Source organism: Acidovorax soli (assembly GCF_900107605.1).
Lineage (GTDB): Bacteria > Pseudomonadota > Gammaproteobacteria > Burkholderiales > Burkholderiaceae_C > Acidovorax > Acidovorax soli.
The window spans coordinates 1-56798 of the sequence record NZ_FNQJ01000008.1 but is presented as its reverse complement, the minus strand read 5'-3'; the positions used below and the strand labels follow the sequence as shown (position 1 = coordinate 56798).

Sequence of the window (56798 nt, the reverse complement as noted above, 5' to 3'; positions counted from 1 at the left end):
CAGACGCAGCAGGATCGCCTGGTGCGCAGTTCAGTGCGATGCAGCGGGCGGCTGCACGAAGTCTTCGAGCGACAGCCCCTTCTCCTGGAGCAGCGCCTCCAGCACGGGTTGCAGGCGGCCCAGGCTTTCATGCACGGCCTCGCGCACGGTGTCCACCATCACCTGCGTGCTGCGCTCGATCTCGATGTTCAGGTGGTCGCCCACTTTCTTGCTTTCAAACACGGTGGCGCGACGCGTCTCGGGAATCATCCAGATCTCGAACCAGCCCTCGGCGCGGTTCACCTCGGCCACCGTGAGGCTGGCGCCGTGGATGGCGATGTAGCCCTTGGCAAAGATGTAGCGGCGAAACGGTTCGGGCACGGCGATGCGCCACACCAGGTTGTTGTCGAACTCGCGGCGCTCGATCAGCGTGCCGGTGAAATCGACATGGCCCGACAGCGGGTGCCCGCCGATCTCGGCGCCGTCCTTGGCCGCGCGCTCCACGTTCACGCGGTCGCCCTGCGCGTAGCTGCCCAGCGTGGTGATGTTCAGGCTCTGCAGCATCACGTCGAAGTTGGCCTGCGTGGGCGAGAGGATCTCGGTGACCGTGAGGCAAACGCCGTCGGTGGCCACGCTGGCGCCCAGGCCTAAGTCCTGGCAGAAGCCCGCGGGAAAATCGAGCGTGAAGGTGCGCAGGCCTGCGCGGTCATGGATGGCGGCGATGCCTGCCGTGGCTTGGACGATGCCTGTGAACATGGTGGCGCGGCTTGTGGAGCGTTGGAAGGAGAGCCAGTAATTTTGCCACCCGCAGCATCCACGGGTGGCGCAAGGGTTGCCCCCCCACACGCGCCCGTCTTTCCGGGGCATCGCACCCGTCTGCAGCGCTCAAAACTGGCGCGACCCAGGCCAGGACAGCCGAGCAAGGGCCGCCCCGCAGCGAGGGCTGCGTCCCCCTGCCCGCGCGGAGCGCGAGAGCGGGGGGAAGACGCGAAGCGTCTCAGGGGGGTGTCACCCTACTTGGCGCGCAGCAACTCACCCACTTCCAGCAGCACCAGCTCGTTGTCGTCTGCCTTGTTGGGCTCGCGGCTGCTGCTGAAAGGCAGGTTGTTGTCGTTGCCCACCACGATGTGCGTGCCGTCCACCACGTCCACATTCTCGATGGTGAAGAACGGGAAGGTCAGCACGCCGTTGTTCAGAGGTTTCTTCGCCAGGCGCTGCGGGTCCTGGATGTTCATGAGGTCGATGTAGCCGATCTTGCGGATCTCGCCACCCACATTGCTGTCGCTCAGTTCGACCTTGTAGATACGCTTGAACTTCGCGAGGTCGTGGAAGCAGTCGCTGCGTTTCTGACCTTCGGGGCAGGCCTTGTCGGCCGTGCCTTCACCGTTGTCACGCTCGATGATGAGGCCCGTGCTGCCATCGATCATGTTGAAGTCACCAATCGCGTGGTGGTTGGCTTCCATCACGTACTTCCAGTGGCGGCCTGTCCATTGCTCGCTCTTTACGTCGAATTCGAGCACGCGCAGGTATTGCTTGCCGCCCAGGTTTTCGTAGGCCTTGGCCTCTTCGTTCCACAACGCACCTTCGAGCAGCGCATAGAGCTTGCTGCCGTCCTTGCTGGCGGCCATGCCTTCATAGCCCTTGGAGCGCTTGACCTCGAACGCCGTGGGCTTGGCATCGGGGGCGCCGGGCACCAGCATTCCGGGCGCATCGGGCGAACGCACCAGCTTGCCGTCCACCTGGGTCTCGAACACGGCCAGCACCTTGCCGTTCAGGTCGGCCTTGATCAGGAAGGGGCCAAACTCCTCACCGATCCACAGCGCGCCGCCGGCGAACTGGAAGCTCTCGGGGTCCAGATCGGCGCCGGTCAGGTAGCGCTGCTTGCTGCCTTCGTGCGTGATGCGAAACGGCAGCTTCTTGTCGGGGTCCTGTAGAAACACGGTTTTCAGGCGGTTGAACTTGCCGCTTTGGAAGTCCACCTTGTAGTGGCTCAGGTGCAGCATGAAATCGGGCGAATTGGCCTTGGAGCCAGCGCCGTTGTCCGTCAAAACCCAGTACGAGCCGTCGGCCATGTGCTTGATGCCCGAATGGCCTTGCAGCGGCTGGCCCTTGAACGGCAGCGCAATGCCGGTGGGGCGACCGACCGACTTGCCTTCCACGCTGGCCAGCTTCTCAACGCGGCTGCCGGTGGTGAACTTGCCGCTGGTCTGCAGGTCGACCGGCGCATCCTTGGGCGCGGAAATCAGCGTCAGGGCGGGCAGCACGGCGTGGCCCGCCAGCGTGGCGGGGTAGGCCTGCTGGGCCAGGGCGGTGGAAGTGGCTGCGCACAGCAGTGCGGCGCAGGCGGCAATCGAAGTGATTCGGAGCATGGTGGCTATCGGCGTTGAAGGTGCTGCAACGATGCCGGGGCCGCATGACCGGCCCGTGAACGCGCCATGACACTGGCGTTACGCGCCGCGAAGGCCGCTGCGCATCAAGCAGCCATGGCCCGCGCCATAGCAGGCCTGCTGCACGGCCACAAGATCGGCCAGGTCGCGGTGCGCGAGGGCACGCAGGCGAACCGGTGGCGGAGGGGAGACAAGAGAAGACATCACGATGGGCTGCGGACAAAGCGCAAGCACCGGATTGTCAAGCCAGGCGCCCCGCGAGCAGGGCGAGCGCCTGGCGTGCGAGAGAGATCAGGCGGCCTGCACGGCGGCAGCAGGCAGGCCCCAGGCGTTGGCGGTCACGGCCAGCACGGCGGCGATGGTCGCGTTCAGGGGCAGAAGGGAGAGGATCGGCATGGCAACGGCATTCAGGCAACAGAACAATGCCGCAACGGTAACCACCGGCTGTGACGCGGGGATGACATGGTGCGGTGCAAACGCTGACAAGCAGCACACCCCGTGCAGGTGATGCGGGGGTATTGCTGGCACGTCACACGGCCGTCATGCAAGGGCAAAACACTGCGCCTTCGTTGTTTCAATTCGTCACACCACGGAAGGCCCACCATGCACCTGCACATCCCGTTTGTATCGCCCCGCCGTCCGCTGGCCCTGGCCCTGATGGGCGCGCTCTCCCTGGGCCTGGCGGCCTGCGGCGGCAGTGACGATGCGCCCAGCTTCAAGGCCATCGAGCTGAACATTGCCCACATCAACGACCACCACTCGCAGCTTGACGCATTTGCCGCCACCGAACTCACCCTCGACGGCGTGGCCACGCAGGTGGAGCTGGGTGGCTTTGCGCGCCAGACGGCGCTGTTCAAGTCGCTGGCCGGCACGCCCAACCTGCTCAAGCTGCACGCCGGCGATGCCATCACGGGCTCGCTGTACTACACCTTCTTCAAGGGCAAGGCCGATGCGCAGATGATGAACAGCATCTGCTTTGACGCCTTCATTCCGGGCAACCACGAGTTTGACGACGGCGATGGCGTCTTCAAGGGGTTTCTGGATGCCCTGGCAGACCCGGCCAACGGCGGCAGTTGCAAGACGCCCACGCTGTCGGCCAACATCGTGCCGCAGACCGGCACGCCCCTGGCTCCGGCGGGCGCCGCTGCCTACCTGCAGCCCTACACCATCAAGAAGATCGATGGCGTGGACGTGGGCATCGTGGGCCTGACCATTGCCGGCAAAACAACCACTTCGTCGCGCCCGCTGGCCACCACCCAGTTCCTGGATGAAGCCGCCTCTGCGCAAAAGGCGATCGACGAACTCAAGGCGAAGGGCGTGCGCCACATCGTACTGGTGTCGCACCTGGGCTACGACAACGACAAGCAGATCGCCGCCAAACTGACCGACGTGGACGTGGTCATCGGGGGCGATTCGCACACCCTGCTGGGCGACTTCAAGGCCGTAGGGGTTGCATCCGCCACCGGCACCTACCCGACGGTGGTGACCAACAAATCGGGCGAGACGGTGTGTATCGGCCAGGCCTGGGAATACGCCAAGGCCTACGGCCTCATGAACGTGAAATTCAACGACAAGGGCAGCGTCGCCAGCTGCGGCGGCAAGACCCAGCTGGTGATTGGCGACAGCTTCAAGCGCAAGGATGGCGCCGGCACCTGGCAGCCGCTGGCCGATGCCGATCGCGCCGCACTGGTCAGCAAGCTGGCGTCCAGCGCCAACGTGAAGGTCGTGGCACCCGACGCCACAGCGACGCAGACGCTGTCCGTCTACACATCCCAGGTCACGGCACAAAAGGCCATCACCATCGGCACGGCCAGCGAAGCCCTGTGCCTGATGCGCGTGCCCGGCGGCTCCAACAGCCGCAACACGGGCGTGGCGGGCTGCGAAACCGCCAACACCCTGGCCCGTGGCAGCGATGTCGCCCAGGTGGTGTCAGAGGCCTTCCTGCGCGCCAGCAAGCGCGCTGACTTTGCGCTGCAAAACGCCGGTGGTGTGCGCACCCCGATTGCCGCCGGCACGCTGAGCATGAACACGGCCTTCACGCTGCTGCCGTTCACCAACGTGCTGGTCGAGATGGACCTCAAGGGCTCCGAAGTGATTGCCGCCCTGGAAGACGGCGTGGCCGCCCATCTGGACGCCGCCGTGCCCTCGGACGGCGCGCACCCCTACGCCGCCGGCCTGCGCTGGGACCTGGACATGAGCAAGACCAAGGGCCAACGCTTCAGCAACGTGCAGGTGCGCAGCAAGACCACGGGTGCCTGGACCGCCATCGACCCGGCCCAGACCTATGTGCTGGTGACCAACGACTTCGTGGCCGCAGGCGGTGACGGCTACGCCACGCTCAAGCCGATCTACGCCGCAGGCCGCTATGTCAATACCTACCTGCTCTACACGCAGAGCTTTGTGGACTATGTGATCGCCCGGGGCACCATCGCCCGCCCCCAGGCAGGCGATTACTCGCACCAGAAGGTCATCACCAAGGCGGGCGTGGCGCTGCCTTGAGGCCGCCCGGTGTGGCATGCGCGCCTGTGGCCCGCCGCGCATGCCAGGCACCGAACCGGGGGAAAGCCACCCTACCGCGCCACCGCCAGCCCCGCGCCATGCCCGCGCGTGAAGGCCTCTTCGAACACCGAATACCCCGACCAGTCGCTGTGCGCAAACGCCAGCCGCGCCGTGGTGGGCGTGGGCAGCCAGGCAGTTCGCTCACCGTGGGATCGCTGATTGCGCGTGCTGGACGGGCGCTGCAGGCCTATCTGGCTTAAAAAACCCAGCACACCCGGCGTGGGGATGGCCATGGCATGGCCGTAGCGGGTGATGTCGATGCGCGTGGCGCGGCGCGGCAGGTCGGGGTGGGGGCCGCTCAAAGCGGCCAGCGCAGCCTGGGCCCAGTGCGTCCAGGGCTTGTTGGCCAGTTGCGCGCGGCCCTGCGGCACATCGCCCAGGGCCTGGTAGTAGCTGAGCACGGTGGGCCCGGCGAGCACGGCGCGGGGGTCCAGGCGCTGGTGGCCGGCGTCCACATAGCCCAGGCCGCCGGGGTTGGTGTCGCCGTAGAGCACGTTGTCCCACGCGGGCGCGGCGCCCGGGCGGTCGGCCAGCGGTGCGTCGATGTGGATATTGGCCACCAGCCAGGGCGCCCACTGCAGGCGCCGCGCGGCCTCGCGCAGGAAAGCCGGGGGCTGTTGCACCACGCGCGCTGCGACCATCACCGGCAGCGCCACGATGCAGCGCTGCGCCTGCCAGCGCTCCACGCTGTCGGTGGCGTGGTTGTAGGCGTCCACCTCCACGCCGTGGCGGCCCTCGGCGATGCGCAACACGCTGCAGGCGGTGCGCAGCTGCCCGCCGTCCTGCAGGGGCGCGGCCAGGCGCCGGGTGAGCCAGCCATTGCCCTCGGGCCAGGTGAGCACGCCCTCGCGCTCCTCGGGCGCGGCATCGCCCGGCGCATGGAAGCCGTGGCGGCTGGCGAAATAGTGGATGCCGGCCCAGGCCGACACACGCGCCGTGCCGGCGCCGTAGTCATCGCGGCAGCAGTAGTCGAGGTACCAGCGCAGGTGCGGGTCGTCCAGGTTTTCGCGCGCCAGCCATTCATCAAAAGTGAGCGCATCCAGCGCTTTGTGGACGGTCGCAATAGACCCTTTTGGATCAAAGCTCTTGAGCATGGGCATGGTGAAGCGCGCGGCCTGGCCCAGCGCCTGGACCCGCTCGGCAAAACGCCGGTACTGCGCCAGCGTGGCCGCGCCCACGCCCTGCACGGGCAGCAGGCCCTCTTGCCACTCGCCCTCGAAGAACAGGCGCTCCTGCGGGCTGTGGCACAGGTGCCGCTCGTCGTATTGCCAGCGCCCGGCGACGCGCTGGCGCAGGCCCAGCTCTTCCAGCAGGTTCTGCACCTCGCGCGCGTCGTCGCCGGGCACGGGCAGGTAGTGCGCGCCCAGCGGGCAGGCAATGCCGTTCACCTGGCCGCCGCGGCTGTTGCCGCCGGCCTCGTCTTCCAGCTCCAGCAGGGCAAAGTCGTCCACCCCCGCCAGCCGCAGCGAGCGCGCCGCCGCCAGCCCGGCCACGCCACCGCCCGCGATGACGACCTGCGTGCGGCGCACCAAGGCAGGCGCGGGCAACACGCCGGTGGCCAGCCGGTCGCGCAGCGCATGGCCGCGCGCCATGTCGATGCCGGTGAAGCCGCCTTCGAGCGTGCGCGGCACCTTGTCACACCCCGCCGATAGCACGGCAGCAGCCGCCGAGGTGGCGGCCGTGGCTAGGAAATGGCGGCGTTGCATGGGACTTGATTCTGCGCCAGTAATGCAGCGCAGCGCGCGCAACAGGCACGCTCCAGACCTGTGCCGCCGTGGAACCGGCTTTGCCGGGCCAGTGGTGGCATCCCCCCGAGGAGGAAGAAGCGAAGCGGCTCAGGGGGCATCTAGTGTTTTCCCCACTCGCGTTCGTAGGTGTGCACCAGCGCCTGGTTCGACAACCGGTTCACCTCGGTGGGCAACCGCGCCATGTCGAGCGGAAAGTCAAACAGCAACGGCAGCGTGCCCGCGCTCAAAAACTGCAGCCCTGCGGGCAGCGCCTCGGGCAGGCGCCAGGGGCGCCGGCTGGCGATGACGAAACCCCACTCGCCAAAGCTGGGCACATGGGCATGGTAGGGCGCCGGGCGCAGGCCCACCGACTCGATGGTCTGCACCACGGTCCAGAAACTCTGGCGCGCCACCAGGGGCGAAGTGGTCTGCACCACGGCGTAGCCGCTGGCCGCCAGGCGCTTGTCGAGCAGCGCGTAGAAACTGTTGGTGTAGAGCTTGCCGATGGAAAAATTGGTGGGATCGGGGAAGTCCACCACGATCACGTCAAAAGTGTCCGTCCCCTCCTGCAGCCAGCCAAAGGCATCGGTGTTGACGATCTTCACCTTGGGGTTTTGCAAGGCGTGGCCATTGAGCTTGGCCAGCATGGGGTTGTCGCTGAAGATGCGTGTCATGGCCGGGTCCAGCTCGACCAGCGTGACCGATTCCACCGAGGGGTATTTCAGGATCTCGCGCACCGCCATGCCGTCGCCGCCGCCCAGCACCGCCACCCGTTGGGGTGCACCGTGCGCCGCCATGGCCGGGTGCACCAGGGCCTCGTGGTAGCGGTATTCGTCGCGCTCGGCAAACTGCAGGTTGCCGTTGAGGAACAGCCGGTGCCCGGTACGCCCCTGCGTGACCACGATGCGCTGGTAGGGCGATGCGGTGCTGAACACGATGCGGTCCTGGTAGAACTTGTCTTCGGCAAAGCTGGTGATGTGCTCGGCCCCCGCCAGGGCCGCCAGCAGGATGCCCAGCACCATCGCGCAGGCCGCCACATGCGCCTTCAGGCGCCGCAGCTCGTGCCGGAACAGCCACACGGCCCACAGCGCCACCAGTGCATTCATCAAGCCAAACAGCAGCCCCGTGCGGATCAGCCCCAGCTGCGGCACCAGCAGCAGCGGGAACGCCAGCGACACGGCCAGCGCGCCCAGGTAGTCGAAGGTCAGCACCTGCGAGACCAGGTCTTTCAGCGCCACGTTGCGCTTCAAGATGCGCATGACCAGCGGAATCTCCAGCCCCACCAGCGTGCCCACCATGAACACCATGCCGTACAGCAGGAAGCGAAAGGCGCCCGGCGTGTAGGCGTTGGCCAGGAACAGCGTGGCCGGCAGCGCCCCGCCCATCAGCGCCACCAGCAGCTCGATGCGCAGGAAATGCGCGGGCAGCTGCCGCTCGAAATACCGCGACAGCCAGGAGCCCACGCCCATGGCGAACAGATAGGTGCCGATGATGGTGCTGAACTGCAGCACCGAGTCGCCCAGCAGGTACGACGCCAGCGCGCCCGCCGCCAGCTCGTACAGCAGGCCGCAGGCGGCCACCACGAACACGCTGGCGAGCAGGGCGATGTCGATGGGGCGAGGGGCGCCGGGTGCCGTGGCAGGCGCTGCGGCAGGCGTCATGCCAGCACCATGTCCAGCTGCTGCGCCAGGCTCTTGCCGTCTTGCTGCTTGGTCAGCCAACCAAACACGGCTTTGCCCGCGCTGGCCTGTGCCCACAGCGCACCCACCTGGCTCTTTTCAATTTCGTAGGGGTCGCTCAGCAAATGCGCCCCTTTGTATTCGAGCAAGGCCACACGGCCATCGACCAGCTCGGCCACAAAGTCGGCAAAAAACCGGCCGCGCGACGTAGGCAGGGCAAAGCCGCAGGGCGCGGTATCGAGGTTGCGCACCCATTGCCGGACCTGGGGGTGGCGGTCGATCAACTGCGCGCACTGAAACTCTGCGCCGCCATCCTTCAGGTCGGCCAGCACGGCAAAGTAGTGCCGCGTGAACTGGTAGCGCCCGCTGTAGCGCGATGCCACCGGCGCCGGGTAGCGTCCAGGCTCAAACACATGGGGGTGCAGCCAGTCGCTCTCCAGCAACCAGGCGCCCGCCTGGCCTTGTTGCAACACGAGCTGGCGAAACTGCCGCTTGGCCGCCTGGTCGCGCAGATCGCCCACATGCAATGCAATGCACCGGGCCAGCTGAAAACGCGCCTGCGCCAGCAGCACCAGCGGCAGGCCGCAGGCATGCAGCTGGTGGTTCACCACGGCCGCCAAAAAAGCGCGGCGCTGCGACTGCGTGATGCCCGCCAGGGGCGCGTGCAGCGCCTTGTGCAGCGACTGGTCCAGCCAGCGCACCAGCGTGTCGGCGGTGATGCTGCTGGCGCCGTAGTCCATGGCCATTTGCTGCACATCGGTGGGGCGCAGCGTCACGCGTGCGTCCTGCACGTCGATCTCGATCACATTCGACTCTTGCACCACATGAAAACCGGGCAGCTGCACGGCCTGGGGGCTGAGCAGATCAAGCTCCACCGTCCCCAGCACCGCGCCCTGCTCCAGCGGCCACAGCGGCGCTTGTGCGTCGGTGCGATAGGCCAGCGTGGGCACGGGCGCAAAACGCACGCCGCGCGATGCGGGGGCCACGCTGGCCGCCACCAGCGCGTTGTGCTGGGCCACCTGCTCGCGCAGCTGCTCCTGCTTTTTGGCCCCGCGCACCTGGGCCAGCATCAGCGCCTCGGTGCTGGCCTCGATGTGGCCCGCAACCACCAGCTGCGCCGCACCGGCAATGGTCTGCTGCTGCACACCGGGCACTGCCAGCAGCTCGGGTGTGGCTGAAATTACATCAAAATTGGTAGCTATCAGCGCTTGAGGGGCGGGCGCTGCATGTGGATTTTCGTTAAATTCTTCGCCAAACAGCGGGTAGCTCGATGGCGGCGCCAGCATCGAAGCCACATCCAGCGCCTCGAACCCCATGTGCTGGATCAACCGGTCGGCCAGTGCATGCGCTGCAGCAGAAAACTCCGCCGCGCACACATGGGCATAAGCGCGGTTGAGCGCCTCGCGCCCACGCCGGCGGGCCTGCGGCATGCGCAGCACACGGCCCAGCAACTGCTCCACCGCCGTGGCGCTGGTCAGCTTTTGCAGGCTGCACAGCACATAGGCAAACGGGCAATCCCAGCCCTCGCGCAGCGCCTGCACCGTAATCACATAACGCACCGGGCAATTGCGCGCCGCCAGGTTGATGTCGTCCAGCCCGCGCTGGGTGCCTGTGGCCACCACGATCTGGTTGTCTGGCAGATTGAGCTCTTCCACCAGATAGCGGCGCAGTGCCTCCGGCGGCATCTCGTCGCCCAGGTTTTGCGCCTGAAAGAGCACGATGGGCCGCACATAGCCATGCCCCTCGGCCTCGTCCTTCAGCGCCTCGGCCTCCAGCTTGCGCTGCGTCTGCACTGCGCCAAACACGGCAGCAGGCCAGCCCTCGGGGTGCTCGGCCAGCACGATGGGCAGCTTGATCATGTCCTCGGCCGCCAGCTCCTGGGCGCTGACGTGGTAGAGCACATTGGTCTTGGTCGCAATCGGCGTGGCCGTCAGCTCCAGAATGAACGCGGGGTTCAGCCGCTGCAATGCCGTGAAACTCTTGTCCGTCTTGGTGTTGTGCGCCTCGTCCACGATGACCAGGGGGCGCTGCAGCGCCAGCCAGTTGGCCAGGCTCCAGCGCGGCTGGCCCACAAAGCCCGTCAGCACGCCGGTTTCGTCCTGCGCGGCGTCTTGAGCGGTCACCACAGCGTCGGGCAAGCCCTGCAGGCAGGCCATGCAGCCCTCAGGCGCGCTCTTGAAATGCGGCTCAAAGCCCTCCGAGAAGCTGTACACATTGCGCTGGCCTGCGTCCTCCACCCGAAAACTCTGGATGGTTGCCACCACCACCACGGCGTGCCGCCCCCAGTCGGGCGGGGCGATTTGCGCCACGTCGTCGAGCGTGCACACCTGCAAGCCCTCGCCATAGGCATCGGTCAGGGCGGCGCGGTAGGCATGGCCGGGCGTCTGCAAGGCCTTGAGCGTTTGCTGGCGAATGGCATCGCTGGGCACCAGCCACACGGCCACCGGCGCATCGCTGCCCTGCCACTCGCGCGCCAGCAGGGGCAGCGCGTGCGCCGCCAGCACCGTCTTGCCGCCGCCCGTGGGAATGCGCAGGCACACACAGGGCACCTGCGCGCCAAAGGCGTCAAGGTTGTAGGGGCGGCCCGCCAGCTCACCAAAGGCCAGCGCCGGGCCCTTGGTGCGGGCTGCGCGGGCGTACGCGCCCAGCGCATCGAGGGCGGTTTGCTGGTAGGTCTTGAGGGTGATGGGGGTCATGGGGATGGGTTTGAATTGGCGCAAATTTTGGCAATCTTTAGCCAATGCGCCAATGCAAGTGGTTGATTTACAAAAACTTTTTATTTCCCATTGGAAAAATATTGGCTAAACACGGGATCTCATTGGCGCAACCAGCGCCCAAACAGCGCCACGGGTCGGCTTGCCAATATTCCGGATCGAGCCCTGCCGTGCCATATCGGCCAGCAGTTCCTTGATGTACTTCTTGCGCTCCGACGCCCCTGGAATCCACAGCATCAGCTTGTCCATCAACAGGGCATCGATCTCGACACGGGGTTGGGGCGCCATGGCGAGCAAATCGCACACCGCCTTTTTGCAGTCCTCAACGGACGGGCCTTTTTGATTGAGATAGGCCACCTCTTGCCCCATTGCAACCGCCAACTGCGCGGAGATGCGCAACCTGGGGCTGCGCCCCTCCACCAAACCCTTGGCGCGCAGACGTCGCAATTCGCCTGCGGGTGGCTTGCGGCCTTTTTGAATCTGGTCGAGCAGCACGGCATCTTCCAGGCTGAGATCGCTGTTCGTCATCAAGGCATCGACATACCCCTTGTCCAGAACGCGGCCATACAGCATGACGCTGACGGATGCAGGTTGCGCCGCGATGTCGTAATCGGGCAGCGGGAAGAAGCGCTCCTTTTGCTTGCGGAACATTCCTTTCACGCCACGGTTGAGCGTCTCCATCAAGTCCAGCTCCACCATCGCATCGGCCAGACAGGCATTGCGGTAGCGCTGCTCGGGCTGCTGCGCATGTAGAACCTTGTCCAGTGACCCAGGCAGAAACTCTCCGTAGTTGAAAAAGCGCAGCGTATCCGGCCCCTCCGTCACCAGAATGCGTCCGCCCTGTGTGTAATCCTGGTGTGCCACGCAGTTGTGCAGGGCTTCGCGCAGCACCCAATCGTCGTAGTTGGGCAGATTCAGTGGCGCCACTTCACGCGGCGGCAAGATATTGATCTCGATGATGCGGATGCGGGCAATCAAGGCGTCGATGGACGACAGCAGCGGCAGTCCGAAATGCTGGTGCGTCACAGGTTCGTTTCGGTGGTCCAGCAGCTGCCAGCTGATGCGTGGCGTTGGCCCGCCTAACTGGCTGGCAGCCGTTGGCAGGCCCAAAAGCACCAGCGCCGCCCGCGTCAGGCCACCATGGACGGCCAAGCGCAGCGAATGCAGAAACTGCGCATCCGTCTGCCCCAGCATCTCTTTGACGATATCGGGCTTGCTGGCATAGCGACGCGCATACAGCTCCCGCGCCCTGGCAATGGCTGGGGCCGACAGCAGCGCCCAATCCTGCGTGACAACAGCCGCTGACCAGTCGTGCAAAGCCGATTGCGCACGCAAGGTATCGAGCTTGTGCAAGGGTAGCCCACACAGCTTCTCACCATTACGCCCCCAGTAGTGGCCCTTGCAAGAGACCGGCACCCCTCGGGGCGCAGCCGGAATACGCCACAGCAGCACCCGCGCTGGCGCTCCGTCTGGCCGGTCCACCTCCAGCTCGTGGGGTGGATGCAAAACGACGGGCGGTGCAGTTTGCGCAGCCACCGACTCTCTGATCCGGTTGAGTTCAGGCAATGCGCGCGCAAATTCTGTTCCGATCGCCGGGCGCATGCCGGTGGTCGGGTCCAGCCTGTCATCAATACCCATGACCAGCCAGCCCTCTTCGCGGCGGTGCAAATTGGCTTCGTTGGCCAGCGCAGAGACGTACTGCGCCATCTGGTCAAAGCTGAACGTCTGCCCGGCACGCTTGAACTCCAGCCATTCCGTCTCCGTGGACATGCGCCGAAGTTCATTCAGAAACTCGCCCGTAACGTCGTTCATTGCCCTCACCTCGCCTTCACGTCATACGGAATGTGCTTGAACGTGACGCGCGCCAGCGCCAGGCGCGCATCGCCCAGGCGGCAGGCCTCGCCATACACCACCAGGGGCGCATCGGGGTGGGGGGTGGCGGCGTGCAACTCCAGCAGCGCATCGAGCACGGCCGAAGTGAGCACGTTGCCGCTGGCCGGGCGCTTGTCGCCCAGGATGCCGTTGAACAGCAGGTAGTAGGCGGTGCGGCTGCGCGGTATCGGCTCGGGTTCCGGCGTGGCTTCCGGCAGGGTTTCAGATGAAATCGGCTCTGTGCGCTCTTCTGGCAAGCGCAAGTAGCTATCAAAAACAGAGTTCGTTCCCAGGTGCGGCGTGCCCGGCGTGGCGTGCGCGGGGTCAAACGCTGTGCCGGTTTCCTGTTGCCAGACAAAGGCGGCCAGCGTGGCAAAGCGCACCTCGGGGTGGATGCAGCCATCGGCATCGAAGATCGGCGCGCCCAACCTCTGGAAGCGAAAGCCGCCGCCGCCCTGCCAGCCCACCGCCTGGCTGATGCCGCCCGGCTCGCCGTCGATCACCTTTTGCAGGCGCGGCAGGCAGTGTGTGGCGGCGTGCTCGCCCATTTCGATGCCGATCCAGCGCCGGCCCATCTTGTGGGCGACAGCGGCGGTGGTGCCGGAGCCGAGGAAGCTGTCGAGGACGAGGTCGCCAGGGTTGGTAGCGATGTGCAGGATGCGTTGAAGGAGCGCCTCAGGTTTCGGCGTTTCAAAGCTTGCTTTCTCTCCAAACAACTTCTCGATTTCTGAGCTTGCGTGTTGATTCAAACCAGCGTCAGACCAGATGCTGGGCGACGACATGCCAGCCTTGGCCTCTGTCTTGAACAATTTGCGCATCGGTGTTGTAGCCGTGCCCTTGACGCCCCAATACAAACGCTTGTCTTCCTGTAGTCGCAACATCTCCAGCTTGTTGTGCCTCCAACAAGTGCCTTGCCTCGGGAAAACTTCTTCTCCCGTGTACGGATTGATGAGGCCGAAGTAAAGGCTTTCAACAAAGCGGCCACCTTTACCGTTGGCCGTAGTGTCGATCTTCCGAAACGCGCCACGCGGATCAGGACCATCAGGCTCGTCGAATACTTTGTATTGCGCATCCGCCTTCTCGGTGCGCTCCATCAGGTTGAAGGCTTCCTCTGCCCGTGTTTTCTTGGAGGTGCTGTCTTTGGCTTTCGCCCATACCAAGACGTGGTCATGAATAAGCCCAATTTTTCGATCATTTGGCGGGCCATCCCGCTTTTGCCAAGACAGATCGATTACGAAGTTCTGACGGCCGAAAACTTCGTCTCCCAGAACCTTCATGTAATGCGCTTCGTTGTCATCCAACGAAACCCAAATAGAGCCGTCATCCGCCAATAAATCTCGCATGAGCTGCAGGCGCGGCAGCATCATGCTGAGCCACTGGCTGTGCTCCAGGTTGTCGTCGTAGTGCTCGAACGCGCTTTGGGTGTTGTAGGGCGGGTCGATGAAGATGCATTTGACCTGCCCGCGGTAAAACGGCAGCAGGGCCTTGAGCGCTTCGAGGTTGTCGCCCTGGATGAGCAGGTTGTTTTGTGCGCTTGCGGCGTCGCCGTGGGTGGAGACGCTCTCCAGCAGGCGGTAGGGCACCTGGGCGGCGGTGGTGAAGGCGTGGGCGCGGTTGAGCCAGTCGAGGGTGGGCATGGGGTGGTGATGTCAGGCCGGTGGGCCGGTGAAAGCAGGCGGTATTGTGTGGCCTGCGCCATGGCGCGGCTTGCCCGCCAGCGGTGGCGGCGCGGCCGGTGCTTTCGCAGTCAGTGGATGGCCGCCGCCACGATGATGCTGATCCCCAGGCACATCGCGGCCACCACCAGGGCCAGGGCCTTGTTCTGCTTTTCGACGATTTCGCGCCACAGGTCATAGGGCGTGATCTTGTCGATGAGGATGAAGGCCAGCCAGAAGATGACGATGCCCATGAGGGCATACAGCAGCGTGCCGACGATGGACAGGGGGTGAAGCCATTCGAATTTGGTCATGCTGTTCTCCGATGAAATTCGGGTTGTTTCAATGTCATTTGTGGCTGCCGCCGGAGGAATACCCCCCGAACGAGCCGCCCGAACTGCGGTAGCTGCTGCCCGACGAGCCCGAGCAGTTGCTCATGATGATGAGCACGATGAGCAGCACCACCACGATGAGGATGACCGTGCCGCAGCCCGCTCCCTTGGCGGCCACGAAGGGGCCGGGGTCGTCGCGCTGCAGCACGTCTTTTTTGTCGCCCAGGCCGAAGGCCTGCACCACGGTGTCGCTGGCCAGCCTGTCGCCGGCGGACCAGGTGATCTCGCTGGCGCTTTGCTCCATCGACAGCAGGCCGCGGGCAGCGGCAAAGTCGCGGTTGAAGGTTTTCTGGCCGCGCTCCACTGGCCAATAGAACTCGCCGAGCACATAGGTGGTTTCGGCGTTGTAGCTGTATTTGAGCTGGTAGGTGGTGCCCAGGTAGGTGGCCGTTCGCCCGGTGGCGGCCATCTGCGGCGCGCCGGTGGTGGGGCGCACCATGCTCCAGCCTTCTTCCGAATCGACCAGGAAGGCGAAGCCGCGCTTCTGGTTGTAGAGCAGGTATTCGCTCCAGCCAAAGTGTTCATCGTCGCCGGGCGCCACGCCCATGCGGTGCTGAAAGCCCACCACCTGCCAGTGCACGCCCTGCAGCGGGCCCTTGGCGCCCAGCGGGATGATGGGGCGCACGGGCTCGTCCTGCATGGCCGAGCGCAGCTCGCCGCCCACGCCGCTGCCCAGGTCGATGATGCTGGAGCAGGATCCACAGGTGATGCTTTTGGTGGAGGCCAGCTGCACCTGCACCGGCGCGCCGCAGTGCGGGCAGTTGAACTGGCGGCCTTTTTCGTCCTTGGCGGATTCGTCCTTGAGGCCCTGGAGCTGCAGGTCTTCAAGCAGCACGGCGCGGCCGCGCTCGACGCGGGGCGGGGTGTGGCCGTAGTCGATGCTGAGCACTTCGCCATCGCTACTGCGCAACTCGACCATGCCGAAGGGCTGGCCCAGCGGCGGCAGCTTGGGCAGCTCGCCCTGCGCCGAGACCAGCTGCGCCTGGCCGGCGTAGGCCACGCTGTAGGGTTTGCCGTTGATGGCCGTGGTGGTGCCGATGGACCAGCGCGCGGCCTCGGGCAGCTCGCGACCCGGGTCGATGGGCCGGGAGAACACGTAGGCGCCGTTGTCCTCGCCCAGCGTGGCCAGGGTGCCGTCTTCGAGGAAGGCGGTCCATTCGGTCCAGACCCCGGCATCGCCCTTGTACTGCAGGCGGCCGACGAGGGTGAAGGGCACCTCCTTGCCATCGAGCGTGATGCGCCCGCTGGCCATGGTCTGCAGCGGGCTGTGGTCGTCGAACAGCTCGGCCATCTTGCCCAGGCGCGTGAGCACATCGCCGCTGCGCACCACGGTGCTCTGGCAGTAGCCGCAGACGGCGTGCGTGGACTGCGCGCTGCGGAATTCGACCGGCGCACCGCAACCGGGGCAGGGCGCGCGGTAGTGGCGTTGTGTGGCGCTTTCGGCCATTTTTTAAGGTGTTTTTGGCCTCTTGCGCTTACCCATCAAGCGCAGACAGCTATCCAGACAATAGCAATCAGACCAATTTCTTGAGCAGCTCGGCCTTCTTGGCGTCGAACTCTTCCGGCGTGAGGATGCCCTTGGCCTTGAGCTCGCCCAGCTTTTCGAGTGTGGCCATCACGTCTTCGGGCTTGACGCCCACCGGTGCGGCCGCAGCAGGCGCCTGCGCCGCCGCCCCGCCGCCTTGCAGACCGGCCTGCAGGTTTTGCGCCAGCACCTGGCCCAGCGCCACGCCAGCGCCCAGGCCCATGGCGTCGCCGGCAATGCCGCCACCGCCATTGCCGGCGCCTTCGGCAAATTTCGGGATGGCCTGCGCGGTCTGGTACTGCATGAACTTGCCCATGTCGTTGCCGACCATGCCCATGCCGATTTTTTGGTCCAGGATCTTCTGCAGCTCTTCGGGCAGCGAGACGTTCTGCACCGTCAGGCTCTCGATGACCAGGCCGATCTTGGCAAAAACGGGTGCCAGCTCCTTGGCCAGCGCATCGGCAAACATCACCTGGTTGGCCGCCAGGTCGAGAAACGGCAGGCCGCTGCCCGCGATGGCGTTGCTGATGTTCTGCAGCACCAGGCCGCGCAGCTGGCCTTCGAGGTCGGCCACAGGGTAGCTGTCGCGGGTGCCCGAGATCTCGGTGTGGAACAGCTTGGGATCGGCGATGCGGTAGGCGTAGTTGCCGAACGCGCGCAGGCGCACCGCGCCAAAGTCCTTGTCGCGGATGGTGATGGGCTGGGGCGTTCCCCATTTCTGATCGATCTGCTGGCGCGTGCTGAAGAAGTACACATCGCTCTTGAAGGGCGACTGGAACAGCTTGTCCCAGTTCTTCAGGTAGGTGAGCACCGGCAGGGTCTGCGTGGTCAGCTTGTAGGTGCCGGGGCCGAACACGTCGGCCAACTGGCCCTCGTTGACGAAGACGGCCATCTGCGACTCGCGCACCACCAGCGTGCCGCCGTTCTGGATTTCCATCCCCGCCATCGGGTAGCGCCAGGCAAGCTGGCCATCGCCCTCTTCGGTCCACTCCAGGATGTCGATGAACTGTTTCTTGATGAAGTCCATGAGGGCCATGCGGTGCTCCCGGTTGCGATGAGGGGTTGGGGGGAAAGACGGCCATCATAGCAACGGGGGGTGACGCGAAAGGCGGCTTTGCCGGCCCCGGCTGCGGGCGGCTATCCACGGCTTAGGCACGATCAATTGGCCACCGATGTTGAGAATGACTACCATTTGACTGCGCCTGTTTTTCACCGCAGGCCCCGTTGAAGCCAAGGAGTCCGCCATGTCCCTCATCCGCCGCGCCGCCCGCCAGAACAAGACCATGCTGATGAAGACGGGCAGCTACTACCTCATCCACATCTGCGTGGCCGCGCTGGTGGCCTATGCCGTCACCGGCAACCTGTGGGCCTCGCTCACGCTGAGCCTGCTGGAACCCACGGTGCAGGCCGTGGCCTTCTTTTTCCACGAAAAAGCCTGGGAGCGCGCCGCGCACCGCCAGGCGGGCAACAGCCCGGCATTGCACAACGCCTGAACCACCCACCACTTCAAGGAGCCCACCATGTACCGCATTCCCTTGCACAGCCGAAGCAGAGCGGGCCTTGCCTTCCAGCGCTGGCTGGTCCAGCGCCTGGCCGGACTGGCTTCGGCGGGTTGATGGACGTTGGAAGGCGAATCCGTATCAGGCCTTCACGTCGAGCAGCGCGTCCTCCCGCAGGCCCTGCGCCCTGAGGGTTTGCAGGCTGGCTCTCCATGGATGCCATGAAACGCCTGCAGGGCCGGCGCAATGCCGTGGGACTATCCACCATGCGCGGCCAGCAGGCATTGCGCAAACGCCTGGGCCGCGCGCGGTGGCTGGGGCGACTTGCGCAGCACGCTGACAAACTGGCAGCGGTAGAGAAACTGCGCGGGCTGCACGGCCTGCATCTGGCCCTGGCGCACGAAGGCTTCGGCGTAGTGGTCGGGCAGAAAGCCCAGGTAGCGGCCCGAGAGGATCAGCGTGGCGATCGACTCCTGGTCAAACCCCGTGGCCTTGCGCGGCAGATGCGCGCTGTGGCTCAGCTCCATGTTGGGCGAGTGGTAGCCCAGGCCGGCAAACTGGTGGGCACGCAAGGCCTCCCAGGTCAGGGCCGTGTGGTCGGCACCGAACAGCGGGTGGCGCACACCGCAGTACAGCAGCATGGTCTCGGTGAACAGGCTGGCATACACCAGGCTCTGCGAGGCGCGGTGCGCCGGGATGATGCCGATATGCAGGCTGCCGTCGATCAGCCCGCGCTCGATGGCGTTGATCGAGGCCACATGCATCTGCAGGCTCACGTCCGGTGCCTGGGCCGTGAACAGCGCAATCGCGTCGCCAATGTGCGCCGCCGGGTTGCTGGCGGTCTTGTCGAACACCGCCACCTCCAGGCGCCCGCCCATGCGGCGGTGGATGTCGTCGATGCTGCTGCGAAACGCGTCCACGGCGCTCAGCAGCCGCAGGGTTTCGTCGTACACGCGCTGGCCCTCGGGCGTGAGGGCAAAGCCCGCGCGCCCGCGCCGGCACAGCGTGAGGCCCAGGCGCGTCTCCAGGTCTTTCATGTGGCGGCTGACGGTGCTGGTGCCGATGTTCAGCTCCAGCTCGGCCGCCGACATGCCGCCGCACTCGGCCACGCTCTTGAACACCTGCAGCAGGCGCAGGTCCATGTCGCTGAGCTGGCCCAGCACGGCACGTTCACGGGGGGAAGGGGCGGGCATTGCGGTGATACGGGCAAGGGAAAAACACCCCCCAAGGCTACCAGCCCGATAGCCGGTGCCGGCGCGAACGCAATAGCCTGAAAAGGCTACAGGCTTGGCCGGAACAGGCGCTTGCGGTGGCCCCGGGCACCCATCTACGATGGTCGCGTCCCACAAGAAAGGCATAAGACCATGACTCCCTCTCTTCAGAAACTGCTGGCCGCCCCTGCACTGGCCCTGCTTTGCACTGCCGCCCTGGCCGCCACCGATGCGCCCGCGCCCGTCAACCTGGTGGGCCGCGCCGTGCCCGAAATCGACAAGCTGCCGCCCGGCCAGTACCGCGAGCTGGTGCAGTACGGCCACGAGCTGACCACGCGCACCTTTGCCCACATCGGCCCCGAGGTGCAGGACGTACGCCGCCGCCTGGCGGGCAACAACCTGGCCTGCGCTTCCTGCCACCAGAGCAACGCCACCAAGCCCTTTGCCATGCCCTGGAGCGGCGTGTCGGCCACCTTCCCGCAGTACCGTGGACGCGAGGACGATATCAGCACCGTCGAGGAGCGCGTCAACGGCTGCATGGAGCGCAGCATGAGCGGAAAGCCCCTGCCGCTGAACTCGCGCGAGATGAAGGCTTTTGTGACCTACATCTCCTTCCTGTCGCAAGGCATCCCGGTGGGCGCCACGGTGCAGGGCGCTGGCATGGTGCAAAGCAAGATGCCCAACCGGCGCGCCGACACGGTGGCGGGAGGCAAGGTGTACGCAGCCAAGTGCGCGGTATGCCACGGCCCCGACGGCCAGGGCGTGCGCGCCGGCCAGGTGGGCGATGCGCAGGGCTACACCTTCCCGCCGCTGTGGGGCAACGACACCTTCAACAACGGCGCAGGCATGAACCGCCTGATCATGGCCACGCGCTTCATCAAGCACAACATGCCGCTGGGCGCATCGCACGACGCGCCGCAACTGAGCGATGACGAGGCCTACGACGTGGCCGCGTTCGTGCTCTCCAAGCCGCGCCCCACCAAGGCCAACCTGGAGGTGGACTTCCCGGCACGCTGGAACAAGCCGGTGGACTCGGCCTTCCCGCCCTACCTGCTGGGCGCCGATGCAGACCAGCACCGCTTCGGACCCTTCCCGCCGCTGGTGGCCAAGCAAAAGGAAATGATGGAGCAGCTCAAGGCCGGTGCCGCCGCCGAGCGCGCCAAGGCAGCGCCCCAGCCTGCCCGCTAAAGGCCTGAAAGTTCAGACAATTATGGTTGTAGCGCTTGGCGGCCTCAAATCCGAAGTGCAACAGCTCTTGATTTGATAGCTTAAACAGGGTGCGGCGGCGGTACGGAGGTGCCGCCGTCGTCCAGCGCCCGGGGGTCGGCGCGCAAGATCAGGCGGGCCAGATCGGCGGCATGGCCGCTGCCGGTCTTCTCGGTGATGCGCTGGCGGTGGACATGCACGGTGTGGTCGCTGATGCTCAGTTGCCGCGCCACTTCCTTGTTGCTCAGGCCCAATGCCACCAGGCGCGCCACATCGCGCTCGCGCGGCGACAGGCGCCCGAGCTGCTCCTGCGCGGCGGCGCGCAGCCCCTGCTGGTGCTGCGCTGCCAGGTTCACACCCACGGCGTAGTTCAGCGCATCGAGCAGCGCCTGCTCGCGAAAAGGCTTTTGCAGAAAGTCGATGGCGCCCGCGCGCATGGCCTGCACGGCCTGGTCGATGTCGCCGTGCCCAGTCATGAACACGATGGGATAGTCGCGCCCCAGGTCGGCCAGGCGCCGCTGCAGCTCCAGCCCGCTCATGCGCGGCATGCGGATGTCCAGCAGCAGGCAGCAGCCCTGGGGCGCGGGCGCTGGATGGGCATCCAGAAAATCCTGCGCCTGCGCGTAACCCACGGGCGCAAAACCCAGTCCTTCGACCATGAACAGGGTCGAGCGCAGGAAGGCGGGGTCGTCGTCCACCACATGGATGACGGGAGGAGGTGCGGTCATGGTGTTGCGTCCTGGTGGGGCGTGGGCAGGGCCAGCGGCAGCAGCAATTCGAACACCATGCCGGGCTCGCCCGCCGCGCCGGCCGGGCGGGCCTGCAGCGCACCGCCATGCGTTTCGGCAATGCTGCGGCAGATGGCCAGGCCCAGGCCCAGGCCGTCGGGGCGGGTGGTGTAGAAGGGCTCGAACAGCCGCGCACGCTCAGCATCGCTCAGGGGCGCGCCCTGGTCCTGCACGGCAATGGCCAGGCGGTCGCCCTGGCGTTCGATATGGATAGTGATGGGGGCGTTTGCCCGGCCGGCGGCGCGGTGGGCGTCCAGCGCATTTTTCAGCAGGTTCAGCAGCACCTGCTGGATCTGCTGCGGGTCGCCCGGCACGCGCAGGCCCCGGCTGCCGGGCGCGCATTCGACGCGAATCGGCGGTGCCTGGCCCAGCAGGCCGCCAAACAGTGCCACGGCCTCGTTGGCCAGCGCCACCGGGTCGCTGAGCACGCGCACCGGCACGCGCCGGCGTGCCAGCGCCCGGATGCTGGCGATCACGCGCGTGGCACGCTCGGTTTCCTGGGCCATGTCCTGCAGCGCCTGCGCCAGCGCGTCGGGCGTGAGCTTGCCGCTCGCGGCACGGCGCTGCACGCTGGCGGCGTAGTTGGCAATGGTGGCCAGCGGATGGCTGAGTTCGTGCGCCAGCGTGGCCGACAGCTCGCCCAGGATGGACAGGCGCGAGAGGTGGTCCATGGTCTCCTGCCCCTGCGCCAGTTGCTGCGCCAGGCGCTCGCGCTCGCGCAGGCTGCGCGTGAGCTCGGCGGTGCGGCGCTTGACCAGCAGTTCCACATGCAGCATGTAGGCCGCACCCAGCAGCAGCACGGCCAGCGTGCCGGCCAGCAGGTACCAGTAGCGGCCCAGCAGCGCCTGCGGGCGTGTCTCGCGCAAAAAGGCGTAGGGCTCGGCCTGCAGCGCGCGCAGCACCTCGTGCACGCGCTGGTAGTCGGCAGGCACCGACCAGCGGCCGCCCTGGGCATCGACGGGCAAGGTCAATAACGCCAGCAGCACGGTGCGGCCCAGCTCGGGCGGCGTGCTGGCCAGCGCGGCAAACGCCCAGCCGGGGTACAGCGGCGTGGACGACTGGCAGGCCGCCGGCGCATCGGGCCGCGCGCCCACCACCACCAGCGCGCCCGGGGCCACGCGCCCCGCGCGTTCAAGCTGCTCCAGCACGCAGGTGCGCAGGATGCCCGCGTCGGCCCGGCCCGCCAGCACCGCGTCGGCCACGCGCTGCATCGGAAAACCGGTGAACACCCGCTGCACCGCGCCCGCCTCGGCGTCCAGACCGCTCTGCAACCATTCATGCGCCACCAGCTGGTAGCCGCCAAAGGCGTCTTCGGCCACGGCCGCCACCCGCTGCCCGCGCAAGGCCTCCAGCGTGGCGGGCACGGGCGTGCCAGCGCGCACCACCACGGCCGAGCCCACGGTGTGGGCGGGGTCATCGCTTTCGGCGGTGGTCTGGGTGGCGATGCGCGTGGCGCCGTGGCGTGCCTCCAGCCGCACATAGTGCCCCGGGTTGGTCACCACGAAGTCCAGGGCCTGCCGCGCCAGCGCCGATTCCAGCGCATCCGGGTCGAGCACCTGCAGCCGCACGCTGTGCCCCGGCAGGGCGCGCGCCAGCCCGTCGACCAGCGGCTGCCACAGGCGACGGGAGTCCTCGCCGTCCAGTACGGCCAGCACGCCGATGCGGATGGGCGCGGTGGCCACCGCGGCCGTCTGCCCGGCCCCCGCCAGCGGCGCAGCCAGCAGGCAGGCTGCCGCCAGCCAGCGCCCTACCGCGCCAGCGCATCGGAAGAAGGTGGGCTTGCGCATGGGCGAATTGTAAGCAAAGGTCGATTCAGTCTTTGAACAAAAAGGCCGAAACTCTTTCCTGTTCAGGATAAATAGCTATTTATTTAATAGCAAATCAAACACCATCACCGCACAGCAAAAACGACCAATGCTTGCATAGATCAGCAAGTGAACATTGATATTGCGTTCTTTGAGCAATTGGCAACCGGAACAACAATGGCTACTCCGTGCCCCAACCGGGGCGCCCATCTCTATCTGTATGCACCGGAGACCCCCATGAGCTTTGCCCCCATCGACACCCCCGCCGCTGGCGCCGCACCCCGCATGGACGCCGAATGGCTGGACGCGCACTGGATGCCCTACACGGCCAACCGCCAGTTCAAGCAAAACCCGCGCATGATCGTGGAGGGCAGCGGCGCGTATTACACCGACAGCGAGGGTCGCAAGATTTTTGACGGCCTCTCGGGCCTGTGGTGCTCGGGCCTGGGCCATGGCCGCCGCGAGATCGCCGAAGCCATCGGCAAGCAAGCGATGAAGCTCGACTACGCGCCCGCCTTCCAGTTCGGCCACCCGCTGTCGTTCGAGCTGGCCAACCGCATCAAGGCCATCACGCCCACCGGGCTCGACTATGTGTTCTTCACCGGCTCGGGCTCCGAGTCTGCCGACACCTCACTCAAGATGGCCCGCGCCTACTGGCGCGCCAAGGGCCAGGGCACCAAGACGCGCCTGATCGGCCGCGAAAAGGGCTACCACGGCGTGAACTTCGGCGGCATCTCGGTCGGCGGCATCGTGGCCAACCGCAAGCTGTTCGGCCAGGGTGTGGAGGCCGACCACCTGCCCCATACCCAGCCGCCGGCGGGCTCGTTCCACAAGGGCCTGCCGCCCACCGGCAAGGAACTGGCCGACCGGCTGCTCGACGTGATTGCGCTGCACGACGCAAGCAATATCGCCGCCGTCATCGTCGAGCCCTTCTCGGGCTCGGCGGGCGTCGTCATCCCGCCCGTGGGCTACCTGCAGCGCCTGCGCGAAATCTGCACGCAGAACAACATTTTGCTGATTTTTGACGAAGTGATCAGCGGTTTTGGCCGCAGCGGTGCCTGGACCGGCGCCGAGGCCTTTGGCGTGACGCCCGACATCCTGAACTTTGCCAAGCAGGTCACCAACGGGGCGCAGCCGCTGGGCGGCGTGGTGGCCAGCAAGGAGATCTACGACACCTTCATGGCAGCGGGCGGCCCGGACTACATGCTGGAGTTCCCGCATGGCTACACCTACTCGGCCCACCCCGTGGCCTGCGCAGCGGGCATTGCGACGCTCGACATCCTGCAAAAGGAAGACATGATCGGCCGCGTCAACGCCCTGGCGCCGTATTTTGAAGAAGCCGTGCACAGCCTGAAGGGCGCCAAGCATGTGCTGGACATCCGCAACTTCGGTCTGGCTGCGGGCCTGACGATTGCGCCACTGCCCGGCGAGCCTGCCAAGCGCCCGTACGAGATCGCGATGAACTGCTGGAAGAAGGGCTTTTACGTGCGCTACGGTGGCGACACCATCCAGCTGGCACCGCCGTTCATCAGCGAACGCGCCGAGATCGACCGCCTGGTCAATGCGCTGGGCGATGCGCTGGCGGAGACGGCGTAAAACGCGCCAGATGCCTACACACGCCAATGGCTGCAAAATTCATAGCATCTGGCGCTTTATGGACAACGCCAGATGCGTTTTATTGCACATTCCGGCTCCGCCCGCCAGACACTCGCTGGCCACGGAACCGATGCTTCCGATCTTGCAGCTTTGATCCTTTCCTGAACAAGTGTTGCAATCAGATAAGCACGTTGGCGGGCCAGGGCTTTCACGGGACCCAGCCTACAATGCACCTCCCCTTACAAAGCTGACGGTCCGCCCCGAGCAGATCCACCGCGGACCCCGGCACTTTCTGAAAGCTGGAGACGCTTGATGCCCGAGAACACCACGGCCGACAACCATCCTCTTCCCGACAAGCGTGCGCTCCTGCGCAAGGCCGCTCTCGAATACCACGAGTTTCCCAAGCCCGGCAAGATTGCGATTGCGGCCACCAAGCAGATGGTCAACCAGCATGACCTGGCGCTGGCCTACTCGCCCGGTGTCGCCGCCCCCTGCGAAGAAATCGTCAAGGACCCTAACGCCGCCTTCAAATACACCAGCCGCGGCAACCTGGTGGGTGTGGTGACCAACGGCACGGCCGTGCTGGGCCTGGGCGACATCGGCCCGCTGGCCGGCAAGCCGGTGATGGAAGGCAAGGGCGTGCTGTTCAAGAAGTTCTCGGGCATCGATGTGTTCGACATCGAGATCAACGAGAAAGACCCCGAAAAGCTGGTCGAGATCATCGCTGCGCTGGAGCCCACCTTTGGCGGCATCAACCTGGAAGACATCAAGGCCCCCGACTGTTTCTACATCGAACGCAAGCTGCGCGAGCGCATGAAGATCCCGGTCTTCCATGACGACCAGCACGGCACGGCGATCACGGTGGGCGCCGCCATCCTCAACGGCCTGAAGGTGGCGGGCAAGGACCTGCAGAGCATCAAGCTCGTGACCTCGGGCGCGGGCGCCGCGGCACTGGCCTGCCTGGGCCTGCTGGTCAAGCTGGGCATTCCGCGCGAGAACATCTGGGTGACCGACATCGCCGGCGTGGTCTATGAAGGCCGCACCGAGCTGATGGACGAGGACAAGCGCTTTTTCGCGCAAAAGACCGATGCGCGCACGCTCGGCGAGATCATCACGGGCGCCGATGTGTTCCTGGGCCTGTCGGCTGGCGGCGTGCTCAAGAAGGATATGGTGGCCCGCATGGCACCGCGCCCCCTGATCTTCGCCCTGGCCAACCCCAACCCCGAGATCCAGCCCGAGGACGTGAAGGCCGTGCGCGACGACGCCATCATGGCCACCGGCCGCTCGGACTATCCGAACCAGGTCAACAACGTCCTGTGCTTCCCCTACATCTTCCGCGGTGCGCTCGATTGCGGCGCCACCACCATCACGATGGAGATGGAAATCGCCGCCGTGTACGCCATCGCCGAGCTGGCCCAGGCCGAGCAGAGCGAAGTGGTGGCCGCGGCCTATGTGGGCGAGCCGCTGGCCTTCGGCCCGGAATACCTGATTCCCAAGCCGTTCGATCCGCGCCTGATGATGATGATCGCACCGGCCGTGGCCCAGGCCGCCGTGGACAGCGGCGTGGCCCTGCGCCCCATCGCGGACATGGACGCCTACCGCGACCATCTGCAGACCTTCGTGTATGCCTCGGGCACCACCATGAAGCCCATCTTCACCGCCGCCAAGGCCGCCACCAAGAAGCGCGTGGCCTACGCCGAGGGCGAGGAAGAGCGCGTGCTGCGCGCCGCACAAATCGTGGTGGACGAAAAGATCGCCCGCCCCACCCTGATCGGCCGCCCGGCCATCATTGCGCAGCGCATCGAGAAGTTCGGCCTGCGCCTCAAGGAGGGACAGGACTATGACGTGGTCAACGTCGAGCAGGACCACCGCTACCGCGACTTCTGGCAGACCTACCACCGCATGACCGAGCGCAAGGGCATCACCGCACCGATCGCCAAGATCGAGATGCGCCGCCGCTTAACGTTGATCGGCGCCATGCTGCTGCACAAGGGCGAGGTCGACGGGCTGATCACCGGCACCTGGGGCCAAACGGCACACCACCTGCAGTACATCGACCAGGTGATCGGCAAGCGCGCGGGGGTCAACACCTACGCGTGCATGAACGGCCTGCTGCTGCCCGACCGCCAGGTGTTCCTCATCGATACGCATGTGAACTACGACCCCACGGCCGAGCAGCTGGCCGAGATCACCATCATGGCGGCCGAGGAAATGATGCGCTTTGGCATCAAGCCCAAGGCCGCGCTGCTGTCGCATTCCAACTTTGGCTCCAGCAACCAGCCCAGTGCCGTGAAGATGCGCCAGACGCTGGAGCTCTTGCGCGTGCAGGCGCCCTGGCTGGAAGTGGACGGTGAAATGCACGGCGACGTGGCCCTGGACGGCAAGGCGCGCGCCGCGCTCATGCCCCACAGCAGCCTGGCGGGCGATGCCAACCTGCTGGTGCTGCCCAACATCGACGCCGCCAACATTTCCTACAACCTGCTCAAGACGGCAGCGGGTGGCAACATCGCCATCGGCCCGGTGCTGCTGGGGGCCGCACAGCCGGTGCACATCCTCACCCCCAGCACCACCGTACGGCGCCTGGTGAATATGACAGCCATTACCGTAGCCGACGCCAGCGCAGCACGGTAAGCCTTCAACAAACAGCGTGCACTAACTTTGGTGCACCCCCAAAACCCCCGGCGCCTGCCCAATCTTTGTGCAGGCGCTTGCTTTTTGGGGGGCTTTGAGCGACACTAGCCCGTTGAAATTTCGGGTTAACCCGTAGTTTCTGAAAGGTGTCGTTGATGCTCAAGGCTGTAGCCACCCAAGTGCGAAAAGCAGGGGTTTTGTGTGTTGTGGGTGTTGCGTTGGTCCTGGGTCCGGTTGCCGGGCACGCCCGTCAATCCCCGTCCACCGACGGTTCCGTTGCTTCCATCGCCGTGGCAGATCTGCCCCCCCAGGGCCGCTCGACCTATGCACTGATTCACCAGGGCGGTCCTTTTCCTTTCGACAAGGACGGCACGGTTTTTGGCAATCGTGAACGGATATTGCCGGCCCACCAGCGTGGCTATTACCGTGAATACACCGTCAAAACACCGGGCGCCCGCAATCGGGGCGCCCGGCGCATCGTATGTGGCGGCAAGCCCCGGGAACCGGATGCCTGTTATTACACCAGCGACCACTACACCAGTTTTCGCAGGATTGTCGAATGATGCCTGATGGGTTGTCCGCCCACCCTTGCCGGGGTGGTGGGCAGCAGACCCCCTTGTTTTCCCGACCCGAATCCCGCATCCTGCGGTTTTGTGGTCAGCCAGAAGTTTTTGGACCTTATAAAGAAAGAGCAACGGAGATGCAGACGCCCCTTCGTAAAGACCTGGAAACGCCACTGCGTGGCGTGCGCACCAACATCGTGCAATCCATTCGCGCTTTTCGCGTGCAGGATCTGCAAGATGCCGCGGGTTCCCTGGGTCACCATTTTCTGTATGCCAACCTGGCCCACGCCCAGTCCAAACAGGATGTGCTGGACCTGATTGCCGCGCAATTCACTTTTCCGGCGCACTTCGGCAAGAATTTCGATGCGCTCTACGACTGCATGACCGACCCGCTGCACAAGTCGGGACCGCAGCCGGGCTTCATCGTCGTGCTCGAACAGATTCCGGCCACGGGCAAGTTCGACAAGGAAGCACGGGAGCAGCTGCTCGATATCTTCCGCGATGCGGCAGATTTCTGGGGTGACCGCAAGATTCCCTTCCGCTGTTTCTATTCTTTTCTGTAGCCCGTTCTGCAACCACCAGCCAAGCAGAACGGGCGAACGAGGCTCAAGAATCGCCAGCGGTCCAGGGCATCGCCATCGACCCGGAAACCGCCGAAAAGATGCCAACCGACAAACTGGTCGACATCTCGCCCCTGGCACTGCGCATGAGCAGCCCCTTCAACGCGGGCTACTGGCTGACAGCCGCGTAATAGCGGCATCCCCCTGAGGCGCTACCGCGCCTTCCCCCTTCTCTCGGCTGCGCCGGGAAGGGGGACGATGCCCTCGCTGCGGGGTGGCCCTTGCGCGGTGTCCCTGGTACGGGACATGCCAGTCGCCACAGTTTTGATAGAAACTGGCTCTAGCGCTTATCCATCGATCGCTGGCAGCTACTCATTCAAGAGCACGCCTGGGCCAGCGCCACGTATTCGGCCACGGGCACTTCCTCGGCGCGGCGCTGGGTATCGAAAGTGCCGGCAAAGCCCCGGCCTTCGAGCCAGCGGCCCAGGGTGTGGCGCAGCAATTTGCGGCGCTGGCTGAAGGCCACCTGGACCAGCTCGGACAGAAGTGCCGGGCGCACCGCTGCCGGCGCGGCGTGGGGCACCATGCGCACCACTGCGCTGTCCACGCGCGGCGGCGGATCGAAGCTTTCGGGCGGCACGAACAGCACGTTCTCCATGGCATAGCGCCACTGCAGCATCACCGAGAGACGCCCGTAGTCCGACGTGGCGGGCGACGCCACCATGCGGTCTATCACCTCTTTTTGCAGCATGAAATGCTGGTCTTCGATCGCCTGCACATGCTCCAGCAGATGGAACAGGATGGGCGTGGAGATGTTGTAAGGCAGGTTGCCCACCACCCGGATCTTTGGAACGCCCAGCTGCTGCGCCAATTGCGTGAAATCGACTTTCAGCACGTCGGACTCGATGACATCGAGCTGTCCGTGCAGCCGCAGCCGCAAGGCCAGGTCCCGGTCCAGCTCGATCACCGTCAGGCGCCCCAGGCGCTCCACCAGGGGTTGGGTCAGCGCGGCCAGGCCGGGGCCGATTTCCACCATGGGCTGGCCCGGCAGCGGCGCGATGGCGCTGACGATGGCCTCGATGATGCCGCCGTCGGACAGGAAGTGCTGGCCGAAGCGCTTGCGGGGGATATGTTTCATGCAGCGGCCATCTTCATTGCGGCGCTTCGCGGTATTCGACGTAGGCGCGGCCCCGCAACTCCTGCAGCCAGTTGGTGAAGGCCTCCTCGACCTTCTTCTCGCGCACCGTGTCGCGGGCCATGTCGCGCTGTTCGCGCTGGGTAAGCTTGGCCTCGCGGCGCGCCACCAGCTGGATCAGGTGCACGCCAAAACGCGACACCAGGGGCTCACTGACCTCGCCGGGCCTGAGTGTACTCATGGCCTGCTCGAATTCGGGCACGTAGCGGCCCGGATTGGCCCAGCCCAGATCGCCGCCCTGCTTGGCACTGCCGTCCTGCGAATGCTCGCGCGCCAGCTCGGCAAAATCTGCCTGGCCCGCCACGATGCGACGCCGGTAATCGGCCAGCCGCGCTGCGGCGGCGCTTTCTGTCAGCTGGGGGCCAGTGCGCAGCAGGATATGGCGCGCATGGCTCTGGGTCACCAGGGTGGAGACACCGCCGGTGGACTTGTCGGCCAACTTGAGCACATGAAAACCCGCCCCGGAACGCACGGGCCCGGCAATGCCTCCCACGGGCAGCTGCGCCGTGGCACTGACAAACAGCTCGGGATACCGGTCGGCCGGGCGCAGGCCCAGCAGCCCGCCCGCCGTCTTGGCTTCGGGGGAGTCCGAGAACTCTCTGGCCACGGCCGCAAAGTCCTCGCCGGCGCGCACCTTGTCGGCGGCACGCTGGGCGCGGGCCTGGCGCTCGGCAACCTGGTCCGGGCTGGCGTTCTCAGGCACCCGCACCAGGATATGGCCCAGGTTGATTTCGACCTTGGAGGCATCCGCACTCGATTGCTGTTCGCGCAGGTACTGGTCCACGTCGAGATCGCTCACGCGCACACGGGACTGCACATCGCGCTCGCGCAGGCGTTGCAGCAGCAGCTGGTTGCGCAGCTCGTCGCGAAAGCGCTCCTTGCTGATGCCGTCGGCTGCCAGCCGGCGGTGCATCTCCGCCACGCTGACGCTGTTTTGCTTGGCCACGCTCTCCTCGGCCTGGCCCACGGCAAAGTCATCCACGCGCATGCCGGCTTCACGGGCCAGCTGCAGCTGGATCTTTTCCACGATCAGGCGCTCCAGCACCTCGCGGGCCAGTGCCTCGCGGGGCGGCAGGTTGCCGCCCTGCTGGGCCACCTGCTGTGCAATGCGCTCCGCCCGGGACCGCACCTCGTTGTTGGTGACGGGCTCCGAATTGACCACCGCCACGATGAAATCGGCCTGCCGCAGCGCGGCGCCCGCACCGGGAGCGGGCAAGGCGAAGGAAGGTGCCGCAGGCGAAATGCGCGAGAGGCCGGGTCCCGCAGCCCCCGAAGAGCGCAAGCCCTGCGCCACAGCGCCATGGGTCACGAAAGATGCCAGGCACGCCAGGCCCAAAGCAATTGCACGGTGGTTCATGGTGTCAGGTTAGTCATAGTTGCTGAAGCGGCTGGGGGTGCTGACCTGATCACGCAGGTATTGGTAGCGCGGCACATTCCGTTTCAGGGTGTCGAGGGGGTTGTTGCCCAAGCTCAGGCGCGAGAAACCCACGAATTCGATCTGGAACAGCAGCCGCGTGTTGGCGGTCGTCACGCTGCTTTGCAGGCGCTCCAGCACCACCCGGCCAATCCAGCAGCAGCTGTCGTATTCGAAGCCCACCACGGTGTCGACCAGTTTGCGGTCGCGCAGGCTGTAGTTGAGGCGGCCCACGGTGTACCAGCGGCCGCCGTCCTGGCCCTTGACGCGCTCCGGGCCGCTGCCCGCAGCTTGCCCGCCCCACAAGGCCGCCAGCGGCCACTGCCAGCCCACGTCGATCTGCTCGCTGGTGCCGCGCTGCAGGCGATAGACCGCGTTGATGGTGCGGAAGTTGCCAGGGCTGTAGCGCGCGCCCACGGTGGAACGGATGGAGCGCCCCGTCTTGGGGTTGTATTGCACGGTGGAGTCAAAGCCCCACTGCGGTGTCCAGTTGATGCCCGCTCCGAGCAGCACATCGGACAGGCGTTCACTGATGGGCGTGTTGTCCAGGGTCACGTTCTGGTCGGAGAAACGCAGGCGCTGGGCAATGCCCAGGCGCAAGGCCTCGGCGCCGGTATTGGGATCCAGGAAGCGCGTCGTCACACCCATGGTCAGCAGGTTGTTGTCTGCCAGGCGGTCATTGCCGCCATAAGAGTTTTCGGTGTAGATGGTGCCGAAGTTGAAGTCGGTGGCCGCCGTGTCGTACAGCGGCAGGTAGCGCTGGTCGCGATAGGGCGTGTAGGTGTAGAACGCGCGCGGCTCCAGCGTCTGCGTGAAGGCGCGGCCCAGCAGGCGCGCATCGCGCTCGAACACCAGCCCGCTGTCCAGGCTGAAGGTGGGCAGGGTGCGGCTGGCCGAACTCTGGCCATTTCTCAGCGGGTTGTCGAACTGGTATTGCGTGGCATGCAGTTGCAGCTTGGGGATGACGAAGCCCCCCGGCGCCAGAAACGGGCGGCTCAGCTGCGCCTGCACAAAGCTGCGCTGGCCATCGGCCGGGTTGGGCAGCACCCGGTCCGCCTCGAAGCGCGTGGTGTCGGCCACCATGCTGAAATCCAGGCCCCGGTCCAGATCCTGGGGTGTGTAGCGCCACAGCAGCTGGGGCATGAGGTTGTAGGGCGGCACGATGGGCGAGGCCACATCCTGCAGGGCCTGCCACTTCAGGGTGCGCACCTGGGCCGACATGTCGGCTGCAGCCCATGACAGGGTGGCATCGCTGGGCAGCAGGCGCTGGCGCAGCGGCAGCGGGCCCCGGCGGAAATCGCGCCAGTAGTTGTCGTCGCTCACCCGGTTGAGGTTGAGATTCAGGCCCACGCCGCCCACGGGGGTGCTGATCTGCCCCTGGTGCTGCGCCGAATAGCCCCAGCGCCTGCGGTCGCGCTGGCTGTCCGTGGGCATCAGATTGACATCCACCAGGCCGCGGTAGTCGCTTTCCAGATACCGGAACTCCCCCCCGACCTCGACGCCGCGCTTGGCCAGGATGGCGCCGCGCAGCGTGGCATCGCGGTTGGGGGCGATGTTCCAGTAGTAGGGCTGCATGTATTCGAGGCCGTTGCGGCTGTCCAGGCCCACCGTGGGCGGCAGCAGCCCCGACTTGCGCTTGTCCGACAGCGGAAAGCTGATGTGCGGAATGGGCAGTATCGGCACGCCCTTGAACTCCAGCACGGCCTCGTCGGCAGTGCCGACCTCTTCCGCCGTGTCCAGGTGGATGCTCTTGGCGCGCAGCACCCAGTCGGGCGCCCAGCTGGCCGAGTCGTCTTTCTGGCAGGTGGTGTAAGTGGCGGTGTGCACCACGCTACGGTCGCGGTCCAGGAAATCCACACGCGCGGAATCACCATGGGCGCCGGTGCTGAGAAAGCGGTAACGCGCATCGCTGAAGAAACCCTGGAACGCGTCCACGCGCAGCTCCAGCACCGAGCCGTCATAGGTGTTGCCGGCCCGGTTGATGTGCACGCTCCCCTGCGCATGGGCCAGGTCGTCGGGCACGGTGTAATCCAGCCGGTCGGCACGGATCACGGTATCTCCGCGGCGCAGCTCGGCATGGCCGTCGATGGTGGCCTTCACATCGGGCTGGCCGGTGATGCGGTCGCCCGACACAAACACCGGCAGTTGGGGCCGCAAGTCGGCCGGCAGGGTCTCCTGCAGCTGGGGGCTGCGGCGCAGCGGCGGGGCATCCCAGGCACTGGGCGCATCGGCCTGCGCCAAGGCGGCCTGCGGCAGGCCGCACCAGGCCAGCGCCACGGCACAGGCCAGAGGGTGCAGCCCCGGCCGACGGGCCCGCGCAGCGGCTTGCCGCACCGGCCGGGAAAGGGGTTGGGGGTTCTGCACTAAGGAGGGCGGGCGGCGGGGCACGTCGGGCAATATGGACAAGGCTTGAAAAACGGCCCGCGCCAGGCAGGGCGGGTTTGTAAAATGGGATTATCCATGAGCCACCCCTCTTCCCCCCCAACGCCCCTTGCCGCGGCATCGCCCGCCATCGCCAACCCGGCCAGCCTCGTCAGCTGGCCCGATGCAGCCCGGCAGGCAGCGTTCGCGCAGTGGCTCGCACCGCTGGTCCCCGCCCACCAGCTGCTGCCCGCCAGCCTGCGCCCGGCATCGGCCGACGCCAGCTTTCGGCGCTACCTGCGCATCGACAGCGCCGCCGGCGCCAGCTGCATCGTGATGGACGCCCCGCCCGACAAGGAAAACTGCCGCCCCTTCGTGCAGGTGCAAGGCCTGATGGCCGCCGCCGGCCTGAACGTGCCGCAGATCCTGGCGTGGGACGAGCCCGGCGGTTTCATGCTGCTCAGCGATCTGGGCAGCACCACGCTGATCGAGCTGCTGCGGCCCGAAAACCCCCAGGCCGCCTACGGCTGGTACCAGCAGGCCACCGACGTGCTGCTCGACTGGCAGAAGGCCTCCAGGCCCGGCGTGCTGCCGGCCTATGACGAAGCGCTGCTGCGCCGCGAGCTGGCGCTGTTTCCCGACTGGTACCTGGCCAAACACCGCGCCGTCACGCTGGACGACAAGCAGCAGGCAACGCTGCAAAGCGCCTTCGATGCCATCGTGGCCCACAACCTGGCCGCCCCGCAGGTCTATGTGCACCGCGACTTCATGACCCGGAATCTGATGGCGCCCATGCAGGAAGGCGGCCCTCTGGGCGTGCTGGATTTCCAGGACGCCGTCCACGGCCCCATCACCTACGACATCGCCAGCCTGCTGCGCGACGCCTTCATCAGCTGGGAAGAAGATTTCGTCATCGACATTACCGTGCGTTACTGGGAGAAGGCGCGCAAGGCCGGCCTGCTGGGCGCCACCAGCGCCAGCGGCTGGGGCGATGACTTCGGCGAGTTCTACCGCGCCGTGGAGTGGATGGGCCTGCAGCGCCACCTCAAGGTGGCTGGCATCTTTGCGCGCCTGACCCTGCGCGACGGCAAGCCCAGGTACCTGGCCGACGCGCCGCGCTTCATGGGCTATATCCGCGCCACGGCCAACCGCTACCGCCAGCTGGGGCCGCTGCTCAAGATGCTGGACCAGATCGAAGGCACCGAACCCGTGACCGGCTTCGCCTACGGCCGGATGTGACGGGCTGCATCTCCCACCTGAAATTTCAAGAAAAATATGGCTTTGGCGCTTATCCAGCAAGCGCCAATAGCTATTAAATAATTAGCATATGCCCCGCTTCCATTGCCCGGCGCCCCTGGCCACCGGTGCCGAAATCGACCTACCCCCCGGCGCCGCGCGCCATGTGCAGGTGCTGCGTCTGCAGCCGGGCGACGGCATCACGCTGTTCCATGGCGGCCAGGGCGCGGGCGACCCCGGCGGCGAGTTCGACGCCAGCGTGCTGCGCATGGGCCGCAGCGATGTGCGCGTGCAGGTGGGCGCCCACCACACCATCGAACGCGAGGCGCCGCGCGCCGTGCACCTGCTGGCCGGCATCACCGCCAACGAGCGCATGGACTGGCTGGTGGAAAAGGCCACCGAACTGGGCGTGGCCAGCATCACGCCGCTGGTGGCCGAGCGCAGCGTGCTCAAGCTCAAGGGCGAGCGCGCCGACAAGAAAATCGCCCACTGGCAGGCCGTGGCCGTGGCCGCCTGCGAGCAGTGCGGGCGCAACCGCGTGCCTGTGGTGCATGGCGCGGTGGACCTGGCCGGCTGGCTGCGCGCCCACCCGCCAGCGCCCGCGCAGGGCGCGCGCCTGCTGCTGTCACTGCGCGCCGGCACCGGGCCGCTGCATGCCGCCGCCGCTGCGGCTGCGGTGGTATTCCTGTCGGGCCCCGAAGGTGGCCTGAGCGCCACCGAAGAAGACCTGGCCCTGGCACAGGGCTTTGCGCCCGTCACCCTGGGGCCACGCGTGCTGCGTGCCGAAACCGCGCCGCTGGCAGCGCTGGCGGCGCTCACGCTGGCCTGAAGCTGATCTGATCGCCCGCCCCGGGCTTCAGGCGCTCAGATGGGGCGGCGCACGCAACTGCTCGGGCGTGGTGAAGTAAGCCGCCGCATCGCCCAGGCCCGCGCGCGCACGGTCCAGCTCGTGCCGCGCCACGCTGCGCAGGTGCACCTCGTCGGGCCCGTCCATCAGGCGCAGGGCGCGGCCCCAGGTCCAGAAGGCCGCCAGCGGCGTGTCGGGCGACAGGCCCATGGCGCCGAAGATCTGCATGGCACGGTCCACCACGCGCTGCTGCAGGCGCGCGGCCACCACCTTGATGGCGGCGACCTGCGCGCGGGTCTGCTGCACGTCCACAGCGCTGCCCTGGTCCAGCAGCCAGGCGGCGTGCAGCACCAGCAGGCGCGCCTGGTCAATCTCGATGCGTGACTCGGCGATCCACTCCTGCACATTGGCCTGATCGGCCAGCGGCTTGCCGAACGCCGTGCGCTCCAGCGCGCGCCCGGCGGCCAATTGCAGGGCGAGCTCGCACTGGCCGATGGTGCGCATGCAGTGGTGCACCCGCCCCGGCCCCAGGCGCGCCTGGGCCATGGCAAAGCCGGCGCCCCAGGCGCCCAGCAAGTGGTGGGCGGGCACACGCACGCCCTGCAGCAGGATCTCGCAATGCCCTTCGGGCGCGTGGTGGTGCAGCACGGGGATGTTGCGCACGATCTGCACACCCGGCGTGTCCACGGGCACCAGCACCATGCTGTGGCGGTGGTGGCTGCTGGCATGGTCGGCATCTGCATTGCGGCACAGCACGATGAGCAGTCGGCAGTGCGGGTGCGCCGCGCCGGTGATGAACCACTTGCGGCCGCTGAGCACCAGGTCGTCCCCCTCGCGCCGCACCGTGGTCTGCAGGTTGGTGGGGTCGGACGAGGCCACGTCGGGCTCGCTCATCGCAAAGGCCGAGCGCATCTGGCCGCCCAGCAGCGGCACCAGCCACGCGGCGCGCTGCGCGGGCGTGGCAAAGCGGTGCAGCAGTTCGATGTTGCCGGTGTCGGGCGCGTGGCAGTTGAAGACCTCGGGCGCCCAGGGCAGGCGGCCCATGGCCTCGGCCAGCGGCGCGTAGTCGAGGTGGCACAGGCGCGTGCCGGGCTCGTCTTCCCGCAACGTGGGCAAGAACAGGTTCCACAGGCCTTCCTCGCGGGCCAGGGCCTTGAGGTCTTCCAGAAAAGGCGGTGGGTAGTCGCCCGCCTGCACGGCCGCGTGCCAGGCCGCGTTGTAGGGCAGCAGGTAGCGGTCCATGAAGGCCAGCAGGCGTTCATGCAGTTGCCGGGCCAGGGGGGAAGGTGCGAAGTCCATGCCGGCATTGTGAAAACACCGCCGGTGCGCGTCAAAACGCAGGCGACACGGGCCTTGATGCACATCAGCCGCAGCAAGCTTGCGGGCCTGAGTGTTACTTAATTCGCTTTTATTTTGATAGCTGCAAGCGCTTATTCAACAGGTGCTAGAGGACTTTTTTGCTTCCAGCCTGCTCAGGGCGCGGGTACCATCGCCCCATGAGCACCCATTACGAAACCCTGCAGCATGCGGACACCTACCGCGAGGCTTTTGCGGTGGAGCCCCCGCATGCCTTGGGCGAACGCCACGTGCGGCCGCGCAAGCCGGGCTTCTTCATCGTGCATGCAGCCACTGCGGCGGCACTGGCGCAAGCACCGGGCGCGGCGCCCGAGACGCCCACCGATGCCAGCGCCGCCACCACCCGCGTGCTGGTACCCGCACAGTGGGGCCTGGTGCCGCACTGGGTCAAGTCGGCGTCGGATGCGAAGCTGCGCGCGCCCAAGCTGGTCAATGCCAAGTCCGACCTGGCCTCCACGGGCACGGCGTTTCGCGATGCCTGGCTGAACGGCCAGCGCTGCATCGTGCCCATGGCCGCGTTCTATGAAGACGATCTGCGCAGCGGCAAGGCCGTGCCCACCCGGGTTGCCCGCGTGGACGGCAAGCCGATGGGCGTGGCGGGCCTGTGGGCACGCTGGCAGGGCACCGATGGCGACGTCATCGTCAGCTACTGCCTGCTCACGGTGAACGCCAACAACCACGCCCTGCTGCGCCGCTACGGCCAGCCCGGCAGCGAAAAGAGCATGCCCGCCATCCTGAACGAAGGCGCCTACGACGCCTGGCTCACGGCCCGGCCCGACAAGGCCAAGGAGTTCATGCGGCAATACGCGGCAGAGCGGCTGCTGGCCAACCCGGTGGAGAACAAGGCCGACAAGCGGCCCAAGGGCTGGCTGGGCTGATTCCGATCTGCGGGCCGCCCCGCCCGACGCAGCAGCCGTTCAGCTGCCGTCGTCGGGCTCCTGCGCGCCCGCCCAGCCCGCGCCCACCGCCTGGTACAGCGTGGCACTGCCCAGCAGGCGCCGCGCCTGGGCCGCCACCAGGTAGGTGCGGATCTGCTGCGCCTGCTGTTGGGCACTGAGCAGCTGCAGATAGCTGGCAGAACCCAGTGCGTACTGCCGCTGCATCGACTGCAGGCTGCCCTGCGCGGCGGCATCGGCAGCGGCCTGCGCGGCCAGCGCCTGGGCATCGTTGTCCAGCGCGTGCAGCGCATCGGCCACGCTGCGCAAGGCCTCCAGCACCACGCCCTGGTAGTTGGCGGCGGCGGCGTCCAGCGCCGCCAGCGCAGCGCGCCTCTCGGCCGGCAGCGCGGGGTTGAACAAGGGCTGCGTGATCTGGCCGATCAGGCTCCACACGGCGGCGCCGCCGCCAAACAGGGCGCCCGTGGTCAGCGCCTGCGAGCCCAGGCTGGCACTGAGGTTGACTTGCGGGTACAGGCGCGCCACGGCCACGCCGTAATCGGCCGTGGCCGCATGCAGCAGCGCCTGCGCACCCTGGATGTCGGGGCGCTGGCGCACCCATCCGGACGGAATGGCCTGCGGCAGATCGGTCGGCAGCGTGAAATCGTCCAGCGTGAACCGGGGCAGCCCCTGCGCCGTGGGCTCGCGCCCGGCCAGCGTGGCCAGCAGGTGGCTGCTTTGCTGGTGCTGCTGGCGCAATAGCGGCACGCTGGCGCGCGTTTGTTCCACCTGCGCCTGCAGCGCCAGCACCTCGCTGTGCGCGGCCTGGCCCAGGCGCAGGCGTTCGCCGGCCAGGTGCAGCTGCTCGTCTTGCAGTTGCACGATGGCCTGCAGCGCCTCGATCTGCGCCGCCAGCCGCGCCTGCGTGATGGCGGTGCCGACGATGCTGGCCGCCAGGTTCAGCCGCGCGCCTTCGAGCTGGTAGCGCCGGTAGTCGGTGCGGGCGCCCAGGGCCTCCAGGGCGCGCCGGTTGCCGCCGGCCAGGTCGAGCGCGTAGCGCACGCCGATGCTGGCGCTGTACTGGCCAAAGCTGCGCCCCTCGCCCGGCAGGCCCTGCGCGCTGGGCGAGATGCGCTGGCGCTGGGCACCCGCGCTGGTATCGACACGGGGCAGTTGCGTGGCGCCGGCCTGCGCCGCCTGCATCTCTTGCGCCTGGCGCAGCGTGGCCTCGGCGGCGGCCAGCGTGGGACTGGCGGCCAGCGCCTGGCCGATCAGCTGGTTCAAGGGGGGCGAGCCCAACTGGTGCCACCACGGCGCGGCCAGGTCGATGGCGGCCTCCGGGTGGGGTGTGGGCCCCTGCGCGGAAATCTGCACACTGTCGGGCCCGGCCGGCGGGTGGAAGTCGGGCCCGGTGGTACAACCGGCCAGCAGCGCCGCACAGGCGGCAGCGGCCAGCGCAAGCCGGGCACGGGCGCTGCGCTGCGTTGTCTTTGCCATGGCGTTTCCTTGTGGGGGGTTATGCAAGACTGCGGCCCTCGCCCGCTTCCTCGTGCGTCACGCCGTCGCGGATGTGGTAAATCCGCCGGAAGGTGGGGATGATTTTTTCGTCGTGCGTGACCACGATGACGGCGGTTTCAAACCGGCGCGCCATGTCGTTGAGAATGCGGATCACGGCCAGGGCGCGCGCGCTGTCCAGGGGCGCGGTGGGCTCGTCGGCCAGGATCACGGGCGGGCGGTTGACCAGGCCGCGCGCAATCGAGATGCGCTGCTGCTCGCCGCCCGAGAGCTGGGCCGGCATGGCGCGCGCGCGGTGCTGCACATCCAGCGCGGTGAGCAATTCGAGCGCCCGGGCACGGGCCTCGGCGTTGGGCACGCCGGCCAGCATGGGCAGCAGGGCGACGTTGTCGGTGGCGTCCAGAAACGGAATCAGGTAGGGCGCCTGGAAGACGAAGCCGATCTTGTCACGCCGCAGCGCGCGCAGGTCGCGCACCTGCCAGCCGTTGTCGTAGATCACCTCGTCGCCCAGCACCATGCGCCCGGCGGTGGGGTCGATGACGGCGCCCAGGCATTTGAGCAGCGTGCTCTTGCCCGAGCCCGACGGCCCCACCAGCCCGACCACCTCGCCGGGGCTGACCTGCAGGTTGACGTCTTTCAGGGCGTGCACGGCGGTGTCGCCCTTGCCAAAGCTTTTGCTCAGGCCTTCCACGCGGATTCCTTTGGCGCTCATGGCATCACCCTCCTATCAGCCTATGGCCTGCGCCGGGTCCACCCGCAGCGCCATGCGGATGGCGACCACGCTGGCGATCACGCAGATGCCCAGCACGGCAAAGAAGCCGGCCACCGAATCCATGGGCATGAGCAGCACGTACTTGGGAAAGAAGGGCGCGGCAAACGTGGCCGAGATCTTGCCCACCACGAAGCCGATCACCCCCAGCGCCAGCGCCTGCTGCAGGATCATGGCGGCGATGGTGCGGTTGCGCGTGCCAATGAGCTTGAGCACGGCGATCTCGCGGATCTTGTCCATCGTGAGCGAATAGATGATGAAGGCCACGATGGCGGCGCTGACCATGGCGAGGATGGCCAGGAACATGCCGATCTGCTTGGCCGACGTGGCGATCAGCTTGCTGACCAGGATTTCTTCCATCTGCGGGCGCGTGTAGGCCGTGAGGCGCTTCCAGCGCTGGATGGCCTGGGCCACCTCGTGCGGGGCGGCGCCGGGCTGCACGGTCACCAGCACGGCGTTGACGAAGGCATTGGTGCTTTGCGAGGCGATCACGGCGTCCAGCAGGCCGGGCACCGCCGGGCGGTTGAAGGCGGGGTTGGCCTCGGTGCGGCGGCGGTTGTGCCAGATGGCGTCGTTGTCCTTGAGGAACTGCGCCTCTTGCGCATCCTTGAGCGGGATGAACACCATCGGGTCGCCGCTGGAGGACACCATGCGCCGCGTCAGCCCGACCACGGTGTAGTGGTTGCGCCGCACCGTCAGGCGCTCACCCAGCTGAAAACCGGCGGCCACGTCGGCCACGGCTTCGTAGTGGCCGCGCGTGACCTGGCGCCCGTCCACCAGGTATGGCGGCCAGCCCGGCGTGACGCCCGCCGGGCCCGGCGCCATGCCCACCACCATGGCGCGCACATCGGTTGTGCCCTTGCGCACCTGCGTGGTGAGGTAGGTGACGTTGGCGGCCTGGGCCACGCCGGGCATCGCCAGGATGCCGCGGTACAGGTCGTCCTGCAGGCTGGACGATTCGGCATAGGGCCCGAGCGTGTCTTTCTGCACCACCCAGATGTCGGCGCGGCTGTTGTCGAGCAGCGCCTTGCCGTCGTCCACCATGCCACGGTACACCCCGGCCATGGTCAACGTCACCCCGATCAGCAGGCCCAGGCCCACGCCGGTGAAGACAAACTTGCCCCAGGCATGCAGGATGTCCCGGCCGGACAGGCTGATCATGGTGCGCCCTTGCTTGCACCCTTGGCCAGACTCTCCACCACCCGGATGCGGCTGCGCGCGCTCAGGGGTTTTTCGCTGTAGACGACCACCTGGTCGCCCTCGTCCAGCCCCTGCAGCACCTGCACATGGCCGTCGAGGTCGGCGCTGCCCAATTGCACCGGCGCGAATTGCAGCTGGCCATCGGTCCAGCGCCACACGCCGGTCTGGCCGCCCACGCGCTGCACGGCGGCATTGGGCAGCACGGGTTGCGCCGCCAGCGCGGGCAGGGCTATGGTCACTTCGGCCAGTTCACCGAGCGGCGGCAGGGGCGAAGGCAAGGCCTCGAACACCACCTTGGCCAGCGCTTCCTCGGTCACGGCGTCGGCCAGCGGCTCGACGCGCAGCACGCGCCCCGCCAGCGCCTGGCCCGCGCGCGAGCGCAGCACCACCTGTGCCGGCAGGCCGGCCTTCAGGCCATGCGCGTTGATCTGGTCCAGACGCACGTTGATCCACAGGCTGGCAGGGTCCACCACCTCCACCACCGCCTGGCCCGCCACCACGGTGGTGCCGGGGTCGGCAAAGCGCAGCGTCACCAGGCCAGCGGCGGGCGCCACCAGGCGCAGATGGCGCTGCTGCGTGCCGATGGCGGCACGCTCGGCACGCACGCGCACCGCTTCGGCCTGCGCGGCAGCCACGGCCGCATCGGCCACCTGCAGCTCCTGCTGCTTGGCGGCGGCCAGCTCTTCGCTGGTCGAGCGCACGGCCAGCAGTTGCGCATAGCGCGTGGCCTGTGCCTGCGCGTGGGCCTGGCGTGCCTGGGCCTCGCGCAGGCTGGCCTGCACGCGCTGCAGCGCGGCCTCCTGGGCCTGCAAGCGGTCTTGCAGATCGACCGCATCCATCTCGCCCAGCACCTGGCCGGCCTGGACAGAGTCGCCCACGTCCACATCCAGCCGCTGGATGCGCCCGGCCACCGTGGGGCCGATTCTGGTGGTGGTGCGGGCGCCGATGGTGCCCACGCCAAACAGCGCCGGAGCGAGGGCCTTGCGCTCGACCTGGGCCAGCGTGACTGCCACCGGGGCCAGCGGACCCGAGCGCAGCACCACATACACGAACAGCGCCAGCAGGGGCACCACCACGGCCAGCAGCGCCAGCGTGCGGCCTTGCAATGGGAATTTTTTCATCGTGTGCTTTCGCTGGCGGGCGCAATGCCGCGCTGGTAGATGGCAAAAACCCGGGGGGCATCGCTGCGCATGCGCTGCATGTCGCCGGTGATCAGCGACTGCATCACCAGGCCCTGGATGGTGCCGATGAACAACGTGGCCGCCGCCGGCACATCCAGCCCCGCGTGCACCTCGCCCTGCGCCTGGCCTTGCGCGATGAGGCCTTGCAGGCGCTTGCCATAGCTGGTGATGAGCGTCTGCACCATCTGCTTGGGGAGCGTATCGCCCGCGCGCTGCAGTTCGCCAAAAATGATGCGCGGCGCGCCCGGGTGCTCGGCCACGAAGGCGACATGCGCCATGAACATGGCCCGCAGCGCCGCCAGGGGCGAAGCCGCGCCGTCGGCCGCGCGGTCGATGCGCGCCAGCAGCTGCGTGGCCACCCAGTCCATCACCGCCTGCAGGATGGCGTCCTTGTTCGGGAAGTGCCGGAACAGCGCACCCTGCGTGAGGTGCATGTGCCGGGCGATGGCCGAGGTGGTGATCTCGCTCGGGTTCTGCGTGGCCGCCAGCGCCACCACGGCCTCGACGGTGACGGCACGGCGTTCGTCGGCAGGCAGGTGTCTGGGCGGAGCGGCCTCGGTGGTGGTTTTTTTCATGATGAAAGTAAGTAATCTATTACTATCTTATCGCTGTTTGTGAACGATGTCATCTGGAAAGAAAACCGGGTCGCCGGTGGTATCGACCCTGGTTGCGCTTACAACCCCAGCGCCTGGTACAGCCCATCCATGCGCGCCTGCACGGCGGCGTCCATGGCCATGGGCTGCCCCCACTCGCGCTGGGTCTCGCCGGGCCACTTGTTCGTGGCGTCCAGGCCCATCTTGCTGCCCAGGCCGCTCACGGGCGAGGCGAAGTCGAGGTAGTCGATGGGGGTGTTCTCCACCATCATGGTGTCGCGCACCGGGTCCATGCGGGTGGTGATGGCCCAGATAACTTCGGGCCATGAGCGCACATCCACATCGTCGTCCACCACCACGATGAACTTGGTGTACATGAACTGGCGCAGGTGGCTCCACACGCCCATCATCACGCGCCGGGCGTGGCCCGCGTAGGCCTTGCGGATGCTCACCACCGCTAGCCGATAGCTGCAGCCTTCGGGCGGCAGGTAGAAGTCCACAATCTCGGGGAACTGCTTTTGCAGGAGCGGAATGAACAGCTCGTTCATCGCCAGGCCCAGCACGGCGGGCTCGTCGGGTGGCTTGCCGGTGTAGGTGCTGTGGTAGATCGCGTCCTTGCGCATCGTGATGCGGTCGATGGTGAGCACGGGGAATTCGGCGCACTCGTTGTAGTAGCCGGTGTGGTCGCCGTACGGACCTTCGAGCGCATGCTGCCAGCCGCTCGCATGGTTGGCATCGGGCTGGATATGGCCTTCGAGCACGATCTCGGCCGTGGCTGGCACCGTGAGCGGCACGCCCAGCGCGGGAGTGACCTCGGTGCGGGCGCCGCGCAGCAGGCCCGCGAACTGGTATTCGCTCAACGAATCGGGCACGGGCGTGACGGCGCCCAGCAGCGTGGCCGGGTCGGCGCCCAGCGCCACGGCCACGGGATAGGGCTGGCCGGGGTGGGTGGCGCAGTGGTCGCGGAAATCCAGCGCCCCGCCCCGGTGGGCCAGCCAGCGCAGGATGAGCTGGTTGCGCGAGATCACCTGCTGGCGGTAGATGCCCAGGTTCTGCCGCGCCTTGCGCGGGCCGCGCGTGATGGTCAGGCCCCAGGTGATGAGCGGCGCCACGTCGCCCGGCCAGCAATGCTGCACGGGCAGGCGGGCCAGGTCGACATCGGGGCCTTCCCACACCTCCTGCTGGCAGGGCGCGCCCCGGCCCACGGTGTGCGGCGCCATGTTCCACAGGGTCTTGAGCAAGTGGCCCATGCCCAGCATGTCCTTGAAGCCCTTGGGCGCCTCGGGCTCCTTGAGCGTGGCCAGCAGCTCACCGAAAGCACGCACGCCGCGCAGGTCGGCCACACCCATGGCCCGGGCCACGCGCTCGGGCGTGCCGAACAGGTTGGTGAGCACGGGCATGCGGTGGCCCGTGGGCTGCGTGAACAGCAGCGCGGGGCCACCGGCGCGCAGCACGCGGTCGCTCAGCGCGGTCATCTCCAGGTATGGAGATACGGGGTCGGCAACACGGCGCAGATCGCCCGTGGCTTCGAGCTGGGCCATGAAGTCGCGCAGGTCGCGGTAGGCCATCTCAGTACCCATATTTGAACCAACAGGCCGCCAGGCGCAGGGAGTGGTGCAGAGGGATTTTATGGAGCATCTGCCGCCAACCCCTCCCAGCGCGGCGCCAGGTCGTGCGCCACGTCGATGAGGTCGAGCGCGCGCGCCACGCTGTAGTCCACCACCTCGCCCACGGTCTGCGGGCGCAGGTAGAAGGCGGGCAGCGGCGGGCAGACGATGGCGCCCATCTCGGTCACCGCCACCATGTTGCGCAGGTGCGTGAGGTGCAGCGGCGATTCGCGCACCATCAGCACAAGGCGGCGGCGTTCCTTGAGCGCCACATCGGCGGCGCGCGTGAGCAGGTTGTCGGCCAGGCCATGGGCAATGGCCGCCAGCGTGCGCATGGAGCAGGGTGCCACCACCATGGCGTGGCACTGGAACGAGCCACTCGCAATCGCCGCGCCCACGTTGGCCACATCGTGCACGCGGTGCGCCAGGGCCTCCACGGTGGGGCGGTCCATGTCGAGCTCGTGCCGCAGGTTGCGCCAGCCGGCATCCGACACGACCAGGTGCGTCTCGATGCCGCTCTGGCCCTGCAGCACCTGCAGCAGGCGCGCGCCATACACGGCGCCGCTGGCGCCCGAGATGGCCACGATGACGCGGCGCGGGCGTCGGGCATCAGCCATGCGAGGGCTCCACGGCGGCGGGCCGCAGCGCCGGGCGTTGCAGGGGCTGCGCCATCTGGTCGGCCTCCACCTGCTCCAGCACCAGCGCGGCCTGCACGGGATCGAAGTCTTCGTGCGTGCGCTTTTTCACGCCGTACTGCTGCAGCTGGTAATGCCGGTCGGCAGCGATGCCATGGCGCGCCAGCGTGCTTTTGACGCAGACCAGCGGGCAACCGTCGAGCGCAATGATGGGCCGGCCCGAACGGACGATCTTCATCAGGTGCGGCACATCGCCGCCCACGCCGGCGATGCACGACATCTCGGCCACGCCGCGCCGGTCGAGCTGCAGCGCCACATGGTTGGCCAGCTGCGCGGCGCTGGAGCAGCCGGAGCAGGAATAGACCAGGGGGTGGTTGGGATCGGCGGCCATGGTCATCGTCCGGCGCTGCGCGCGGAATCCATGCGCTGGCGCAGGCGGCCCAGCACCTGGCGCGGCGTCCACTGGCGCGGGTCGAGCACGGGCAGCTCGATGGCGTCGAGCGCGTTCTTCACCACCAGGCCCAGTTCGGTGTCGCCCTCCATGGACAGGCGGCGGTTGAAGAACAGGGTATCGGGGTCTTGCTGGCGCTGGGCCAGCAGCAGAAAGTCGTGGGCGGTGGCGCTCAGCGTCAGGTCGGCCACGGCGGGGGCCACCAGCGGGGCCTGGGGCGCAAAGCGCTGGCCGGTCCAGGCGAAGTCGAACGTCAGGCGCGCATCGCGCACCTGCACGCGCATCTTCTTGTGCAGCATCAACTGGCCCACATCGGCGGGCAGGTGCCGGGCCAGCGCCAGGTTGAGCGCGGTCACCAGCAGCAGCGAGCCGGGGTAGGCGGGCAGGCGCGACAGCAAGGCCCCCACCGGAGCGGGAACCACCAGAAGATCAGAAGAAGCAGCCATGGCGTGGGAGTGGCACTCGGGCCAGGGTGAAAAGCACGGTGAACATCAGGGGCCAGGCGCATGGCTTGCGGCATGCCCCTGCTCCAGACCGGGACGGCCAAACCAGTAGCCATTGCAGGGCTGGTCGGGCATGAAGGCTTGCATGCGCTCGACATAGTCCACGCTGGCGGGCTGCGCCGGCCCGCGCGCTTCGTCGAACAGCGCGATGATCTGCGCCATGTGCTGCGCCTGCGGGCTCAGCCGCACCAGGTCCACGCCCATGGTGCCCATCGCGGCCAGCTCGTTGGCCAGGTTGTAGACGCGGGCCGATTGCGTCTGCGTGCCATTGAGCACGAGGAAATCCTCGCTCTCGCGCGTGCGCAGCGTCAGGCCGTCGGCATGGTCCATACAGCTGAAGCGGCAGTCGTCCTTGGGCAGGTTGCGATGGCGCGCGGTGAAGCAGCGCGCCGAGTAGGCCAATGGCATGCGCCCGTAGGCGAACACTTCCGTTTCGAGCCCGGCCGGGCGGTTCCCCAGCATGGCGGCCAGCGCATCCTGCGCCATCTCCAGCGGCATCACCCAGCGGCTGGCGCCCAGCTGGGCCATCCATTGCAGCGAGGGCGCGTTGTACAGGTTCAGGTGCGGGCCGGCCACGAAGGGGCGCTGGCCCGACAGGCAGCGCACCGCGCCCATGTCGTTGGCCTCGACGGTGAAGTCGGTATTGGCGGCGATCTTGTGCAGCACGCTCACGTCCGAGCCCGACTCGATCAGCACCTGCGTGGACAGCACGGCCTGCTTGCCTGCGTCCTGCAGCATGCGGGCGATGTCCAGCCAGTCCGCCAGGCGCAACTCATGGCGGCGCGAGCACACGGTTTCGCCCAGATAGACCACGTCGAGCGGCGTGGCGGCCATGGCCTCATAAAAAGCAAAGATGGTTTCGCGCGGCCAGTAGTACAGCAGCGGGCCGAGAGAGAGTTTCATGGGGCGATCTCTAAGGTTTTCATCGTGGTAGCCAGGCGCCAAAGCGGCTCACTGAGTTCGAATCTGGCGCGGCCCAGGCCAGCGACCGCCGCGCAAGGGCCGCCCCGCCGCGCTGGCGGTGTCCCCCTTCCCGCATCGCGCAAGCGAGGCGAGAGAAGGGGGAAGGCGCGAAGCGCCTCAGGGGGTTGTTCCTCATTTCCAGGGGCGGTGGTAGGCGCCCAGCGTGTGCTGCTGGCCCTCGGCCACCTGGTCGAGGCTGGCCATCCAGGTCGTCTTGGGGGCGTAGCGGTGGGGATTGGCCAGGCACTGGTCCATGGCTTCGCGCCAGACCTTGGTGACCTGCGCCACATACGCGGGGCTGCGCTGGCGGCCTTCGATCTTGATGGCGCGCACACCGATTTTCAGCAGCTGGGGCAGCAGCTCCAGCGTGTTGAGGCTGGTGGGCTCTTCGATGGCGTAGTAGTTCTCGTCGTCGCCCACGTCGAAGCGGCCCTTGCACAAGGTGGGGTAGCCGGCGTTCTCGCCGGGTGCGTAGCGGTCGATCAGCACGCCGTTCAGGCGCGACTCGCGGCCCTGCGGCGTCTCCTGCCAGCGCACTGCCTTCGGCGGCGAGCACACGCCATGCGTGTTGGGCGATTCGCCCGTGACGTAGGACGACAGCGCGCAGCGCCCCTCGACCATCACGCACAGGCTGCCAAAACCAAACACCTCGATCTCCACCGGCGTCTTGTCGATGACCTGGCGCACCTGCTCCATCGACAGCACGCGCGGCAGCACGGCGCGCACGATGCCGAACTGCTCGCGGTAGAAGTTGATGGCCTCGTAGTTGGTGGCCGAGCCCTGCACCGACAGGTGCAGGCGCAGCTGCGGATGGCGCTGCGCGGCGTATTGCATGAGCCCGGGATCAGCCAGAATGACGGCGTCCACGCCCAGGTCCACCGCCTTGTCCATGGCGCTGCGCCAGGGTGCGGGGTCGGACGCCTGCGGGTAGGTGTTGAGCGCCATGAACACCTTGCAGCCACGCTCGTGCGCGTAGCGGATGCCATTGGCGATGGCCGCCTCGTCGAAATTGAGGCCGGCAAAGTTGCGGGCGTTGGTGGCGTCGCGCAGGCCCAGATAGACGCAGTTGGCACCGTTGTCCACCGCCGCCTTCAGGGCCGGCAGGCTGCCGGCGGGGCAGACCAGTTCAAGGGCTGGCGCCGCAGGGGGCGCCGCAGTAGGGTTCAGGGATTCCATGGCAAACGATCAATGGCCGGCTCCGGGCATGGAGCCACGGCACTGGCGGCACCTTAGCGGTCCCTGGCCACGGGGTGGCTGATCTTCATCAACTGCAGCCCACAATGCCGGACAACCGATGCCGGGCTTTGATGCAACCCATGTTTCGGCAGCGCCCGCTCACCAGGTAGGCTCTCCTCTTTTCTCCACAACCCACTGCCGTGAACAGAAACCTCTGGCTGCTGGCCCTCTGCCAGGGCCTTTTCCTGACCAACAACGTGGTCTTCATCGCCATCAACGGCCTGGTGGGCCTGCAACTGGCGCCGTTCGGCTGGATGGCCACGCTGCCCGTGATGGGCTATGTGGTGGGCGGCGCCCTGTCCACCCCGCTGGTGGCACGCAGCCAAAGGCGCTGGGGACGGCAGGTGTCGTTCCAGATCGGGCTGGCCGTGGCGGTGGCATCCGCCGCGCTGTGTGCCTGGGCGGCTTTCAGCGCCAACTTCTGGCTGCTGTGCACTGCGACCCTGGTGGCAGGCTACTACAGCGCCAACGGCCAGCTCTACCGCTTTGCGGCCGCCGAACTGTCGCTGCCTGCGTTCCGCGAAAAGGCCGTTTCACTGGTGCTCGCCGGTGGCCTGCTGGGCGCCGTCACGGGCCCCAATCTGGCCAGCGCCACGCGCACGCTGTTCCCCGTGCCTTTTGCGGGGGCTTACATCGCGCTGATGGGCGTGGCGCTCATCGCCATGGCCTGCATGGCCGCCATCCGCTTCGAGGCGCAGCCACCGGTGCTCGACGCGGCAGGCCTGCCCGCCCAAGGCCGGCCCCTGGCCGAACTGATGCGGCAACCGGCTTTCATCGTGGCGGTGCTGGGCGCCGCCCTGGGCTACGGCGTGATGAACCTGCTGATGGCCGCCACACCGCTGGCCATGCAGGTCTGTGGCTTCGCCTTTGACGATGCGGCGACGGTGCTGCAATGGCATGTGATCGGCATGTTTGCGCCGGGCTTCTTCACGGGCCACCTCATCAAGCGCTTTGGCGTGCTGGCTGTCATGGGTGCGGGAGTGCTGCTGAATGCCGCCTGCGTGGTGATTGCGCTGATGGGGCTGGAGCTGCAGCACTTTGGCGTGGCCCTGTTCCTGCTGGGCGTGGGCTGGAACTTTCTGTTCACCGGCGCCACGGCGCTGGCCCTGACGGCCTACCGCCCCGAGGAAAAAGACCGTGCCCAGGCTGCCATCAATTTCTGCGTTTTTGCCACGCTGGCGCTCAGCTCGTTCTCGTCGGGCGTGCTGGTCACCACGCAGGGCTGGACGCTGCTCAACGCCGGCTCACTGGTCCCGATCGCCGTGACGGGGCTGGCGCTGGCATGGCTCGCGCTGCAGCGCAGGCGCGCAGTGCCGGTGCGCTAAGGCCACGCCCTGCAACCGCAGCGTCCACGGGTTCTGGAAAGCCTATATGGCTTGAACTCATCCGGCCACGGCTACCGGGGGTGCCAGCGGGCAATGGCGCACCAGCCACTGGTGCAGCAGGCCATACACCGGCGCGGCCAGCGCAGGGCTTTCGTTGAACAGTTCATGGAACAAGGGCTCAAAGCAATGTGACTGCACCACACCCTGGGGTGCCGCCGCGGCAAAGGCCTGGCTGCCAGCAGGATTGACCAATCGGTCGGCACCCGCCCACATCAGCAAGGTGGGCACACCCCAGTGCCTGGCACGCGCCATGGTGGCCGGCCCCGCGTCGGCCATGAACCGGGCCAGGCGGCCGCTGATGCGGTCATGGCACAGCGGATCGGCCAGGTAGGCGGCCACCACGGCCGGGTCGTGCGAGAGGTATTGCGGATCTAGCCCGTTGCCCACGCGCAGGTTGGGCGCGATGCGCGGCAGCGTGGCCAACAGCAGCTTTTGCATGGCGTTGAGCCCCAGGTCCAGCGCGGGCGATGACAGCACCAGCCCATCCACCGGCCGCAGGTGCAGCGACACGAACCGCGCCGCCACCAGCCCGCCCAGGCTGTGGCCCAGCAGCACCAGCGGCTGGCCCGGCGCCATGCGGGCGCGGGTGGCGTCCACCATGTCGGCCAGATCGTCGAGCAGGCGCATGGCCGTGGTGAGGCCGCCGCGCGGCCCGCCCGACTCGCCGTGGCCATACTGGTCGTAGCCCCGCACGGCAAAGCCCCAGGCATTCAGGCGCCGCGCCAGGGCATCGTACCGCCCCACATGCTCGCCCAGGCCATGCACCAGCAGCACGGTGCCGCGGGGTGAGCCCTCCATCAGGGGCCAGTCCTGCACGGCCAGGTTCTCGCCGTCTGCCGCGGTGAAGGTCGTCAAGGTGCTCAAGGTGGATACAACAGCGTCAGACATGGGCGGGACGACCAAGGTTGGGAGCAAGCGAAGTGCACGGGTGGCATGCGTTGCGGTGGAGGTTCCAGCAGATTGCCGGGGTGGTTGGCGCGCGCGCCCTGCCGGTGCTCAGGCCGTAGCGGCCTCCGAGGCGGCCTGCCGGGCCATGGCGCCGATCACCTGCGCCACCGAGGCGGTGAGGCGTTTGGCATAGGGCACATGCAAAAACTCGTTGGGACCATGCGCATTGCTCTTGGGGCCGAGCACGCCGCACACCATCATCTGGGCTTTCGGAAAACCCTCGCTGAGCATGTTCATCAGCGGGATGGTGCCACCCTGGCCGATGTAGCCGCAGGGCGCGCCAAAGTGCGCCTGCGACGCATCATTGAGCGCCTGTTCGAACCAGGGCGTAGTGGCCGGGGCGTTCCAGCCCGTGGCGCCGCCACTCCCGTCGAACGTGACCCGGGCTTGGTAGGGCGCGTTGTCTTCGAGCAGGGCTTTCAAGTCCTGCACGGCCTGGGCAGCGTCCACCAGCGGGGGCAGGCGCAGGCTGAGCTTGAAGGCGGTGTAGGGGCGCAGCACGTTGCCCGCGTCCTGCAGCGCAGGAAAGCCCTCGGCGCCGGTCACGCTGAGCGTGGGCTCCCAGGTACGCTTGAGCAGGGCCTGCAGCGGGTCGGTGGTGGTGGGCAGCGCAAAGGTGGTGGAGCCGCCGCAGTCGTAGTGCGCCCACGGAAAGCGCTTGTAGACCTCGTCGCCCAGGATGGCGGCCGTGGCACGGGCCTGGGCCAGGCGGTCGGCAGGCACCTGGCAATGGAAGCTGGCGGGCAGCAGGCGGCCGGTGGCACTGTCTTCCAGGCGGTCGAGCACCTGGCGCATGATGCGGAAGCTGGACGGCACCAGGCCCGAGGCGTCGCCCGAGTGGATGCCTTCGGTGAGGATCTCGACCTTGAGCGTGCCGCTGGCCATGCCGCGCAGGCTGGTGGTGAGCCAGAGCTGGTCGTAGTTGCCGGCGCCGCTGTCCAGGCAGATCACCAGACCCACATCGCCCAGGCGCGCGCGCAGGGCATCGATGTAGGGCAGCAGGTCGTGCGAGCCGCTTTCCTCGCAGGTTTCGATGAGGCCCACGATGCGCGGGTGCGGCACGTTCTGGCGCTGGAGTTCCTGCACGGCGGCGATGCTGGCGTACACGGCATAACCATCGTCGGCGCCGCCGCGCCCGTAGAGCTTGCCGTCTTCGTACTTGGGCGTCCAGGGGCCGAGGTCGCTGCGCCAGCCGGAAAACTCGGGCTGCTTGTCCAGGTGGCCATACATCAGCACGGTCTGGGTGGCGGCGGCCTCGGTGGCCTCGATCTCGAAGAACAGCACCGGGGTGCGGCCGGGCAGACGCACGATTTCCAGGTGCAGGCCCGCCACCTTCTGCGCCTCGACCCAGGTGGCAGCATTGCGCACCACGGTGTCGAGCAGGCCCTGCTGCGCCCAGTCGGGGGCAAAGGTGGGCGACTTGGCCGGAATGGCGATGTATTCGGTGAGCTGGCGCAGGATGTCGCTGTCCCATGTCTGGCCGATCCGCTCCAGCGCCAGCGCGGGTTCAAGGATTTGGGAGGGGACACGGGCGTTCATGGGCGGGCTCCTGCGGCGTTGCGAAAACCGCATTCGACCACAACGTGCACGCAGGCGCCAAGTTCTCAGTGGCCAGGCGAGGAGCGCGTATCAGGAGGGGCCTGCTTCGGCCCCGGGGTGGAGGTGCGGCGCAGCGCGGTCCAGCGCACGGATCAGCGTGCGGCGGTTCTCCGCGCCGGCGAGAGCATCCACCGCCGCCATGGTGCGGTTGCTTTCACCGGCACGGTGCATGGCATGCTGACAAAGCCGATCGAATCGAGCAGCACCACCAGGCCAATGGCCATCCATGACCTGGCGCGCCACGGAGCGGTTGTGGGCAAAGGAGGCGGCCATGAGGGGGTCATCAGGCGTGCTCGAAATGGAACACGGCCGTGCCCGCCCGCGCGTTCGGGCACCAGCGAACCGTGCGCCCGGCCTGCAGGCCGAACGCATCGATCACGCGCAGGTGGTTCTTGAGCGCCAGCACCTCGAAATCCTTGTAGGTGCCCACGCGGATGTTGGGCGTGTCGTACCACTGGTAGGGCAGGCGCCGCGTGACCGGCATGCGCCCGCGCAGCACCGACAGGCGGTTGGGCCAGTGCGCGAAGTTGGGGAAGGCCACCACGCCGGTGCGACCCACGCGGGCGGTTTCTCGCAGCATGACCTCGGCGTTGCGCAGGTGCTGCAGGGTGTCGATCTGCAGCACCACGTCGAAAGAGTTGTCGCCAAACATGGCCAGGCCCTCGTCGAGGTTGAGCTGGATCACGTCCACCCCGCGCTGCACGCAGGCCAGCACGTTGGCGTCGGCTATCTCGATGCCGTAGCCGCTGCAGCCTCGTTCGCGTTGCAGGTAGGACAGCATGGCGCCGTCGCCACAACCCAGGTCGAGCACGCGCGAGCCGGGTGGAACCATGCGGGCAATGGCTTGCATCGTGGTTTTCTCGGTCATGCCAGCTCCTTTGCAATGCTATCGAAGTAAGAGCGCATGACGTTCATGTAGCGGGCGTCATCGAGCAAGAAGGCATCATGCCCGTGGGGGGCATCGATTTCGGCGTAGCTCACACTGCGTCGGTTGTCGAGCAGGGCTTTCACGATTTCGCGGCTGCGCCGGGAAGAAAACCGCCAGTCGGTGGTGAAACTGACCAGCAAAAATTTGGCCGTGGCGCGTGCCAGCGCCTGGGTGAGGTCACCGCCATGGCCGCGCGCCGGATCGAAGTAATCGAGCGCGCGCGTGATCAGCAGGTAGGTGTTGGCGTCGAAATACTCGCTGAACTTGTCGCCCTGGTAGCGCAGGTAGCTTTCGATCTGAAACTCGATGTCCTGGGTGCTGTACAAATAATCGCGGAGGTCCGGCGCTGGGCCGCCCCGAGCCGGACCAGTCCCCTCGAGGGGCAGCGAACCACGCGAAGCGGGGAGCGTGGGGGCACGCAGACTGCGGCCGAACTTCTCGTTCATCACATCGTCGCTCAAATACGTGATGTGGCCGATCATGCGCGCGATGCGCAGGCCGCGCTTCGGGATCACGCCGTGGCGGTAAAAATGGCCGCCGTGGAAGTCGGGGTCGGTGACGATGGCGCGGCGCGCCACTTCGTTGAAGGCGATGTTCTCGGCCGTGAGGTTGGGCGCGCTGGCCACCACCACGGCATGGCGCACCCGTTCGGGGTACTGCAGCGTCCAGCTCAAGGCCTGCATGCCGCCCAGGCTGCCGCCCAGCACGGCGGCCAGCTGCGTGATGCCCAGCCGCTCCAGCAGCCGAGCCTGGGCATTGACCCAGTCCTCCACCGTGACCACGGGAAAATCGGCACCGTAGACCTCGCCGGTATCCGGGTGCAGGTGCATGGGTCCGGTGGAGCCGAAGCACGAGCCCAGGTTGTTCACGCCGATCACGAAGAGCCGGTTGGTATCCACCGGCTTGCCGGGGCCGATCATGTTGTCCCACCAGCCCTCGCTCTTGTCCTGGCCCTCGTACACGCCGGCTACATGGTGCGAGGCGTTGAGGGCGTGGCACACCAGCACGGCGTTGGACGCATCGGCATTGAGGGTGCCGTAGGTTTCGTAAGCCAGGTGGTAATCACGGAGCGATGCACCGCTTTGCAGCGGCAGCACCTCCGGAAAATGCATGGTCTGGGGTGTGGCAATGAACGACATAAAAAAACCCGGCGTCGCTAAAAACGAGGCCGGGATGTGTCGGACGGGTCTTTAGCAGAATTTATTAAGCGCCCGCAAGCTGTGGCAAATCGGCGCGTGCGGCAAATATACCAAAAGGGCCGCCCGGCGGCGACGCTGGCCCATCAGGCCGGCGCAAAAATCGCCACCAGTCCGAGGACCACGAAAATGGCTGCCGACACAAGGTGCACGATGCGGATGGGCACCAGGCGCGTGATGCGGTCGCCCAGCCAGACCACGGGCGCATTGGCCAGCATCATGCCCAGCGTGGTTCCGGCCACCACCCACAGGTAGGCGTTGTACTGCGCCGCCAGCATGACGGTGGCGATCTGCGTCTTGTCGCCCATCTCGGCCAGGAAAAAAGCCACCAGCGTGGTGCCGAACACTCCCCAGCGCGGCGAACCGTCGGCATCGCCTTCATCGAGCTTGTCGGGGATCAGCATCCACACCGCCATGGCAATGAAGGAGGCACCCAGAATCCAGCGCAACATCTGTGGTCCCACCAACGTGGTTACCCAGGCGCCAACAGCCCCCGCCAACCCGTGGTTGGCCAGCGTGGCGACCAGGATGCCCAGCACAATGGGCCAGGGTTTTCGGAAACGCGCGGCCAGCACCAGCGCCAGCAACTGGGTCTTGTCGCCCATCTCGGCGAGGGCGACGATGGCGGTAGAAACAAAAAAGGCTTCCATGGGGAGGGGGGTCCGATCCGGCCGGATGGGTGGTGAACGCATTGACCGCACACCGACTCCGGCCAATGGATCGGCATGCAGTCAATGGTCTCGCCCAGCTCATCACAAGCCGCGTGCGCCATAGGTTGTGGGAACCCAAGTGTGTTGACGCAAGCCCCCGGCGCCTTGTGCGGCCGGGCGGGCTACTCCCCAAAGACGGCGCTATTTTAGTGCAACGCGTTCCCCGGATCCCTTTACAACGTTTTCTACCCGAAAAATTTCTCCTTAGAAATAAATATCCGCGCAGCGCATAAAAGTGACTGATAATGGCTTGGCTTTTTCTGCCTAGCAGGAAAGCAGTTAAGTTAGCGGTGATTGGTCAGTTTCGCGTCTTTGAAGTCGTCACAGGTTTGTTGATTGCGTAGGACTCCCATCGCGTTTTCATGTTTTTTCAGGAGTCCTTCATGGGCAACAAACTTTACGTGGGCAACCTGCCCTACTCTTTCCGCGACGAAGACCTGCAGCAGACCTTCAGCCAGTACGGCTCGGTCGGCAGCGCCAAGGTCATGATGGAGCGCGACACCGGCCGCTCCAAGGGTTTCGGCTTTGTCGAAATGGGCAGCGATGCCGAAGCTCAAGCCGCCATCCAGGGCGTGCATGGCCAGAATTTCGGTGGCCGTGACCTCGTGGTCAACGAAGCCCGCCCCATGGAGCCACGCGCTCCCCGTAGCGGTGGCTTCGGTGGCGGCAATGGCGGCGGCGGTTACGGCGGTGGCCGTAGCGGCGGTGGCTACGGCGGTGGTGGTGGTGGCGGTTACGGCGGTGGCCGTAACAGCTACTAAGACCGTTCAGCAGGTGCTTGCACCTGCCACCGGAAAACAAGGAGCCTCAGGGCTCCTTTTTTCATGGCTGCAGCATTGCTGCCACAGCGGGCAAAAGCACTTGCGTTTTCCCAAAAACTGTGAGACATATTCAGTTTGCGGGGTTTTTCTCGCCTAAAAGTTTGCGGTGATCCGTCGGTTTCGCGCTCAAGGCTTCGTTGAGATCAACTGGCTGCGTTTTCGGGACTCCATCGCTTTATCCATGTGTTTTTGAGGAGTCCCGTGATGGGCAACAAACTGTATGTCGGCAACCTGCCTTATTCGGTGCGCGACAGCGATCTGGAACAGGCCTTTGGTCAATTTGGTGCCGTAACAAGCGCCAAGGTCATGATGGAACGCGATACGGGTCGCTCCAAGGGCTTTGGCTTCGTCGAGATGGGCAGCGATGCTGAAGCGCAGGCGGCCATTCAGGGCATGAACGGCCAGTCCCTGGGAGGCCGTGGCATCGTTGTCAATGAAGCCCGCCCGATGGAGCCACGTCCGCCCCGCAGTGGTGGAGGTTTTGGCGGTGGCGGTGGCTACGGTGGCGGCCGCAGCGGTGGTGGCGGCGGATACGGCGGTGGCGGTGGTGGTGGCTACGGTGGTGGCCGTGAAGGCGGCGGCGGTGGCTATGGAGGTGGTGGCCGAGGTGATGGTGGCGGCTACGGCGGTGGTGGACGCAGCGAGGGCGGTTTCCGCAGCCCCTACGGCACGGGCTCACGCAATGGCGGCCGCAGCGGTGGCGGCTATGGTGGCGGCGACAGTTACTGAGCCGCTCGCCCGCAGTTTGTCTTGAGCGGAAGGCCCCTTCGGGGCAATGCCAGTCAGTTAAGCCCTGACTGGCATTTTTTTGGTGGGTACTTGCTGCGTGTCGATCGCTTGACCTCGCGCGGGAAGCTTCGATCAGGTCGTCGAGGCGGGAGCACGAAGTAGTGAGCCTGATCCAGAAGGCGCTGCAAATGCTGGGG

The 56798-nt window shown here is 66.8% G+C and carries 48 protein-coding genes and 1 riboswitch; of the genes, 13 read left to right on the top strand and 35 right to left on the bottom strand.

Annotated features, from left to right (window positions below):
* Positions 1 to 30 precede the first annotated feature (30 nt).
* The 3 genes from BLW02_RS08025 to BLW02_RS19900 all read right to left on the bottom strand — a co-directional run bounded on the left by BLW02_RS08025 (position 31) and on the right by BLW02_RS19900 (position 2570).
* Positions 31 to 735: a riboflavin synthase subunit alpha gene (locus BLW02_RS08025; protein ID WP_092697834.1), complete on the bottom strand. Its 705-nt coding sequence runs from the start codon at positions 733 to 735 to the stop codon at positions 31 to 33.
* Between the two features lie 257 nt (positions 736 to 992).
* Positions 993 to 2348, bottom strand: a complete 1356-nt coding sequence (locus tag BLW02_RS08020) for an esterase-like activity of phytase family protein (protein WP_092697833.1) — start codon at positions 2346 to 2348, stop codon at positions 993 to 995.
* 78 nt (positions 2349 to 2426) lie between these two features.
* Positions 2427 to 2570, bottom strand: coding sequence for a hypothetical protein (locus BLW02_RS19900; protein WP_159433774.1), 144 nt, complete (start codon positions 2568 to 2570; stop codon positions 2427 to 2429).
* A gap of 399 nt (positions 2571 to 2969) precedes the next feature.
* On the opposite strand from BLW02_RS19900, the gene BLW02_RS08015 reads away from it, so the two are divergent.
* Positions 2970 to 4865, top strand: a complete 1896-nt coding sequence (locus tag BLW02_RS08015) for a bifunctional metallophosphatase/5'-nucleotidase (protein ID WP_092697832.1) — start codon at positions 2970 to 2972, stop codon at positions 4863 to 4865.
* A gap of 71 nt (positions 4866 to 4936) precedes the next feature.
* On the opposite strand, the gene BLW02_RS08010 is transcribed toward BLW02_RS08015, so the two are convergent.
* The 8 genes from BLW02_RS08010 to BLW02_RS07975 form a co-directional block, all read right to left on the bottom strand.
* The gene (locus BLW02_RS08010; protein ID WP_092697831.1) at positions 4937 to 6631 is read right to left on the bottom strand and encodes an FAD-dependent oxidoreductase; all 1695 of its coding nucleotides are present in this window, start codon (positions 6629 to 6631) and stop codon (positions 4937 to 4939) included.
* Between the two features lie 140 nt (positions 6632 to 6771).
* Complete coding sequence (locus BLW02_RS08005) at positions 6772 to 8313, bottom strand: polyamine aminopropyltransferase (protein WP_092697830.1); 1542 nt, start codon at positions 8311 to 8313, stop codon at positions 6772 to 6774.
* A complete protein-coding gene (locus BLW02_RS08000; RefSeq protein WP_092697829.1) occupies positions 8310 to 11027 on the bottom strand; it encodes a DEAD/DEAH box helicase in 2718 nt (905 codons plus the stop codon). The genes BLW02_RS08005 and BLW02_RS08000 overlap by 4 nt, the downstream gene beginning before the upstream one ends.
* Before the next feature lie 105 nt (positions 11028 to 11132).
* Positions 11133 to 12815 carry an RNA-binding domain-containing protein gene (locus BLW02_RS07995; protein ID WP_280140369.1) on the bottom strand — a complete coding sequence of 561 codons (1683 nt, stop codon included), beginning with the start codon at positions 12813 to 12815 and terminating at the stop codon, positions 11133 to 11135.
* A 47-nt stretch (positions 12816 to 12862) separates the two neighbouring features.
* Positions 12863 to 14500 carry a site-specific DNA-methyltransferase gene (locus BLW02_RS07990; protein WP_244273646.1) on the bottom strand — a complete coding sequence of 546 codons (1638 nt, stop codon included), beginning with the start codon at positions 14498 to 14500 and terminating at the stop codon, positions 12863 to 12865.
* Positions 14501 to 14664: 164 nt separating this feature from the next.
* Positions 14665 to 14886: a DUF350 domain-containing protein gene (locus BLW02_RS07985; protein ID WP_092697826.1), complete on the bottom strand. Its 222-nt coding sequence runs from the start codon at positions 14884 to 14886 to the stop codon at positions 14665 to 14667.
* Positions 14887 to 14920: 34 nt separating this feature from the next.
* Complete coding sequence (locus BLW02_RS07980) at positions 14921 to 16411, bottom strand: DUF4178 domain-containing protein (RefSeq protein WP_092697825.1); 1491 nt, start codon at positions 16409 to 16411, stop codon at positions 14921 to 14923.
* A 67-nt stretch (positions 16412 to 16478) separates the two neighbouring features.
* Positions 16479 to 17525: an SPFH domain-containing protein gene (locus BLW02_RS07975; RefSeq protein ID WP_092697824.1), complete on the bottom strand. Its 1047-nt coding sequence runs from the start codon at positions 17523 to 17525 to the stop codon at positions 16479 to 16481.
* A gap of 208 nt (positions 17526 to 17733) precedes the next feature.
* Between BLW02_RS07975 and BLW02_RS07970 the strand changes: the two genes are divergently transcribed.
* Positions 17734 to 17982, top strand: a complete 249-nt coding sequence (locus BLW02_RS07970) for a DUF2061 domain-containing protein (protein ID WP_092697823.1) — start codon at positions 17734 to 17736, stop codon at positions 17980 to 17982.
* Positions 17983 to 18245: 263 nt separating this feature from the next.
* Here BLW02_RS07970 and BLW02_RS07965 read toward each other — a convergent pair whose 3' ends face one another.
* Positions 18246 to 19181 (bottom strand): LysR family transcriptional regulator, encoded by a 936-nt coding sequence (locus tag BLW02_RS07965; RefSeq protein WP_208859705.1) that lies wholly within the window; start codon positions 19179 to 19181, stop codon positions 18246 to 18248.
* Between the two features lie 171 nt (positions 19182 to 19352).
* Here BLW02_RS07965 and BLW02_RS07960 point away from each other — a divergent pair, with 171 nt between their 5' ends.
* On the top strand, positions 19353 to 20387 hold the full coding sequence (locus BLW02_RS07960; RefSeq protein ID WP_092697822.1) for a c-type cytochrome: 1035 nt from the start codon (positions 19353 to 19355) through the stop codon (positions 20385 to 20387).
* Between the two features lie 80 nt (positions 20388 to 20467).
* On the opposite strand, the gene BLW02_RS07955 is transcribed toward BLW02_RS07960, so the two are convergent.
* Positions 20468 to 21133 (bottom strand): response regulator transcription factor, encoded by a 666-nt coding sequence (locus tag BLW02_RS07955; RefSeq protein WP_092697821.1) that lies wholly within the window; start codon positions 21131 to 21133, stop codon positions 20468 to 20470.
* Complete coding sequence (locus BLW02_RS07950) at positions 21130 to 22980, bottom strand: sensor histidine kinase (RefSeq protein WP_092697820.1); 1851 nt, start codon at positions 22978 to 22980, stop codon at positions 21130 to 21132. Before BLW02_RS07950 ends, BLW02_RS07955 begins: the two co-directional genes overlap by 4 nt.
* A gap of 255 nt (positions 22981 to 23235) precedes the next feature.
* On the opposite strand from BLW02_RS07950, the gene aptA reads away from it, so the two are divergent.
* The 4 genes from aptA (at position 23236) to BLW02_RS07930 (ending at position 28351) form a co-directional block, all read left to right on the top strand.
* Complete coding sequence (gene aptA / locus BLW02_RS07945; RefSeq protein WP_092697819.1) at positions 23236 to 24594, top strand: omega-aminotransferase AptA; 1359 nt, start codon at positions 23236 to 23238, stop codon at positions 24592 to 24594.
* A 312-nt stretch (positions 24595 to 24906) separates the two neighbouring features.
* Positions 24907 to 27225 carry an NADP-dependent malic enzyme gene (locus tag BLW02_RS07940; RefSeq protein WP_092697818.1) on the top strand — a complete coding sequence of 773 codons (2319 nt, stop codon included), beginning with the start codon at positions 24907 to 24909 and terminating at the stop codon, positions 27223 to 27225.
* A gap of 155 nt (positions 27226 to 27380) precedes the next feature.
* Positions 27381 to 27788, top strand: a complete 408-nt coding sequence (locus BLW02_RS07935; protein WP_092697817.1) for a guanyl-specific ribonuclease — start codon at positions 27381 to 27383, stop codon at positions 27786 to 27788.
* Positions 27789 to 27925: 137 nt separating this feature from the next.
* Positions 27926 to 28351 (top strand): barstar family protein, encoded by a 426-nt coding sequence (locus BLW02_RS07930; RefSeq protein ID WP_026435591.1) that lies wholly within the window; start codon positions 27926 to 27928, stop codon positions 28349 to 28351.
* Positions 28352 to 28724: 373 nt separating this feature from the next.
* On the opposite strand, the gene rsmA is transcribed toward BLW02_RS07930, so the two are convergent.
* Genes rsmA through BLW02_RS07915 form a run of 3 tightly spaced genes read right to left on the bottom strand, consistent with a single transcriptional unit; the run spans position 28725 to position 33291 of the window.
* Complete coding sequence (rsmA, locus tag BLW02_RS07925; RefSeq protein WP_092697816.1) at positions 28725 to 29486, bottom strand: 16S rRNA (adenine(1518)-N(6)/adenine(1519)-N(6))-dimethyltransferase RsmA; 762 nt, start codon at positions 29484 to 29486, stop codon at positions 28725 to 28727.
* A 13-nt stretch (positions 29487 to 29499) separates the two neighbouring features.
* Positions 29500 to 30900 (bottom strand): peptidylprolyl isomerase, encoded by a 1401-nt coding sequence (locus BLW02_RS07920; protein ID WP_092697815.1) that lies wholly within the window; start codon positions 30898 to 30900, stop codon positions 29500 to 29502.
* 9 nt (positions 30901 to 30909) lie between these two features.
* On the bottom strand, positions 30910 to 33291 hold the full coding sequence (locus BLW02_RS07915) for an LPS-assembly protein LptD (protein WP_092697814.1): 2382 nt from the start codon (positions 33289 to 33291) through the stop codon (positions 30910 to 30912).
* Between the two features lie 126 nt (positions 33292 to 33417).
* On the opposite strand from BLW02_RS07915, the gene BLW02_RS07910 reads away from it, so the two are divergent.
* Positions 33418 to 34557, top strand: coding sequence for an aminoglycoside phosphotransferase family protein (locus BLW02_RS07910; protein WP_092697813.1), 1140 nt, complete (start codon positions 33418 to 33420; stop codon positions 34555 to 34557).
* Positions 34558 to 34645: 88 nt separating this feature from the next.
* A complete protein-coding gene (locus tag BLW02_RS07905) occupies positions 34646 to 35383 on the top strand; it encodes a 16S rRNA (uracil(1498)-N(3))-methyltransferase (protein WP_092697812.1) in 738 nt (245 codons plus the stop codon).
* A 27-nt stretch (positions 35384 to 35410) separates the two neighbouring features.
* Here the strand turns inward: BLW02_RS07905 and BLW02_RS07900 are convergent, their stop codons facing one another.
* The gene (locus BLW02_RS07900) at positions 35411 to 36700 is read right to left on the bottom strand and encodes an acyl-CoA dehydrogenase family protein (RefSeq protein ID WP_092697811.1); all 1290 of its coding nucleotides are present in this window, start codon (positions 36698 to 36700) and stop codon (positions 35411 to 35413) included.
* Positions 36701 to 36897: 197 nt separating this feature from the next.
* Between BLW02_RS07900 and BLW02_RS07895 the strand changes: the two genes are divergently transcribed.
* Positions 36898 to 37635 (top strand): SOS response-associated peptidase, encoded by a 738-nt coding sequence (locus BLW02_RS07895; RefSeq protein ID WP_092697810.1) that lies wholly within the window; start codon positions 36898 to 36900, stop codon positions 37633 to 37635.
* 39 nt (positions 37636 to 37674) lie between these two features.
* Here BLW02_RS07895 and BLW02_RS07890 read toward each other — a convergent pair whose 3' ends face one another.
* The 11 genes from BLW02_RS07890 to ubiU all read right to left on the bottom strand — a co-directional run bounded on the left by BLW02_RS07890 (position 37675) and on the right by ubiU (position 48225).
* Positions 37675 to 39129 (bottom strand): efflux transporter outer membrane subunit, encoded by a 1455-nt coding sequence (locus BLW02_RS07890; protein WP_092697809.1) that lies wholly within the window; start codon positions 39127 to 39129, stop codon positions 37675 to 37677.
* A 19-nt stretch (positions 39130 to 39148) separates the two neighbouring features.
* Positions 39149 to 39859 carry an ABC transporter ATP-binding protein gene (locus tag BLW02_RS07885; protein ID WP_092697808.1) on the bottom strand — a complete coding sequence of 237 codons (711 nt, stop codon included), beginning with the start codon at positions 39857 to 39859 and terminating at the stop codon, positions 39149 to 39151.
* Between the two features lie 15 nt (positions 39860 to 39874).
* Positions 39875 to 41077 (bottom strand): ABC transporter permease, encoded by a 1203-nt coding sequence (locus BLW02_RS07880; RefSeq protein ID WP_092697807.1) that lies wholly within the window; start codon positions 41075 to 41077, stop codon positions 39875 to 39877.
* Positions 41074 to 42237, bottom strand: coding sequence for an efflux RND transporter periplasmic adaptor subunit (locus BLW02_RS07875; RefSeq protein WP_092697806.1), 1164 nt, complete (start codon positions 42235 to 42237; stop codon positions 41074 to 41076). Before BLW02_RS07875 ends, BLW02_RS07880 begins: the two co-directional genes overlap by 4 nt.
* Positions 42234 to 42872 (bottom strand): TetR/AcrR family transcriptional regulator, encoded by a 639-nt coding sequence (locus BLW02_RS07870; RefSeq protein WP_092697805.1) that lies wholly within the window; start codon positions 42870 to 42872, stop codon positions 42234 to 42236. Before BLW02_RS07870 ends, BLW02_RS07875 begins: the two co-directional genes overlap by 4 nt.
* Positions 42873 to 42970: 98 nt before the next feature.
* Positions 42971 to 44458, bottom strand: coding sequence for a 4-hydroxy-3-polyprenylbenzoate decarboxylase (gene ubiD / locus BLW02_RS07865; RefSeq protein ID WP_092697804.1), 1488 nt, complete (start codon positions 44456 to 44458; stop codon positions 42971 to 42973).
* A gap of 59 nt (positions 44459 to 44517) precedes the next feature.
* Positions 44518 to 45114, bottom strand: coding sequence for a UbiX family flavin prenyltransferase (locus BLW02_RS07860; RefSeq protein WP_092697803.1), 597 nt, complete (start codon positions 45112 to 45114; stop codon positions 44518 to 44520).
* Entirely contained in the window at positions 45107 to 45523 is a 417-nt protein-coding gene (locus tag BLW02_RS07855; RefSeq protein WP_425285654.1) for a putative zinc-binding protein, read from the bottom strand. Before BLW02_RS07855 ends, BLW02_RS07860 begins: the two co-directional genes overlap by 8 nt.
* Positions 45524 to 45525: 2 nt before the next feature.
* Positions 45526 to 46029 carry a ubiquinone anaerobic biosynthesis accessory factor UbiT gene (gene ubiT, locus BLW02_RS07850; RefSeq protein WP_026435609.1) on the bottom strand — a complete coding sequence of 168 codons (504 nt, stop codon included), beginning with the start codon at positions 46027 to 46029 and terminating at the stop codon, positions 45526 to 45528.
* Positions 46030 to 46074: 45 nt separating this feature from the next.
* Complete coding sequence (locus BLW02_RS07845) at positions 46075 to 46989, bottom strand: U32 family peptidase (protein WP_092697801.1); 915 nt, start codon at positions 46987 to 46989, stop codon at positions 46075 to 46077.
* A gap of 192 nt (positions 46990 to 47181) precedes the next feature.
* The gene (gene ubiU / locus BLW02_RS07840) at positions 47182 to 48225 is read right to left on the bottom strand and encodes a ubiquinone anaerobic biosynthesis protein UbiU (RefSeq protein ID WP_092697800.1); all 1044 of its coding nucleotides are present in this window, start codon (positions 48223 to 48225) and stop codon (positions 47182 to 47184) included.
* 200 nt (positions 48226 to 48425) lie between these two features.
* On the opposite strand from ubiU, the gene BLW02_RS07835 reads away from it, so the two are divergent.
* Positions 48426 to 49610, top strand: a complete 1185-nt coding sequence (locus BLW02_RS07835; protein ID WP_092697799.1) for an MFS transporter — start codon at positions 48426 to 48428, stop codon at positions 49608 to 49610.
* A 57-nt stretch (positions 49611 to 49667) separates the two neighbouring features.
* Here BLW02_RS07835 and BLW02_RS07830 read toward each other — a convergent pair whose 3' ends face one another.
* The 6 genes from BLW02_RS07830 to BLW02_RS07805 form a co-directional block, all read right to left on the bottom strand.
* Positions 49668 to 50558, bottom strand: coding sequence for an alpha/beta hydrolase (locus BLW02_RS07830; protein WP_092697798.1), 891 nt, complete (start codon positions 50556 to 50558; stop codon positions 49668 to 49670).
* 108 nt (positions 50559 to 50666) lie between these two features.
* The gene (locus BLW02_RS07825; RefSeq protein WP_092697797.1) at positions 50667 to 52157 is read right to left on the bottom strand and encodes a M20 family metallopeptidase; all 1491 of its coding nucleotides are present in this window, start codon (positions 52155 to 52157) and stop codon (positions 50667 to 50669) included.
* Positions 52158 to 52247: 90 nt separating this feature from the next.
* Positions 52248 to 52490 (bottom strand): hypothetical protein, encoded by a 243-nt coding sequence (locus tag BLW02_RS07820; RefSeq protein ID WP_092697796.1) that lies wholly within the window; start codon positions 52488 to 52490, stop codon positions 52248 to 52250.
* A gap of 10 nt (positions 52491 to 52500) precedes the next feature.
* A complete protein-coding gene (gene metW / locus BLW02_RS07815) occupies positions 52501 to 53085 on the bottom strand; it encodes a methionine biosynthesis protein MetW (protein WP_092697795.1) in 585 nt (194 codons plus the stop codon).
* Entirely contained in the window at positions 53082 to 54284 is a 1203-nt protein-coding gene (metX, locus tag BLW02_RS07810) for a homoserine O-acetyltransferase MetX (RefSeq protein ID WP_092697794.1), read from the bottom strand. Before metX ends, metW begins: the two co-directional genes overlap by 4 nt.
* Before the next feature lie 143 nt (positions 54285 to 54427).
* The gene (locus tag BLW02_RS07805) at positions 54428 to 54991 is read right to left on the bottom strand and encodes a TMEM165/GDT1 family protein (protein WP_026435618.1); all 564 of its coding nucleotides are present in this window, start codon (positions 54989 to 54991) and stop codon (positions 54428 to 54430) included.
* Positions 54992 to 55010: 19 nt separating this feature from the next.
* A riboswitch (yybP-ykoY riboswitch) is annotated at positions 55011 to 55194 on the bottom strand.
* A gap of 240 nt (positions 55195 to 55434) precedes the next feature.
* On the opposite strand from BLW02_RS07805, the gene BLW02_RS07800 reads away from it, so the two are divergent.
* Both BLW02_RS07800 and BLW02_RS07795 read left to right on the top strand, forming a co-directional pair.
* A complete protein-coding gene (locus BLW02_RS07800) occupies positions 55435 to 55812 on the top strand; it encodes an RNA recognition motif domain-containing protein (protein ID WP_092697882.1) in 378 nt (125 codons plus the stop codon).
* Between the two features lie 264 nt (positions 55813 to 56076).
* The gene (locus tag BLW02_RS07795; RefSeq protein ID WP_092697793.1) at positions 56077 to 56601 is read left to right on the top strand and encodes an RNA recognition motif domain-containing protein; all 525 of its coding nucleotides are present in this window, start codon (positions 56077 to 56079) and stop codon (positions 56599 to 56601) included.
* The last annotated feature ends 197 nt before the right edge of the window (positions 56602 to 56798 follow it).

Bases quoted from the DNA above. Each gene is read 5' to 3' on its own strand.
- BLW02_RS07825 (WP_092697797.1), bottom strand. From the start codon at position 52,157: ATGAACGCCCGTGTCCCCTCCCAAATCCTTGAACCCGCGCTGGCGCTG.
- aptA (WP_092697819.1), top strand. From the start codon at position 23,236: ATGAGCTTTGCCCCCATCGACACCCCCGCCGCTGGCGCCGCACCCCGC.
- BLW02_RS07955 (WP_092697821.1), bottom strand. From the start codon at position 21,133: ATGACCGCACCTCCTCCCGTCATCCATGTGGTGGACGACGACCCCGCC.
- BLW02_RS08020 (WP_092697833.1), bottom strand. From the start codon at position 2,348: ATGCTCCGAATCACTTCGATTGCCGCCTGCGCCGCACTGCTGTGCGCA.
- BLW02_RS07845 (WP_092697801.1), bottom strand. From the start codon at position 46,989: ATGAAACTCTCTCTCGGCCCGCTGCTGTACTACTGGCCGCGCGAAACC.
- BLW02_RS07885 (WP_092697808.1), bottom strand. From the start codon at position 39,859: ATGAGCGCCAAAGGAATCCGCGTGGAAGGCCTGAGCAAAAGCTTTGGC.
- BLW02_RS07830 (WP_092697798.1), bottom strand. From the start codon at position 50,558: ATGTCTGACGCTGTTGTATCCACCTTGAGCACCTTGACGACCTTCACC.
- ubiD (WP_092697804.1), bottom strand. From the start codon at position 44,458: ATGGCCTACCGCGACCTGCGCGACTTCATGGCCCAGCTCGAAGCCACG.
- BLW02_RS07890 (WP_092697809.1), bottom strand. From the start codon at position 39,129: ATGGCAAAGACAACGCAGCGCAGCGCCCGTGCCCGGCTTGCGCTGGCC.
- BLW02_RS07975 (WP_092697824.1), bottom strand. From the start codon at position 17,525: ATGGCCCTCATGGACTTCATCAAGAAACAGTTCATCGACATCCTGGAG.
- BLW02_RS08000 (WP_092697829.1), bottom strand. From the start codon at position 11,027: ATGACCCCCATCACCCTCAAGACCTACCAGCAAACCGCCCTCGATGCG.
- BLW02_RS07935 (WP_092697817.1), top strand. From the start codon at position 27,381: ATGCTCAAGGCTGTAGCCACCCAAGTGCGAAAAGCAGGGGTTTTGTGT.
- ubiT (WP_026435609.1), bottom strand. From the start codon at position 46,029: ATGGCTGCTTCTTCTGATCTTCTGGTGGTTCCCGCTCCGGTGGGGGCC.
- BLW02_RS08005 (WP_092697830.1), bottom strand. From the start codon at position 8,313: ATGACGCCTGCCGCAGCGCCTGCCACGGCACCCGGCGCCCCTCGCCCC.
- BLW02_RS07960 (WP_092697822.1), top strand. From the start codon at position 19,353: ATGACTCCCTCTCTTCAGAAACTGCTGGCCGCCCCTGCACTGGCCCTG.
- BLW02_RS07910 (WP_092697813.1), top strand. From the start codon at position 33,418: ATGAGCCACCCCTCTTCCCCCCCAACGCCCCTTGCCGCGGCATCGCCC.
- ubiU (WP_092697800.1), bottom strand. From the start codon at position 48,225: ATGGAATCCCTGAACCCTACTGCGGCGCCCCCTGCGGCGCCAGCCCTT.
- BLW02_RS07880 (WP_092697807.1), bottom strand. From the start codon at position 41,077: ATGATCAGCCTGTCCGGCCGGGACATCCTGCATGCCTGGGGCAAGTTT.
- BLW02_RS19900 (WP_159433774.1), bottom strand. From the start codon at position 2,570: ATGTCTTCTCTTGTCTCCCCTCCGCCACCGGTTCGCCTGCGTGCCCTC.
- BLW02_RS08010 (WP_092697831.1), bottom strand. From the start codon at position 6,631: ATGCAACGCCGCCATTTCCTAGCCACGGCCGCCACCTCGGCGGCTGCT.
- BLW02_RS07920 (WP_092697815.1), bottom strand. From the start codon at position 30,900: ATGAACCACCGTGCAATTGCTTTGGGCCTGGCGTGCCTGGCATCTTTC.
- metW (WP_092697795.1), bottom strand. From the start codon at position 53,085: ATGACCGAGAAAACCACGATGCAAGCCATTGCCCGCATGGTTCCACCC.
- BLW02_RS07900 (WP_092697811.1), bottom strand. From the start codon at position 36,700: ATGGACTTCGCACCTTCCCCCCTGGCCCGGCAACTGCATGAACGCCTG.
- BLW02_RS07995 (WP_280140369.1), bottom strand. From the start codon at position 12,815: ATGTCCACGGAGACGGAATGGCTGGAGTTCAAGCGTGCCGGGCAGACG.
- BLW02_RS07860 (WP_092697803.1), bottom strand. From the start codon at position 45,114: ATGGCTGATGCCCGACGCCCGCGCCGCGTCATCGTGGCCATCTCGGGC.
- BLW02_RS07895 (WP_092697810.1), top strand. From the start codon at position 36,898: ATGAGCACCCATTACGAAACCCTGCAGCATGCGGACACCTACCGCGAG.
- BLW02_RS07970 (WP_092697823.1), top strand. From the start codon at position 17,734: ATGTCCCTCATCCGCCGCGCCGCCCGCCAGAACAAGACCATGCTGATG.
- BLW02_RS08015 (WP_092697832.1), top strand. From the start codon at position 2,970: ATGCACCTGCACATCCCGTTTGTATCGCCCCGCCGTCCGCTGGCCCTG.
- rsmA (WP_092697816.1), bottom strand. From the start codon at position 29,486: ATGAAACATATCCCCCGCAAGCGCTTCGGCCAGCACTTCCTGTCCGAC.
- BLW02_RS07985 (WP_092697826.1), bottom strand. From the start codon at position 14,886: ATGACCAAATTCGAATGGCTTCACCCCCTGTCCATCGTCGGCACGCTG.
- BLW02_RS07965 (WP_208859705.1), bottom strand. From the start codon at position 19,181: ATGCCCGCCCCTTCCCCCCGTGAACGTGCCGTGCTGGGCCAGCTCAGC.
- BLW02_RS07870 (WP_092697805.1), bottom strand. From the start codon at position 42,872: ATGAAAAAAACCACCACCGAGGCCGCTCCGCCCAGACACCTGCCTGCC.
- BLW02_RS07905 (WP_092697812.1), top strand. From the start codon at position 34,646: ATGCCCCGCTTCCATTGCCCGGCGCCCCTGGCCACCGGTGCCGAAATC.
- BLW02_RS07805 (WP_026435618.1), bottom strand. From the start codon at position 54,991: ATGGAAGCCTTTTTTGTTTCTACCGCCATCGTCGCCCTCGCCGAGATG.
- BLW02_RS07980 (WP_092697825.1), bottom strand. From the start codon at position 16,411: ATGGCCGAAAGCGCCACACAACGCCACTACCGCGCGCCCTGCCCCGGT.
- BLW02_RS07930 (WP_026435591.1), top strand. From the start codon at position 27,926: ATGCAGACGCCCCTTCGTAAAGACCTGGAAACGCCACTGCGTGGCGTG.
- BLW02_RS07820 (WP_092697796.1), bottom strand. From the start codon at position 52,490: ATGGCCGCCTCCTTTGCCCACAACCGCTCCGTGGCGCGCCAGGTCATG.
- BLW02_RS07940 (WP_092697818.1), top strand. From the start codon at position 24,907: ATGCCCGAGAACACCACGGCCGACAACCATCCTCTTCCCGACAAGCGT.
- BLW02_RS07795 (WP_092697793.1), top strand. From the start codon at position 56,077: ATGGGCAACAAACTGTATGTCGGCAACCTGCCTTATTCGGTGCGCGAC.
- BLW02_RS07875 (WP_092697806.1), bottom strand. From the start codon at position 42,237: ATGAAAAAATTCCCATTGCAAGGCCGCACGCTGGCGCTGCTGGCCGTG.
- BLW02_RS07800 (WP_092697882.1), top strand. From the start codon at position 55,435: ATGGGCAACAAACTTTACGTGGGCAACCTGCCCTACTCTTTCCGCGAC.
- BLW02_RS08025 (WP_092697834.1), bottom strand. From the start codon at position 735: ATGTTCACAGGCATCGTCCAAGCCACGGCAGGCATCGCCGCCATCCAT.
- BLW02_RS07950 (WP_092697820.1), bottom strand. From the start codon at position 22,980: ATGCGCAAGCCCACCTTCTTCCGATGCGCTGGCGCGGTAGGGCGCTGG.
- metX (WP_092697794.1), bottom strand. From the start codon at position 54,284: ATGTCGTTCATTGCCACACCCCAGACCATGCATTTTCCGGAGGTGCTG.
- BLW02_RS07855 (WP_425285654.1), bottom strand. From the start codon at position 45,523: ATGGCCGCCGATCCCAACCACCCCCTGGTCTATTCCTGCTCCGGCTGC.